The organism is Phycicoccus sp. (assembly GCF_035325325.1).
Lineage (GTDB): Bacteria > Actinomycetota > Actinomycetes > Actinomycetales > Dermatophilaceae > Phycicoccus.
On the sequence record NZ_DAOLAC010000002.1, the window covers coordinates 220,173 to 275,585 of the forward strand.

The window sequence follows — 55,413 nt, forward strand, 5'->3', positions numbered from 1 at the left end:
TCTCGGCGTCGGCGACGGTCTCGATGGCGGCGCGCAGCCGCGCGTCCATGACCGCACCCCGCCGGCGCGCCCCGACGGCCGCCAGCCACGCCGCGAGCAGCGCGAGCAGCGGCCCGAGGACGAGGCCGCCGGCGAGCAGCACGAACGGGACCGGGAGCACACCCACCGTCGGCGGGTCCGGTGCGAGGGCGTCGAGCTGCAGCCATCCCGCCACGACGTAGGCGAAGAGCCACAGCAGCCCGGCGAGGGCGGTTCCGGCGAGGAGCACCTGCAGGGCCCCCACCACCCGCCACCACGCCGGGGCCCGGGCCAGCAGCGAGGTGCCGACGACGGCCTGGTCGAGCGCGTCGCCGAGCTCGGGACCGGGCGGGGTCGCGGCCCGTTCGACCGCCTCCGCCCAGGGCACCGGCAGCGGTGCGCCGGCGCGGTCGGCGACCCGCCGGGTGGCGAGCGAGACCGCGGCCCGCGCGGCCGGTGACGGCGGCGGGAGCGACGAGCGGCCGAGCACGGAGCGGACGTCGGACTCGGTGACCCGGACGTCGCGGCCGTCGAGCCGCAGCCGGCGCAGCGGGCGCGCCCGCAGGCGGTGCAGCCACCGGGTCAGCGGCCACCCGGTGTGGGTGGCGGCGTCGAGGCGGTAGTCGCGCACGACGGCGTCGACGACCGTCGGCACGCCGGCCGCCCGGGCCAGCGCCTCGAGCAGCTCGGTGCGCGTGGCGCTGTCGACGACCGGCTCCGCGGCGCCGACGTGCTCGGCGAGGGCGGCGGCGGCCGCACGGACGTCGGCCGCGAGGCGCGCCCGGGCCATCTCCCGGCCCGCCACGGCGTTGGCCAGCCGCTGGCGCAGCTCGTCGAGGCCTGCCCCGCTCGCGACGGACGTCGCGAGCACGGTCGCCCCGGGCACGCCGTCGCGCTCCATCAGCCGCACGAGATCGGCACGACACCGGTCCACGTCCTCGGCGGCGAGCCGGTCGACCTGGTTGAGCACGACCATCGTCACCGCCTCGTGGGCGGCGAGGGTCGCGACGTGGTCGTCGTGGAGCCGGGCGTCGGCGTACTTCTGCGGGTCGGTGACCCAGACGAAGAGGTCGACGAGCTCGAGGACCCGCTCCGCCTCGACCCGGTGCTGCGTCTCGCGGGAGTCCACGTCCGGGAGGTCGAGGAGGACGAGCCCGTCGAGGCTGCCGACGTGCTCCCCGGGTCCGTCGCCCTCGACGAGGTGGCGGGAGCCGACGCCGAGCCAGTCGAGGAGCTCGCCGGCCGGCTCGCCGCCCCAGACCGCCGCGGTGGGGGTCGAGGTCGTCGGCCGGCGCACCCCGACCCGCGCGACCTCGGCGCCGACGAGCGCGTTGAAGAGCGACGACTTGCCGCTGCCGGTGGCGCCGGCGAGGGCCACGACCGTGTGCCCGCCGAGGAGCGAGGTGCGCTCACCGACCTTCGCGACGACCTGCCCGGCCCGGGCGGACCCGGACGACGGCAGCTCCGCTCCCCCGGCGGCGACGGCGGCGGCCAGGGCGTCGGAGGCGGCGGCCAGGCGTTCCGGGGAGACGACGGCCCCCCGGGCGGTGCCCATGACGAGGGGGCTCACAGGCTCACCCGCCGCAGCCCGGCCGCCGCCGCCTCGAGCCGGTCGGCCTGGTCGGCCGGCGCCGCGTGGGCGGCGAGCGCCTCGGTGTAGGTGGCGCGCTCGCGGGCGTACAGGTCGTCGGCCATCTCGAGAAGGCGGCGGCGGGCCTTGGCGGCCATGTCCCGGACGGCCTGGTCGCCGAAGATCGCCTCGAGGACGCGCTGGGCGAGCACCGACGTGCCCCCGGCGATGCCGATCTCGGCACCGACGAGGCCACCGGTCTGGGCGAACGCCACGAGCATGAGGAACAGGCCGATGGCGTTGACGCCGTAGGCCGCCACCCGGGCGTTGGTGCGCCGTCCCTTGCCCTCGGTGCGGACCAGCTCGAGGACCTCGCCCTGCCAGTCGCGGACCAGCCGCTCGACCGCGGCGGTGTCCTCCGGGCTGCGGGTGCCGACCGCGGGGACGTCGGCGAGCACGTCGGGACCGCCGGGGAGCCGACGCCAGGTGCGCGCGGTGTCGGACGCGGCGGACTCGAGGTTGGCGAGCAGCAGGGCGGCGACGCCGGTGTGCAAAGCCTGCCCGAGCCCCTCGGCCGGCGGTGGGCTGCCCTTGAGGGCGGCCGTGAGCCGGTCGCGCCAGCGGCTGATCGTCGACTCGACCTGCCGGAAGAACTCCCCGGTGCCGACGAACTCCTGCCAGCGGGCCAGCACCTCGCCGCGCAGCAGCGTGCCGTCGGTCATCCCGTCGGCGACCCGGCGGTGGGCGGCCGCGAAGGCGTCCGTGGCGGCGGACTCGAGGGTGGCCCGCGCCTCCTCCTGGGCGCGGCTGGCCTCGACGAGCTCGCCGGCCCGGGCGGTCAGAGACCCGACCGCCCCGCGCAGCGTCTGGCCGACGACGATGTCGCGGGCCCGGGCGTCGCCCGCGAGCGCCTCGAGCCAGGCCCGCAGCCGGGCGAACGTCGCGGCCGGCAGGCGTCCGTCGTCGTCGAGCGGGGTCTCGGGCACGGTGAAGATCGGCGCCGTCGGCAGGCCCTGGTCGCGGAGCATCCCGGCGAGGTGCGGGCGGATCTCCTCGACGGCCTCGGGGGGCACGCGGTCGAGGACGATGGCGACGGCGGTGCCGCGGTCGGCGGCGGTGCGCAGCAGGTCCCAGGGCACGGCGTCGGCGTACCGGGCGGCGGTCGTCACGAAGAGCCAGAGGTCGGCGGCGCCGAGCAGCTGGGTCGCGAGGTCGCGGTTGGCCGAGACGACGGAGTCGATGTCCGGGGCGTCGAGCAGGGCGAGCCCGGCGGGCAGGGTGTCCGAGGCGGCGAGGCGCACCGTGCCCGGCTGGTCCTCGCCGGTGTCCTGGCCGGTGACCCGGGCGAGGCCGGGCAGCACGCGGTCGTCCTCGAACCAGTGCCGGTCCTCGGGATGGTGGACGAGGACGGGCGAGGTGGTCGTCGGGCGCAGGACGCCGGGACGGCTCACCCGCTCGCCGACGACGGAGTTGACGAGCGTCGACTTGCCGGCGCCGGTCGAGCCGCCGACGACGGCGAGCAGCGGGGCGTCGAGGGAGCGCAGGCGGGGCAGGACGTAGTCGTCGAGCTGGTCGAGCAGCCGGCGGCGGGCGGTCTCGGCGGTGGGACGTCCGGGGACGTCGAGAGGCAGCGCCGCCTGCTCGACCTCCTCCCGCAGGACCTCGACGGCGGCGACCACGGCCTCCACGTCACGGTCCGCACCCACCCCCGAATCGTAACGAGGTCGCCGTGTCCCGCTCGGCATTCCCCGGCGTCGGGGCCGATGATGTCGTCCGTGCGCGTCTTCGTGGCCGTCCTGCCCCCCGCCGAGGTCGTCCTGGACCTCGACGACTTCCTCGAGCCGAGGCGCGACACCGAGGGTCCGCGGTGGTCGGCACCCGAGCAGTGGCACGTCACGCTCGCGTTCGCCGAGGCGGCGCCCGAGCGGGTCGTCGAGCCGCTCATCGAGGCGGTGTCGGAGGCGGCGGCGCGGCACCCGGCGGCCGCCCTCGCGGTGGCGGGCGGCGGATGCTTCCCCGACGTCTCCCGGGCGCGGGTGCTGTGGGCCGGCGTCGACGACGGCGGCGCGCTGCCGCCGCTCGCCCGGGCGGTCCGGTCGGCGTGCGCGGTCGTCGGAGCAGCCCCGGAGGGAGGCCCGTTCGTCCCGCACGTCACGCTGGGTCGCTTCGCTCGCCCCGTCGACGCGACGCGGTGGCTGCGGGTGCTCGAGACCTACCGGGGGCCGAGGTGGGTGGCCGACGAGGTCGCCGTCGTGCAGTCGCACCTGCCGCGCGAGCGGGGGCACCGGCCGCGGCACGAGGTGCTCGCCCGCTGCCCGCTCGGCGGCTGAGGTCCCCGGCGGCTGCCGCCTCCTACACTGTGGCCCGGCGTCCCACGGGGCGCCCGGCCCCCGTAGCTCAGCCGGATAGAGCAAGAGCCTTCTAATCTCGAGGTCGCAGGTTCGAGTCCTGCCGGGGGCACCAGCGCTGGATGCGCGGAGCGCATCAGCGCGGCGCCACCGGCAGGACGACCGGAGCCGGAGGCGACACCGAGGAACGAGGTGGCGCAGACGGCGGATCCTGCCGGGGGCGCCAGCGTGCGGCGACGGAGTCGCGCACGAGGGCGACCCCGGCAGAAGCAACAGGCGCCTCGAACGACGTGAGAGCGCCGACGGGGGCGCTCAGGCCGAGCGCGGCAGGGCTCAGCCGCCGGCGAGCATCCGGGAGCGGCGCAGCGCCATCTCGGCGAGGGCGGCGGCGACGTCGGGGACGACCGAGTCGTCGAACGCGGCGCGCGGCGAGTGGTTGTCCTCGGCGAGCGCAAGGTCGTCGTGGGCGCAGGCCGAGACGTTGAGGTAGGCGCCGGGGACCTCCTCGAGCACGAAGGACATGTCCTCCGAGCCGGCTTCCGGGTCGGCCATGTCCGCCCACCGGTCGGCGCCGAAGAGGTCGACGACGACCTCGCGCGCCACCTCGAACTCCACCGGGTCGTTGACCGTCACCGGGTAGCCGCCCGCGACCGTCACCTCGGCCCGCAGTCCGTGGGCCGCCGCGACCCCCTCCGCGAGCCGCGTGAACACCGCGTGCGCCTTGGCGCGGTGCTCCGCCGAGAACGTGCGCAGCGTCGCCTCGATGCGCGCGTCGTCCGGGATGATGTTCTCCTTCGTCCCGGCGGCGATCTTCCCGACCGTCAGCACGACGGGGTCCCAGATCGAGAACTGCCGGGTCAGCGCGTTCTGGAACGCGAGGACGATCTCGCAGGCCACCGGGACGGGGTCCTGGGCGCGCTCCGGCGCGGACCCGTGTCCGCCGACCCCGCGGACGTCGACGAACAGCTCGTCCGCGGCGGCCATCAGGGGACCGGGCCGGCCGAACCAGACCCCGCGCGGGTGGTCGGCGGAGTAGACGTGGACGGCGTACGCGGCGTCGACCCGGCGCCCGGCCGCCTCGAGCAGGCCCTCGGCGATCATCGGCTCCGCCCCGCCCGGGCCCTCCTCGGCCGGCTGGAACATCAGCACGACGTCGCCGACGAGCTCGTCGCGCAGCGTGTGCAGGACGCGCGCCGCCCCGACGAGCCCGGCGACGTGCAGGTCGTGGCCGCAGGCGTGCATCGACCCGGGCCGCTGCGAGCGGTACTCGACCTCGACCTCCTCGGTGACCGGCAGGGCGTCCATGTCGCCGCGGAGCAGGACCACCGGCCGCTCCCCCGCGTGCGGCGCGCGGCCGCGCAGCACGGCGACGACCGACGAGAGCCCCTCGCCGGTCGTCACCTCGAGGTCGAGACCGGCGAGCGCGTCGAGCACCGCCGCCTGGGTGTCCGGCAGGTGCAGGCCGACCTCGGGGATGCGGTGCAGCGCCCGGCGCAGGGCGACCAGCTCGGGGCCGATCGTCCGGGCGGCCTCCAGCGCGCGCGACCCGCTCACGCGACCGGCATCCCGACGAACTCGGCACGTCGCGCGGACAGGGCCCCGAGCAGCTCGCGCTCCTGGCTGAGCGCCCGGGCGTCCGCGGCGTCGTGGTGCATCCGGCGACGCAGCAGCGCCAGCTCGCTCGCGGTGTCCTGGAAGGCCCGCATGGCGGCGAGACCGCGCGGGCCCGCGTTGGCCCGGGCCCACATCCGCGCCTCGCGGCGCCGACCCATCGACGAGAGCATCGACACCTCCGAGCGGGTGAGCCAGCCGGCGTCGGCGTACGGCCGCAGGAACTGCCCGATGAGGCGTCCCTCCCGGCCGCGGGCCCAGACGACGAAGGCGACGTAGGCGAGGAAGACGGGCACCTCGACGAGGAGGTAGACGGTGACCAGGCCGGTGCCGCCGGAGACCGCGGCGAGGTTCCACAGCCCGTGCGCGACGACCGCGAGCAGGTACCCGGCGACCGGCGCGAGCACCCGCGGCGCCCACGTGCGGCTCGTCGCGGCGACCCCGACGCCCACCCCGGTGAGGACGGTGAACATCGGGTGGGCGAACGGCGAGAGGAGGCAGCGCATGACGAAGGTCGCGGTGAGGGCGTCGCCGCCGCCGTCGGTCCAGGCCTGCGCGAGGTACTGGATGTTCTCGGTGAAGGCGAAGCCGGCCGCCGTGACCCCGGCGTAGACCATGCCGTCGGTCACGCCGTCGAACTCGCGCCGCAGGAACCACCACACGAGGAGGACGAAGCCGCCCTTGAGCGCCTCCTCGATCACCGGCGCGACGAGGACGGCGGTCGTCTCGAGGGCGGCGTCGGGGTCGGTGGCACTCTGCAGCACCACGATGGCGCTGGTGTTGAAGACCGCGGCGAGCAGCGCCGCCACGAGCGCTCCCCAGAGGAACGCCGCGACGAGGTAGCGGGTGGGCTCGGACTCGAAGCGGTCGAGCCAGAGGAACGTCGGGATGACGATGCCGAGCGGCACGAGCGCCACGGCGAGCGACAGCAGCACCGTCTGGACCCCGAAGGTGGCCCCGAGGTAGGCCGAGACGACGAGGGCCGCGATGAGGAACCCGACGCCGGCGACGCCCGCGACGACCCAGGAGCGCAGGGCCGAACGGGTCGTCGGGTCGGTGCGCGACACCGCGACAGGACCCGTCCGCAGCTCCCCGCTCATGGGCCGCACCCTAGCCGCACTGCCCGCAACCGCGCCCGCCCCACCGCACCTCGGCCTAGCATGGCCCGCATGTCCCCGCCCACCGACCGCGCGCACACCGACCGCATCGTGTGGATCGACTGCGAGATGACCGGCCTCTCGCTCGAGGCCGACGCCCTCGTCGAGGTCGCCGCCTTGGTCACCGACTTCGACCTCACCGTGCTCGGTGACGGGGTCGACGTCGTCATCCGCCCGCCGGAGGCCGCCCTCGAGCAGATGAACGACTTCGTCCGCGCCATGCACACCACCTCCGGCCTGCTCGACGAGCTCGAGGGCGGCGTCGCGCTCGAGGAGGCCGAGCGGATGGTCCTCGAGTACGTGCGCGAGTGGGTCCCCGAGCCCGGCAAGGCACCGCTCGGCGGCAACACCGTCGCCACCGACCGGGCCTTCCTCGCCCGGGACATGCCGGCCCTCGAGTCCCACCTGCACTACCGGATCATCGACGTCTCCTCGATCAAGGAGCTCTCGCGTCGGTGGTTTCCGCGCGCGTACTTCTCCGCCCCGACCAAGGCCGGGGGCCACCGCGCCCTCGCCGACATCCGCGAGTCCATCGCCGAGCTGCGCTACTACCGCGAGGCCGTCTTCGTCGCCCCGCCCGGGCGCCCGAGCGAGGAGCTGCGTGAGGTCGCCTCGCGCCACGTCGTCGACCACGAGGCCCCCGGCGCCTGAGTGTCCGGGCCTCTCGGCCTGGCCCCGACCCCACCCCCGACGGGCGTGGTCGGGAGCACCCCCGCGCACCCGGTACGATGGTCCGCGCTGCGGGCGCACGGCCTCTCTCGAGGGGACCTGCGCCCGCCGTGGTGGGTGTAGCTCAGCTGGTAGAGCACCTGGTTGTGGTCCAGGGGGCCGCGGGTTCAAGTCCCGTCACTCACCCCACCGACAGCCCCGGTCCTTGCGACCGGGGCTGTCGCGCGTTCGAGGTCTGGGAGGATGGCGGACATGTTCTCGCGCAAGGTCTCCGTCGTGGTCACCGTCGTCGTCGTCGCCCTCGTGACGATCGGGCTGGTCGCGTCGGCGCTCCCGGTGTTCGCCGGACCCGCCTCGGCGGCCCTGCCGGCGCACGCCCAGCTCGTCTCGACCTCCCCCGAGGACGGTGCCACCGTCCCGACCGCGGAGCAGGTCGTCCTCACCTTCAGCGAGGACGTCAACGAGCAGTTCCTCCAGGTCCGGGTCACCGGTCCCGGCGGGACCGAGACCGACGGCGCGCCGCAGGTGAAGGGCACGAAGGTCACCCAACGGCTCGTCCGCGGCCTCGCCGCCGGCGAGCACGCGGTCACCTTCCGCGTGGTCAGCGTCGACGGCCACCCGGTCTCCGGGACCCTGACCTTCACGACGACGCGCGCCGGTGCCGGCGAGGGAGCCACGACGCCCACGACACCGGCGGCCACGGGCGGGAGCACGACGCCGACCCCGTCGCAGACCCCGACGCCGTCGAGCACCCCGACCCCGTCGAGCACCCCGACCACCGGAGCCACCGGTAAGGCCTCCGACTCGGGCACGAGCTGGCTGCTGCCGGTCGGGCTCGTCGTCCTCCTGCTCCTCCTCGCGGGCGGTGGCTGGCTGCTCGCCCGCGGTGGCCGGGGCGGGGACGACGAGGACGCGGCCCCGGACGCCTGAGCCGATTTCACGCGGAGGCCGACCGGCTGCTAATGTCTCGGCTCGCGCGCCATTAGCTCAATTGGCAGAGCAGCTGACTCTTAATCAGCGGGTTCGGGGTTCGAGTCCCTGATGGCGCACCACCGCTCACCGAGCACGAGGCTCCCCGGTCCACGGGGAGCCTCACCCGTCTCCGGACCCGGTCGCGGGCCGCTGCAGCCGCGTGGCCGGCGGCCTCAGAGGTAGAGCCCGGGCGAGCCCTCCTCGACCCGTTCCGCCGCCACCGCGTGGATGTCCTTCTCGCGCAGCAGCACGTAGTCCTTGGCGCCGATCTCGACCTCCGCGCGGTCCCCGGGGTCGAAGAGGACGCGGTCCCCGGTCTCGACCTGCCGGACGTTCGGGCCGGTGGCCACGACGGCACCCCACGACAGCCGCTTGCCGACGCTCGCGGTGGCCGGGATGACGATGCCGCCGCCCGAACGCCGTTCGCCCGGCTCCCCCTCGAGGCTGACGAGCACCCGGTCGTGGAGCATCCGGATGGGCAGCCGGGAGCGGCTGCCGCGCGGGTCGGCCATCGTCAGCGCTTGCGCAGCGTCCGGTAGGCGACGATGCCGCCCACCACGGCGACGACCGCGACGACCGCGGCCAGCCGCTCGACCCGCAGCTCGCCCTCGGGTGTCGTGGCGACGTCGGCGAACCGAGCGCGGGCGGCCTCCTTCTGGCGCTGGAAGATCGCCTTGGGGGTGGCCCGGCCGACGAGCTCGTCGACGGTGTGGGCCAGGCGTTCCCGGCGCGCGACGACCTCGGCCTCGAGCCGGGCGATGGAGGTGTCGCTCATCCTCACTCCCCTCCGCCGAGGCCGAGGTCGCGGCGCAGCTTGGCGACGTGGCCGGTGGCCTTGACGTTGTACCAGGCGTGGCTCACGGTGCCGTCCTCGGCGACGACGACCGTGCTGCGGATGACGCCCTCGACGGTCTTGCCGTAGAGCTTCTTCTCGCCGAAGGCGCCCCAGGCGTCCATGACGGAACGGTCGGCGTCGGAGAGCAGCGTGATCGTCAGGTGCTCCTTCTCGCGGAAGCGGGCGAGCTTCGCGGGCGAGTCCGGGGAGATGCCGAGCACGGTGTAGCCGTCGGCGGTCAGCGACTCGAGGGACTCGCTGAAGTCGCAGGCCTGCTTCGTGCAGCCGGGGGTCATCGCGGCCGGGTAGAAGTAGACGATGACCTTGCGTCCGCGCAGGTCGCTCAGGGTGACGTCCTTCCCGGTGTCGTCCGGCAGGGTGAAGTCGGGGGCGGCGTCGCCGGCCTCGAGCCTCGCACTCATGTCCTCGTCTCCTGACGTCGGGGGGCGGATGGGCGTGCCCGTCCCGTCAACCTACCGCGCTCACCCGACCCGCAGCCGGGGGCGGGCCCACCGGGGTGCCGGCCACGGTGCGCGAGGCGGGACTCGAACCCGCACACCCGAAGGCACCAGAACCTAAATCTGGCGCGTCTGCCAGTTCCGCCACTCGCGCGCCGGCTCACTGTATCCGCGGGTCGGCGGTGGGCGTCACCGCCGGGCACGCCGTCCCGGCGCGGTCAGCCGGGAGCGTTCTCGGTGAGCAGACGGCGCAGCACCGGCTCCAGGGCACGGAAGGCGTTGCCGCGGTGGCTGATGGAGTTCTTCTCCGCATCGCTGTGCTCGGCGAGCGTGCGCGTGTCACCCGTCGGGACGAAGACCGGGTCGTAGCCGAAGCCGTTGGTGCCCCGCGGCGCCCGCACGACCGTCCCCTCCACCCGGCCCTCGACACCGTCGACGCGGCCGTCGGGCATCGCGACCACGGCGGCGCAGACGAACGCAGCGGCGCGGTGCTCGTCCGGGACGTCGGCGACCTGCTCGAGGAGCAGTGACAGGTTCGCGCGGTCGGTCTCGGCGCGGGTCGCGCCCTCCCCCGCGTGGGACCCGGACCAGCGCGCCGAGAAGACCCCCGGCGAGCCGCCGAGCACCTCGACGGCGAGGCCGGAGTCGTCGGCCACCGACGGCAGCCCGGTGGCCTCGGCGAGCGCCACCGCCTTGAGCCGCGCGTTGCCGGCGAAGGTCACCTCGGTCTCGGGCACGTCCGGGCCGTCGACCTCGGCGGCCGAGACGATCTCGAGGTCGAGCTCGTCGACGAGCCCGGCGAGGATCTGCCGCAGCTCGTGGACCTTGTGCTCGTTGCGGGTCGCGAGGACGAGCCGCCGGGTCACAGCTCGCGCTCCCGGGCGGGCGCGTCGAGGGCGGCGCCCTGCATCCGGGTCAGCTCGGCGCACCCGCTCGTCGCGAGGTCGAGCAGCCGGCCGAGGAGCTCACGGTCGAACGGCGCGCCCTCGGCGGTGCCCTGGACCTCGACGAAGCGTCCGTCGCCGGTCATCACGACGTTCATGTCGGTCTCGGCAGTGGAGTCCTCCGGGTAGTCGAGGTCGAGGACCGGCTCCCCCGCGACGACCCCGACGCTCACCGCCGCGATCGAGCCGGTGAGCGGCTCGGCGGAGGCGGCGAGCAGGCCGCGCGCCCTGGCGTCGGCGACGGCGTCGGCGAGCGCGACGTAGGCCCCGGTGATCGCCGCGGTGCGCGTCCCGCCGTCGGCCTGGAGGACGTCGCAGTCGAGGACGATCGTGTTCTCGCCGAGGGCGGAGGTGTCGATGACGGCACGCAGGCTGCGGCCGACGAGCCGGCTGATCTCGTGGGTGCGCCCGCCGACCTTGCCCCGGCGGGACTCGCGGTCGCTGCGGGTGTTCGTCGAGCGCGGCAGCATCTCGTACTCCGCGGTGACCCAGCCGGTGCCCTTGCCCTTGAGCCAGCGGGGCACGCCCTCGGTGAAGGAGGCGGCGCACAGCACCCGGGTGCGGCCGAACTCGACGAGCACGCTCCCCTCGGCGTGGTCGAGCCAGTTGCGGGTGAGCCGCACCGTGCGCAGCTGGTCGGCGGTCCGTCCGTCGTGTCGCGTCATGCGGTCAGGCTATCCGCGCAGCGGGACCACCCGGCCACCGGCGGCGGAGCGCGCCACCGGCGACGGCGTTGCCGGGCTCAGCCGTCGGCGTGCTCCGGCGGCCAGACCACCCGGAAGCGCTCGAAGCACACCTCGAGGTCGTCGGAGAACTCGAGGCCGATGCGCTCGCACGACCGGCGGAAGAACCGCCGGTGGCCGTCGAGCCAGCTCTCGAGGGTGCGGTCGTACTCCCCCTCGTCCCAGGCGAACTGCTCGTCGACGCTCGAGAGCGGCCCGACCCGCAGCTCGGTGGTGCGCAGCACGACGCGGGGAGCCCCCGCCCCGTCGCAGACCACCCAGTGGTCGCCGACCCGCGGCAGCCGCTCCCCCTCGTGCGCGTACTCCGCGACCAGCCCGGCCGTGGCCCGCTTGGTGCCGCCGAGGACGAACGCGAGCAGCTCGTCGGCGAGCCCCGGGGAGTCGCCGAACCAGGAGACGTCGAGGCCGTCCTGCACCGGCAGACCCGGTGTCGCGGAGCGGTACTCCTCGAACATCCGGACCGCTGCCGCGCGGTCGAGGGGGCCGGCGGGTGCGCCCACCTGGTAGACCTCGCCGGCCGCCGCCACCTCGACCGGGCCGCCCCACACCGCGGCGGCCTGTGCGCGGCAGAGCTCGCGGTCGTTCCACGCCGGCACGTGGGTCAGGACGAGCCGGCCGACGCCCCCGGCCCGCCGCGCGGCGGTCGCCGCCCGGGAGCCGGACAGGTGGATGCCACGCGCGTGGTCACGGCCGTCGACGAACGCGGAGTCGAGGAGGGCGAGGTCGGCGCCGGCGAGCAGCGGGTCGAGGTTCGGGCAGTCGTCGGTGTCGCCGGTGAAGGCGAGGACCGTGCCGTCCGCCTCCACCCGGTAGCCGTACGCCTCGACGGGGTGCTCCACCTCGAACGGCGTGACCCGGAACGGCCCGACGGAGAAGGCCTCCCGGTCGGTGACCGGCGCGAAGGCATACTCGCCGTGCATCCCGCCCGGTTCGAGCCCGTGGTACATCAGCGAGAGCCGCTCGGCCGCGACCCCCGGGCCGTGGACCGCCAGCTTGGCGGGCAGCGGGCCGTCCGGGCGGTAGCGCCGCAGGACGTAGAGCCCGAGGAGGTCGGCGCAGTGGTCGGGATGGAGGTGGCTGAGCAGCACGGCGTCGAGCGACGTGGGGTCGGCGTGGCGCTGGAGCGGCCCGAGCGCCCCGCTGCCGAGGTCGAGGAGGATGCGCCAGGTGCGGCCCTCGTGCTCGGCCTCGACGAGGTAGCAGGACGCGGCGGACTCCGGCCCGGGGAAGGAGCCCGAGCAGCCGACGACGGTGACCCTCACGCGAGCACCGCCTTCCGGACGAGCGGCGGCGACGGGAACACCGGCCCGACGCTCGTGCCGACGCCGAGGAAGCGCACGGCCAGCCGGCGGAACTCCTCCGGGTCGCCGGTGGTCGTGAAGCCGTGGCTCGGCTCGGGCAGGCCGTCGGGTCGCAGCAGGCCGCGGTCGGCGAGGACGCGGTAGACGTCCTTGGCCGTCTCCTCCGCCGACGACACGAGCGTCACGTCGTCGCCCATGACGTAGGAGATGACGCCGGTGAGCAGCGGGTAGTGGGTGCAGCCGAGGACGACGGTGTCGACGTCGCGGTCGTGCAACGGGTCGAGGTAGCCGTGGGCGACCCCGACGAGCTCGTCACCGCCGGTGACGCCGGCCTCGACGAACTCGACGAACCGCGGGCACGGCGTGCTCGTGACCGACAGGTGCGGCGCCGCCGCGAAGGCGTCGAGGTAGGCGCCGGACTGGTGGGTGCCCGTCGTGGAGATGACGGCCACCCGGCCGTTGCGGGTCGCCGCGGCGGCGCGGCGCACCGCGGGCCGGATAACCTCGACGACCGGGACGTCGTACCGCTCACGGGCGTCGTGCAGGACCGCGGCGCTCGCGGTGTTGCAGGCGATGACGAGGACCTTGACGCCGTGGTCGACGAGGCGGTCGAGGCACTGGAGGGCGAACTCCCGCGTCTCGGCGATCGGGCGCGGGCCGTAGGGGGCCCGGGCGGTGTCGCCGAAGTACGCGACCGACTCGTGGGGCAGCTGGTCGAGGATCGCCCGCATGACGGTCAGGCCGCCGTAGCCGGAGTCGAACACCCCGATCGGTGAGTCGGTCACCCGACCCAGCGTAGGTGGGCACGCCGACGCGCACCGCTCCGAGGAGCGGTCACGCGCGTCACACCCGAGCGGCGCCGGCGTGCACCCAGACCGTCGGGGTCCCCGGTCAGCCCCGCAGGAGGGCGTCGGCGAGGGTCTCCTGGAGCCAGGTGAGGAAGTCGTAGAGCGCGAGCGCGTGGAGCAGGGGGTCGTCGTCGGCGAGCGAGCCGGCCACCTGCTCGAGGAGGTCGAGGTCCTCGTCGGTGCGCAGCCCGAGCCGCTCGCCGAGGACGAGCCGCACGTCGGTGAGCGCGGTGAGGAAGGAACGGGCCTGGTCGGCGTCGAGGGTGACCCGGTCCTCGAGCCGCAGCAGCGTGGCCGAGGCCGAGAGCGCGCTGGCCTTCCGGTGGCGGAGGCCGCCCTCGGTGAGCCGGCGGAACTCCTGCGCGGCCTCGGGGTCCTCTCGGTGGGCCGGGGGCAGCAGCCGGTCGAGGGCGGGGTCACGCGGGCCGTCGTCCGCGGGTGTGGTCGGGCCGCCCCCGAGGTCGAGGCCGGCCACGAGGTCGTCGAACGCGGCGTCGCCGGTGCCCGGCGCGTCCGGCGGCTCGAGGAGGTCGTGCACCTGGTCCATGACCGTCGCGACGACCTCGCGCTCGTCGGCGTCCAGCGTCGCGACGTAGCGGCGGTCGGCTCCACGACCGCTGCGGCGGAACGCCTTCGCCATCAGGCGTCCTTCTGGAAGGTCGCCCAGAGACCGTAGGCGTGCAACGCCTCGGTGTCGGCCTCCATCGCCTCGCGCGTGCCGTTGGCCACGACCGCCCGCCCCTCGGTGTGCACCTGCATCATCAGCTTCTCGGCCTTGGCCCTCCCGTACCCGAAGTGCTGCTGCAGCACGTAGGTCACGTACGACATGAGGTTGACCGGGTCGTTCCAGACGATGGTCACCCACGGGACGTCGGAAAGGACGTCCTCGGCGGGGCGGACGACCTCCTCGGTCAGGGGTGCGAGCGACACGGCCCCAAGGATAGGGACCGCCCGCGACTCAGCCGCGCCCGCGGTCCCAGGACTGCGCGTAGACGCCGTCGTCGACGGCCCGGCCGCCCTCGCCGAGCTCCAGCGGGCGGAAGGTGTCGACCATGACGGCGAGCTCGTCGAAGTACTCGACGCCGATCGAGGCCTCGGACGCCCCGGGCTGAGGCCCGTGCGCGTGGCCGCCCGGGTGCACCGTGATCGAGCCCTTGCCGATGCCCGAGCCCTTGCGCGCCTCGTAGTCGCCGTCGACGTAGAACATGATCTCGTCGCTGTCGACGTTCGAGTGGTAGTACGGCACCGGGATCGACAGCGGGTGGTAGTCGACCTTGCGCGGCACGAAGTTGCAGATGACGAAGTTCCAGCCCTCGAACACCTGGTGCACGGGCGGTGGCTGGTGCACCCGTCCGGTGATCGGCTCGTAGTCGCGGACGTTGAAGGCGTACGGGTAGAGGCAGCCGTCCCAGCCGACGACGTCGAGCGGGTGGAACGGCAGCTCGTGGGCGGTGCCGACGATCCCGCCGGGCCCGTTCCCCCGGTGCTTGATGAGCACCTCGGACGCGTCAGTCGCCTTCTCCCCCACGTCCTCCGCGAGCAACGGGCCGTCGGGGACCCGCAGGTCGCGCTCGCAGTAGGGGGCGTGCTCGAGCAGCTGTCCGTACTTGCTGAGGTAGCGCTTCGGCGGTGCGATGTGGCTGTTGGCCTCGATGCAGTACGCCCGCAGCGGGTTCCTCGTCGAGCGCTTGGGGAGCCACCGGAGGGTCGTGGCCCGCGGGACGACGAGGTAGTCGCCCTCGGCGACGTCGAAGGCGCCGAACACGGTCTCGACCCGGGCCGCGCCACGCTCCACGTAGACGCACTCGTCACCGACCCCGTTGCGGTACCAGGGGCTGGGCGCGCCCGCGACGACGTAGGAGATGCGGACGTCGCCGTTGCCGAGCACGAGCCGTCGGCCGGTGACGACGTCGGTCGTGCGCACGTCCTTCGGGGTGAAGAGGTCGTGCAGCCGCAGGTGCCGCGGCGCGAGTGGGTGGTTGGGGGTCGTCGACTGGTCGGGCAGGGTCCACTCGCGGGCGGCCGAGACGGTCGAGGGGATGTTGCGGTGGTAGAGCAGGCTCGAGTCCGAGCTGAAGCCCTCCTCGCCCATCAGCTCCTCGTAGTAGAGCTCACCCTGCTTCCCGCGCCGGGCGGGACGGCGGTGCTGGGTGTGCCGCTTCGGGGGGATGCTGCCCATCGCCTGGTAGTGCGCCACGGTTGTCGTCCACCTCGCTGTGGTCTGGGGCCGGTCGGACCTTTCCGCCCCACCCTAGGCCCGGACGGTGGCACTGGCACGTGTGCCCGGTGCGGGTCCGGCAGGGTGGCCAGGTCTGTCCAACCGACCCGGGGAGGCACAGCACATCCTGTGCACTCGTCGGGAGAGGCCTCGCGGTCGGGCTCCGTGCCGAGCACGTGTCGGCGCGGTGGGACACGATGGGGGCATGACCTGGCTCGTCCCGCTGCTCTCCTTCGTCGGCGGCCTGGTCGGTGCGGGCGCGGCGGGCTGGGTGGCCCTGCGCGGTCAGCGCCAGGACGCCCGGATCCGGTTGGGCCAGCAGCTCGCGGAGGGTCTGCGTGGCCAGGAAGAGGTGGACCTGTCGCTCGCGCCGGGGGATGATGGAGACGTCGAGCAGGAGGAGGCGCCATGAGCACGGCCACCCAGCAGGGGGGGATGTTCCGGCTGCCCTCCTCGACCGTGCGGCTCGCCCGGGCGCTCGTCAAGGACGCCCGGCGGCGTGGCACCCGCGAGAACTCGCGGGTCGAGGACGCCGCGCGCACACCGCTGCCCGAGGACACCCGGCGCTGACCCCGTCCGTGGTGACCGGGGGGACACGATGACGGCCCGCGCCTTCCCGTACGTCCTCCACGTCGACCTCGACCAGTTCATCGCGGCCGTCGAGGTCCTGCGCCATCCGGAGCTGGCCGGCCGGCAGGTCGTCGTCGGCGGCCGCGGCGACCCCACCGAGCGGGCCGTCGTCTCGACCGCGTCCTACGAGGCCCGCGAGCTGGGCGTCCGGTCCGGGATGCCGCTGCGGCTCGCGGCCCGCAAGGCGCCGGACGCGGTCTTCCTCCCGGTCGACGGCCCGCACTACCTCGCGGCCTCCGAGGAGGTGTTCTCGGCGGTGCGCGACCTCGGGCTCGTCGTCGAGGTGCTCGGCTGGGACGAGGGGTTCGTCGGCGCCGACACCGACGATCCCGAGGCCCTGGCCCGCTCGGTCCAGGCGGCGGTCCTCGGACGCACCCGGCTGCACTGCTCGGTCGGGGTGGGCGACAACCGGGTCCGCGCCAAGATCGCGACGGACTTCGGCAAGCCGCAGGGCGTCTTCCGGCTCACCGCGGCGAACTGGGCCGAGGTGATGGGCGCTCGCCCGACCGCCGCGCTGTGGGGCGTCGGCTCCCGGGTGTCGGCGCGGCTCGAGAAGCACGGCATCCGCACCGTCGACGAGCTCGCGGCCGCCGACCCCGCGCTGCTCGTCGCGGAGTTCGGGCCGCGGATGGGCGCCTGGTACGGCTCGCTCGGGCGCGGGGAGGGCTCGGCCGAGGTCGACGACGCACCATGGGTCGCCCGGGGGCACAGCCGGGAGACGACCTACCAGCAGAACCTCGCCACCCCGGACGAGGTGCGCGACGCCGTCCGGGTGCTCACCGACCAGGTGCTCGAGGACGTGCGCCGCGAGGGCCGGCCGGTCGTCCGCGTCGGCCTGAAGATCCGGTACGCACCCTTCTTCACGGTCAACCGCAGCCGCAAGCTGCCGGCGACCACCTCGGAGGCGGCGCCCGTGCACGAGGTCGTGCAGGCCCTCCTCGCCGACCACCTCGAGGAGGGCCGCGAGGTGCGGCTGCTCGGCGTCCGGGCCGAGATGACGATGCCCAACGGAGGCGACGACCTCGAGCGCACGCCCGTCCGCGGTCGCGTCTGACCCTGCCCCCCGGCTCCCGTCAGTTCCCGTGGTCCGCGTCCTCGCCGTCGTCGCCCGGCACGTGCGCGTCCGGTCCGGCCGGGCCCTCCTGCACCGTCCCGGACTCCGCGTCCGGCTGGCCGGCGACCGCCTGGTCGTCGCTGACCGGGGTGTCGGCGTCCCCGTCGTCCATCCGCTGCACCTCGGACACCTGTCCGCCCTCGTCTCCACTCATCCACCGACCGTAGGTGCACCTCGGCACCCGGTCGGCCGGGAGGCGCGCACGAACGAGTGCCGCGTCGGGCCCCGCGCCGGCCCGCGCTAGGTTGGACGCCATGCCGACGACGCCGGAGCTGCTGCGCGCCCTCGTCGACGACGCCGCGGTCTTCCCCCCGGGCAACAGCCCGCTCCCGGACGCCGTCGAGGCACATGCGCACCACCGCCGGGCCGGGTACGGCGAGGCCGTCGGCCCGCTCCTCGTCCCGGCCGGCGCCGCCTCGGACCTGCTGGCCGTCCTCGACGCCGGCCGGTGGCCGTCCGCCGCGCCGCTCGACCTCGCCGTCGTGGCGCGCCCGGGTACGGACCCGACGGTGCTGCGCGACGGCCTCGCCGTGCTCGCCGCCGACCCCCGGGTGGACCTGCGCGGCGCCGAGCTCGGCTGGAGCCCGGACTGGCGCCGCCTCGACCTCCCCGGCGAGCTGCCCCTCGCCCTGGAGGTCCCCCGCCAGCGCGACGCCCAGGACACCGCGGTGGCCGACGTCCGGGCGGCGGTGGCCGAGGGCGACCCCGTCGTCGCGAAGTTCCGCACCGGCCCCACGCCGACGTGGCCCTGGCCCGCCGAGGACGAGCTCGCCGCCTTCCTCGTCGCGGCCACGTCCGCCCCGGTCCCGTTCAAGCTGACCGGCGGACTGCACCACGCGGTCCGCGGCAGCTACCCGGTCGACGGCGTGCCCGAGGAGAACCACGGCGTGCTCGACGTCCTCGTCGCCACGGCGGCCGCCCTCGAGGGAGCCCCGGTCACCGAGGTGGCGGGGCTCCTCGCCGTGCGAGACGCCGCGGCGCTGGCCGACCTCGTCCTCGCGTGGAGTCCCGGCACCACCCGGCGCGTGCGAGCCGCCTTCACCGCGTACGGCTGCTGCACCGTCACCGACCCCCTCGGCGAGCTCGCCGACCTCGGCCTGCCCACCACTCCAGAGCACCGGAAGGACACCGCGCCATGACCTGGCTCGACCTGCCAGCCGACCACCCCTTCGGCGTCCACAACCTCCCCTACGGCGTCTTCAGCACCGCCGGCACGACGCCGCGGGTCGGCGTCCGCGTCGGCGACGACGTCCTCGACGCCAGCGCGGTGGCCCGCATCGGGCGCGACGCGGTGGGCGTCGGCGACGGCCCCGACCTCACCGCGGCGTGGGAGCAGCCGAGCCTCAACCCGTTCCTCGCCCTCGGTCGTGACGCCTGGTCGGCGGCCCGCGCGTGGCTCACCGAGGTCCTCACCGATCCGGTCCACGAGGAGCGGACCCGCCCGCACCTCGTCCCGCTGGCCGAGGTGACGATGCACCTGCCGGTCGAGGTCGCCGACTACGTCGACTTCTACGCGAGCGAGCACCACGCGAGCAACGTCGGGCGCATCTTCCGCCCCGACTCCGAGCCCCTGACCCCGAACTGGAAGCACCTCCCGATCGGCTACCACGGCCGCGCCGGCACGGTCGTCGTCTCGGGCACCGACGTCGTGCGCCCGACCGGCCAGCGCAAGGCCCCCGCCGACGCCGCCCCCACGTTCGGCCCGAGCATCCGGCTCGACATCGAGGCCGAGCTCGGTTTCGTCGTCGGCGGCGCCACCACCCTTGGCGAACGGGTCGACCTCGCCGACGCCGACGAGCACCTCTTCGGCGTCGTCCTCCTCGACGACTGGTCCGCGCGCGACCTCCAGGCGTGGGAGTACGTGCCCCTCGGCCCGTTCCTCGGCAAGTCCTTCGCGACGAGCATCAGCGCCTGGGTCGTGACGACCGACGCCCTGCGGGCGGCCCGGGTGCCGCTGCCCGGCCAGGACCCGGAGCCCCTGCCCTACCTCGCCGGCGACGGCGCGTACGGGCTCGACGTCCACCTCGAGGTGGACTGGAACGGCACGGTCGTCTCCCGGCCCGAGTACCGCGAGATGTACTGGTCGCCGGCGCAGATGCTCGCCCACCTCACCGTCAACGGCGCGACGGTCCGCCCGGGCGACCTCTTCGGCTCCGGCACGGTCAGCGGGCCCGAGAAGGGTTCTCGCGGCTGCTTCCTCGAGCTGACGTGGAGCGGTCAGGAGCCCGTCACCCTCGACGACGGCAGCACCCGCACCTTCCTCGAGGACGGCGACACCGTGACCCTGCGCGCGACGGCACCGGGCCCGGACGGCACCGTCGTCGGGTTCGGCGAGTGCACCGGGACGGTGCGACCCGCCCGCTGAGTCAGCGGCGTCGCAGGACGACGACGGTGTCGGCGACCTTGTCGTGCAGTGCCTGGCGGCGCGGGTCGCGCAGCAGCCAGGCGGGGTCGACGACGGCGAGGACGAAGCCGAGCAGCCCCATCAGGGGGTTGAGCCGGAGCAGGTCGCTCACCACCCCGATGGCCTGCCGGCGCAGGGCCACCGTCACCGAGACGCGGCCCGGGGCGGACGCCGGGCGGACCACCGTCCCGAGGAGCATCTTGCCCGGGGTCGCGCCGCGCCAGACGAGGAAGAGCGTGGAGTAGACCAGCCCGACGCCGATCTGGATGAGCCCGACCGGCAGCGCGATGTCGGCGAGGGCGTTGGTCATCCCGGTGAGGTCGGGGCTGGTGTTGCCCTGGCCCAGCTGGGTGACGAAGTCGTCGACCGCCGCGACGTAGTCGCCGAGCAGCGGGAGGGAGGCGATGCCCGCGACGATGCCGGTGAGGATGGTGTCGACGACCCAGCCGAGGAGACGGCGCCACCACTCCGCGACGACGTCGCCGTCGGGCAGCCGCACCCCGCCGGGGGCGGGACGCTCCCACCCGGGCGGCGTGCTCCAGCCCTGCTGCGGGCCGAGGTCCGGATGAGCGGCGGGACCCTCGGGGGTGCTCGGCGGGACGGGTGCGGCGACCGGCTGCTCGGGCGGCGATGCCACGACCGGCGCCGGCTGCGGGTGCCGCGGTGTCGTGTGCGCGCTCCACACGACACCGTCGAAGTACCGGAGGAGGCTCGCGTCGTCGGGGTCCTCGTACCAGCCGGGGGCGCTCGGCGTCGTCATGCCCTCAGCGTCTCACGCGCTCCTGCGAGCCCCCTCCGTCGCCCCGCCCGGCGGCCGCGGCCCGTTGACCCGCCGCCGCACCGGGCGGACCATCGGGGGATGGCGCTGCGGCTCGGTCCCCACCTCATGTCCCTCCACTCCGAGCTCCTCTGGGAGCCGGTGACCCGCCGGGTCCGGGCCACCCGCGCCGGGACGCCGGTGCTCGACACGACCGACGCCGTCCTCGTCTGGGAGCCCCGACGCGTCGTCCCGGTGTACGCGGTGCCGCCGGGCGACCTGACCGCCGCCCTCGAGCCCTGCGACCCGGCGCCCGTGCCGCGCGAGCTGCCGCCGGTCCTCGGCCCGGTGAACTTCGGGTGGCACACGACCGGCGGCCGTTCCCACGACCTCGTCGTCGGCGAGGAAAGGCTGCCGGACACCGCGTTCGTCCCGGACGACCCCGACCTCGGCGGCCGGGTCGTCGTCGAGTGGGCCCCGTTCGCCTGGGTCGAGGAGGCCCAGCCGGTGACGGGGCACCCGCACGACCCGTTCAAGCGGCTCGACCTCCTCGAGAGCGACCGGCACGTCGTGGTCTCGCTGGACGGCCTCGTCCTCGCCGACAGCCGACGCGCGGTGGTCGTCCACGAGACGCACCTGCCGGCCCGCTGGTACCTCCCGGCCGAGGACGCTCGTCTCGACCTCCTCGATCCGAGCGCGTCCCGCACGACGTGTGCCTACAAGGGAGACGCGCGGTACTGGTCGCTGCCCGCTCGGGACGGCCGGCCGGGCGCCGAGGACGTCGCGTGGTCCTACCCGGACCCGCTGCCCGAGGCCGAGCGGCTGCGCGGCCTCGTCTGCTTCTACGCCGAGCGCACCGACCTGCGGCTCGACGGGGAGACGGTCCCGCGCCCGGTCACGCCGTGGTCCTCGCCCGCGGACCAGGCCCGCTCCTGACGCGCCGACGCCCGCCGGACGGGGTCCGGCGGGCGTCGCGGGGGCGGGTCAGAGGTTGCCGCGCTTGTCCTGCTCGCGCTCGATCGACTCGAAGAGCGCCTTGAAGTTGCCCTTGCCGAAGCCGAGCGAACCGTGCCGCTCGATGATCTCGAAGAAGACCGTCGGGCGGTCGCCGAGCGGGCGGGTGAAGATCTGCAGGAGGTAGCCGTCCTCGTCGCGGTCGACGAGGATCTTGCGCTTCTGCAGCTCCTCGATGGGGACCCGGACCTCACCGATGCGGGCCCGCATCTCGGGGTCCTCGTAGTACGCGTCCGGGGTGTCGAGGAACTCGACGCCCTCCTTGCGCAGCTCGTCGACGGTGCGCAGGATGTCGTTCGTCGCGAGCGCGAGGTGCTGGGCACCGGGGCCGCGGTAGAACTCGAGGTACTCGTCGATCTGGCTCTTCTTCTTGGCGATGGCCGGCTCGTTGAGCGGGAACTTCACCCGGTGGTTGCCGTTGGCCACGACCTTGGACATGAGCGCCGAGTAGTCGGTGGCGATGTCGTCACCGATGAACTCGGCCATGTTCACGAAGCCCATCACCCTGTTGTAGAAGGCGACCCACTCGTCCATCTTGCCGAGCTCGACGTTGCCGACGATGTGGTCGAGGGCCTGGAAGAGGCGCTTCGGGGCGCCCTCGCGCTTGACGAACGTCGACTCGGCGGCGACGTAGCCGGGCAGGTACGGGCCCTCGTACGTCTTCCCGTCGACGACCCGCTGGACGAGGCTGTGCCGGGTCTCGCCGTAGGTGGCGATGGCGGCCACGCGCACCGTGCCGTGCTCGTCGGAGAGGTTCTCGGGCTCCTGGAGGACGGTGGCGCCGGCGCGGCGGGCCTGCTCGACGCACTTGTCGACGTCGGGCACCTCGAGCGAGATGTCGACGACGCCGTCGCCGTGCGTCGCGTGGTGCTCGATGAGCGGGCTGTCCGGGGTGACCGCGCCCTTGACGACGAAGCGGATCGAGCCGGACTTGAGCACGAACGCCTTGTGGTCGCGGGTGCCGTTCTCGGGGCCGGCGTAGCCGACGAGCTCCATGCCCCACGCGCTCTGGTAGTAGTGCGCGGTCTGGGTGGCGTTGCCGACGACGAACACGATGGCGTCCCAGCCGGTGACCGGGAACGGGTCGGTGCTCTCGTCGTACTCGACGAGGCCGACGAGCTGCTTGAGCTGCTCGAGGTCGAGGTCGGCCTCGCGCTCGGTGTCGGTGAGGTCGAGGGGGCCGGCGGACGTCGTCGTCGTGTCAGTCATCCCGCCACTGTCGGTGGGGTGGACTGGATGTGCAACCAGACCACGACACGGTGGTCACGATGCGCACGGTGTTGCGTTCGGACCGCTCGACACTGGACGATGTGACCATGGCCAGACAGGATGGCGTGGACGCCCTCGACGCCCGGATCATCGCCCTCTTCACCGAGGACCCGCACGTCGGGGTGCTCGGTGCCTCGCGGCGCCTCGGGGTGGCCCGCGGCACCGTGCAGGCCCGCCTCGACCGGCTGCAGGAACGAGGGGTGATCCGCTCCTTCGCCCCCCAGGTCGAGCCGGCCGCGCTCGGGTACCCGGTCACGGCGTACTGCACGCTCGAGATCCGCCAGCGGCAGGGCCACGAACCGGTCGTCGCGCACCTGTCGGCCATCCCCGAGGTGCTCGAGATCCACTCGATCACCGGCGTCGGCGACCTCGTGGTGCGGGTGGCCGCGCGCGACAACGCCGACCTGGGCCGGATCATCGACGAGATCATCGACGACGTCCACGTGCTGCGCGCCAACACCGCCATCTGCCTCGTGACCCACCTCCCCCACCGGACCGGTCCGCTCGTCGCCGCCGCCGCCCAGCCGGATCGAGAGTAGAGAACACGCCGTGTGCGGCAGCCCGCACACGGCGTGTTCTCTCCTCTCGACGGGTTTCCCCGCGGCCGGTCAGCCGGTGATGACGACGTCCGCGCCGCCCGAGACGAGCTTCCAGTCGACCGAGGCGAAGCTCGGCGGGTCGATCTGGCCCTGTGCGGTCACCCAGTCGATGAGCAGCTGGCGGATCTCGACCTGCCGGTTGTAGACGACCGGGGCGGTCTTGACCCCGGGGAAGCCTCCGCCGCCGCTCTGCCGGTAGTTGTTGATCGCCACGACGAACTGGTCCGCGTCGCCCACGGCGACACCGTCGTACGCCAGCCCGACGATCCGCGAGCCGGCCGGCTGGCTGATGTCGATCGAGTAGGTCAACGCCTTGTCGAGGCCGCCCATGATGTCGTAGTTGTAGTCCGGCGTGCCGCCCGGCGCGGTGTCGGTGACCGCGTTGGTCACCTGGTCGGCGGTGAACGGGCCGGTGCCGCTGACCTGCTTGAAGTACCGGGCCGACCACTCGAGGTAGGCCTTGACCTCGGCGCCGGTCAGCGTGATGCCGAGCAGCGTGTTGTCGTAGATGTAGAGGCCGGCCACGTCGCGGACCGTCACCTCGCCGGCGGGGATGGCGGCGTCCTTGTTGAACGGCGCCGCGATCGAGAGCACCGGCAGGTCGGCCTGCGGCGTCCCGGCCAGCGCGTCCTTGACCGCCTGCCCCTGGACCAGGTTGATGAAGTCCATCGCCGCGGTGTCCTGGTAGCGCGAGGTCGAGGCGGACATCGCCTCGGTGCACGTGCCGATGGCCGAGTTGACGTAGCTGAGCACCTTCTCGTGGGCGGGGCGGACGAGCGCGGCGATCCTCGCGTCCTCGGGGACGGTGTTCGCGTTGAGCAGCGTCGCCGCGGACTTCGTGACCCGCCAGCGGCCGCGGACCATCTCGAGGTCGAGGTCCATGACGCTGACCCGCATCCCCCAGTAGAGGGGCTCGGAGAGGAGGACCGGCCGGCCGGTCTTCTCGTTGGTGACGAACTGCTGCGGGATCTCGACGTGCGCGTGCCCGACGAGGATCGCGTCGATGTCCGGGACCTGCGCGGCGAGGAGGCTGCTGGCGTTCTCCGGGTACGGCAGCGCGTCGCCGTAGCTCGAGGAGGTCGTCGCGCCGGAGTGGCAGGAGACGACGACGACGTCGGCGCCCTCGCGCTTCATCCGGGGCACCATGACCTTCGCCTGCTCGACGATGCCGGGGAACTTCACCTTGCCCTCGACGTTCGCGGCGTCCCAGATGGCCACGCCGGGGGTGACGAGGCCGAGGATGCCGACGGTGACCGGACGCTGGCCGCGGACCTTGACCCGCTTCAGGACGTAGGGCCGGAAGACCGGGCGGCCGGTGTTCCAGCCGACCGAGTTGGCCGACAGCAGCGGGTGGCGGCACTGGCGCTCGAAGGCCCGCAGGGTGTCCATGCCGTAGTTGAACTCGTGGTTGCCGAGCGCCGCGGCGTCGTAGCCGATGGCGTTCATCGCGGTGGCCATCGGGTGCTTGGCGCCGCGGGTGATCGGGTCGATCTTCGCGTAGTAGTACGCGAGCGGAGTGCCCTGGATGGTGTCGCCGGCGTCGAGCGTGAGGCAGCTCTCCGCGCCGCGCTCCTCGCGCATGGCCTTGATGAGGGTGGCCGCCTTGGCGACCCCGATCTGGTTGCCCTTGGCGTCGCTGTAGGCGGCGTTCGCGAAGTAGTTCCAGTTGTAGACGTTGCCGTGCAGGTCGGTCGTGCCGAGCACGGTGACCCGGGTGCGCGCGGGGCGGTGGCCGTGGTGGTCGTGGTGGTCGTCGTGGCCGTGGTGCTCGTCGGCCAGCGCGGAGGGGGCGGCGAAGAGGCCGGCGCCGCCGACGGCGGCCATGGCGAGCAGCTGGCGGCGGGTGGTCGGGGAGAAGGAGGATGAGTCGGTCACGGGGCTGGACGCTAGTCCCGTCCGGCCCGGAACGCGCGTCCGGGAGCGGGCGCCTTCACGGCGACCGCGTGAACGCTGAGAAACCGCTCAGCGGCGGCCGACGAACCAGTGCCGGATCCTCGCGATGCGCTCGGTCACCTGCTCGCTCGTGGCGGACGCCAGCTCCGGGCCGCCGCAGGCCCGTCGCAGCTCCAGGTGCACGGTGGCGTGCGGGGCCCCGGTCTTGCTCGAGTACGCGGCGACGAGCTTGTTCAGCTCCTTGCGCTGGGCCGCGAGCGCCCGGTGCTGGGCGACCGGCGACGGTCCCTGCGGCTCCCGGGTCCGGCCGCCCTTGGCCTGCCTGGCCTGCCGCTCGTGGAGGAGGGTCGCGACCTGGTCGGGTTCGAGCAGCCCGGGCAGCCCGAGGTAGTCCTGCTCCTCCTCGGAGCCGACCGCAGCGTGCAGGCCGAACTGCTTGGCGTCGAAGAGGACGTGGTCGAAGTGCGCGTCGGACTCCAGTGCCTCGAAGCGGCTCTCGTCCTCGAGCCCGAGGGTGCGCTCGGTGCGGTTGGCCGCCGCGATCAGCCCCTCCTCCTCGGCCCACAGCGACGCCTCGTCCTCGTCGCTGCTCGGGCGGTCGAGGGCGTGGTCGCGCTCCTCCTCCATCGTCGCGGCCAGCTGGAGGACGACCGGGACCGACGGGAGGAAGACCGAGGCGGTCTCGCCGCGCCGGCGGGCCCGGACGAACCGGCCGACCGCCTGCGCGAAGAACAGCGGTGTCGAGGTGGAGGTGGCGTAGACCCCGACGGCCAGGCGCGGCACGTCGACGCCCTCCGAGACCATCCGGACGGCGACCATCCACCGGGTCTCGGACGCCGCGAACTGCTCGATGCGCGCGCTGGCGCCGGCGTCGTCGGAGAGGACGACCGTCGTCTCCTCCCCCGTCACCGCGGTGAGGATCTTCGCGTAGGCCCGCGCCGCGCTCTGGTTCGACGCGATGACGAGCCCGCCGGCGTCCGGGACGTGCCGGCGCACCTCCGACAGCCGCTTGTCGGCGGCGGCGAGCACCGAGGGGATCCACTCGCCCCGGGGGTCGAGCGCCGTGCGCCAGGCGTGCGCCGTCTGGTCCTTGGTCAGCGGCTCGCCGAGCCTGGCCGCGACCTCGTCGCCGGCCTTGGTCCGCCAGCGCATCGCGCCGCCGTAGGCGAGGAAGAGCACCGGCCGCACCACCCCGTCGCGCAGCGCCGCGGCGTACCCGTACGTGTAGTCCGAGGCGGAGCGGAGGATGCCGGCCTCGTCCATCTCGTAGCGCACGAACGGGATCGGGTTGGTGTCGGAGCGGAACGGCGTCCCGGTGAGCGACAGCCGCCGGACCGCGGGCGAGAACGCCTCGCGGATGCCGTCGCCCCACGAGCGGGCGTCGCCGCCGTGGTGGATCTCGTCGAGGATGACGAGGGTGGGAACCGACTCGGTGCGGCGCCGGTGCAGGCCCGGGTTGGTCGCCACCTGGGCGTAGGTGAGCGCGACGCCGTCGTACTCGCTCGACTGCACGCCGGTCGAGTTGGAGAACCCGGGGTTGAGCTGGATGCCGACCCGGCCGGCGGCGTCGGCCCACTGGGTCTTGAGGTGCTCGGTCGGGGCGACGACGGTGACCGCGCGCACGAGGCCGCGGTCGAGCAGCTCGGTGGCGATCCGCAGCGCGTACGTGGTCTTGCCCGCGCCCGGGGTCGCGACGGCGAGGAAGTCGGTGGCCTCGCGCCCGAGGTAGGCGGCGAGGGCCTCCTCCTGCCAGGCACGCAGCTTGGCCGCGGTACCCCACGCGGCCCGCTCGGGGTAGGCGGGAGGCAGGTGTCCGGCGGCAGAGGTACTCATGGGCGACGGCCACGATAACCGGCGCCGTGCCGACACACCGAAGGCCCCGACGGAACTCGTCGGGGCCTTCGGGATGTGCTAGCGGACACCGGAGTCCGCGGATGCGCGGTCAGCCGCGGTACGTGGTCCAGAGGCTCTGCGCCCGGGCCACCTGGCCGCTCGTGAAGGTGTTCATGCACGAGTCGTCGGTGTAGTCCATGAAGTTCTTGATCGGGTCGGTGCCGGGGGCGGAGCAGGTGTCGCGACCGGTCGGGCAGCCGTAGGCCGGCGAGGCCTCGGCCGGGGTGTCGTCGACGTAGTCACCCTGGCCGCTGCACCCACCCTGGAAGGTGTGGTAGAGCCCGAGCCAGTGGCCGATCTCGTGGGTCGCGGTGTCGCCCTGGTTGTACGGGGCGGCGCTGCCGCCGGGCAGGCTCTCGTCGAGCATGACGACGCCGTCCATCGGGTCGGTCTGCGACTTCGGGAAGGTGGCCCAGCCGAGGAGGCCGCCGCCGAGGTCGGCCGTGTAGAGGTTGAGGTCGCCCTTGCCGCCGACGTGCAGCGCGTTCTTCATCTGCCGCTCGGCCGAGGTGCCGTCGGTGATCCCGTTGTACCAGGAGGCGTTGTCGGTGTAGTCGGTGCTCACCGTCCGGAACGAGAAGCCGGTGCCCGCGTAGGCGTTGTTGAGCACCGAGATCTGGCCGGCGAGGTCCGACGCGCTGAGGTTGCCCGCGCTGCCGTCGGTGATGACGTGCCAGTGCACCGGGATGGTCGTCGCGGAGAAGGTCGCCCCCTTCTTGCGGGAGGTCGGGTCGACGCCCTTGGCCTTCATGTCGCGCTCGAAGCGGGCGTTGAGCGACGCCGCCTGCGCCGCGGTCAGCTCGTGCGGGTCCTGACGGTTCGGGCCGCTCGCGTGGCGTCCGCCGACGGCGGCGGAGTGGGTCTCGCAGGACGCGGCGCCGGCCTGGACCGCATCACCGGCGATCGGTCGGGCCTGGGCGGAGGCGAGGGGCAGGACGGATCCGGCCACACCGAGGGTGAGGGCAGCCAGGGCCGTGAGGGAGCGAGTACGCATGGGCGTCCTTCCGAGACGGTCTCGCCCGGCCGGGTCGGCCGGGGCACCCGCAGGACGCTAGGCGGGCGCCGGGACGCGTGGGTCAGACCGACGTCAGGGTTGGGTAAGACCTCGTCGTCGCGCGCTACTCCTCCGACGCAAGAGGTGGGTCAGGCGCCGGTCAGGGTTGGTCAAAATGTCCCGGGCTCGGCGTGACCGGGGTCACTCGCCGCCGTCCTCCGGCGGGCGCAGGCCCTCGTAGATCTCCTTGCACGTCGGGCACACCGGGAACCGCTGCGGGTCGCGGCCGGGCACCCAGACCTTGCCGCAGAGCGCCGTGACCGGCTCCCCCGAGAGGGCGCTCTCGAGGATCTTCTCCTTGCGGACGTAGTGCGCGAACCGCTCGTGGTCCCCCGGCTCCGCGACCTGCGGGACGGTCTCGGTGCGCTCGAGGACGGCCGTCTGCGTCTGCGGACCGCCGGGCTCGTCGGCCGGACCGTTCGGGTCGCTGGGCGGCGGCATCGTCTCGCTCATGCGCCCGAGCCTACGCCGCGGGCCGGGGAGCCTCAGTTGAGCGCCGGGTCCGGCGGGAACCACGCCATCCAGCGCAGCGGCTCCGGCTGCCGGCGCAGCACCCGCTGCCAGAGGTCGTCCGGGCGGTCGGTGAAGGCGTCGCCGCCCTCGGCGTCGACGACGTACCAGGATCCCGTCACCAGCTCCTCCTCGAGCTGGCCCGGCGACCAGCCGGCGTACCCCGCGAAGATCCGCAGTGCCGACAGCTCGGGCGTGACGAGCGGCGGCGGGGTGTCGAGGTCGACGAGCGCGACGGCCCCGAAGAGCCGCCGCACCCCCCGGGGCTCCGGGGAGTCGCCGGGCACGGCGACCAGGCCCAGCGCGGAGTCGAGCTGGACCGGCCCGCCCTGGAACATCGTCCGCGGACGGCTGGCGTGCTCCTCCCAGCCGGGCAGCACCGCGTCGATGCCGGCCTCGATCGGCCGGTTGAGCACGAGCCCCTGGGCGCCGTCGTCACCGTGGTGCAGCACGAGGACGACGCTGCGCCGGAAGACCCCCTCCTCGATCTGCGGGGTGGCGACGAGGAGGCGACCGGTCGTCGGGGACGCGCTCACGCGCCCATTCTGCCCCCGCGACCGCGCGGCGGGCGGCCACCTCGACCACCCGGGCGGGGACCGCCGCGACGCGGGCCGCCCCGGCCACCCCGACCCCGCTGGGGGGCCTCGAGCAGCGGGCGCCACACCTCGTCGGGCACCGGCACGCCGCTCGGGGCGACACCGCCGAGCGCGGTGACGACCGGGTCGCCGGGCGCGACCTTGGCGGTGATCGCCTCGGCGCCGGCACCCTCGATGATGCGGGTGACCATCTTGCGCTGGTGCGGGAGCGCGAGCATGACGACCGCGCCCTCCTCACCGGCCCGCGCCGTGCGGCCGGCCCGGTGCAGGTAGTCCTTGTGGTCGGTGGGCGGGTCGACCTGGATGACCATCCCGATGTCGTCGACGTGGATGCCGCGCGCGGCGACGTCGGTGGCGACGAGGACCGGCATCCGGCCGTCGCGGAAGGCCCCGAGCACGCGGTTGCGGACGTTCTGCGAGAGACCGCCGTGCAGCGCCGCCGCCAGGACGCCGCGGCCGCGCAGCTCGCCGGCGATGCGCTCGGCCCCGAGCTGGGTGCGGGCGAAGACGACCGACCGTCCGGCGCGGCCGGCGAGCTCGGCCGTGAGCGCCTTCTTGTCCTGCGGGTCGATGAGCAGCACGTGGTGGCTCATCGTCGTGACGGCCGCCTGGGCGTCGTCGGTCGAGTGCGTGACCGGGTCGACGAGGTACCGCTCGACGAGGGTGTCCACCCCGCGGTCGAGGGTCGCCGAGAAGAGGAGGCGCTGGCCGCCGTCGGGCACGGCGTCGAGGATCGCGGTCACCTCGGGCACGAAGCCCATGTCGGCCATGTGGTCGGCCTCGTCGAGGATGGCCACCTCGACCCCGCCGAGGTCGACGGCGCCGCGGTCCATGAGGTCGACGAGCCGGCCCGGCGTCGCGACGAGCAGGTGCACCCCGCGCTGGAGGCTCTTGATCTGCGGCTCGTAGGAGAGGCCGCCGGCGACGAGGCGGTGGGTGATGCCGGTGACGTGGACGAAGGGCTCGAGGGCATCGCTCACCTGCATCGCGAGCTCTCGCGTCGGGACGAGGACGAGCGCCTTGGGCCGCCTGGGCTCCGGCCGCCCGCCCGCGGCGAGGCGGGCGATCGTCGGCAGGCCGAAGGCCAGGGTCTTGCCCGAGCCGGTGCGACCCCGGCCGAGGACGTCGCGACCGGCGAGCGCGTCGGGGATGGTCGCGGCCTGGATGGGGAAGGGTTCGGCGATGCCGTCGCGCGCGAGGCGCTCGACGATGCGCTCGGGCAGCCCGAGGGCGGCGAAGCCGTTGTCGGCGGTGACCTCCTTCGGGCCACCGGCCGCGGTGGAGCGGTAGGTGGTCCAGGTGTCGGCCTCGGCGCGTTCGGCCTCGGCGTCCTCGACGGTGCGGGGCTGCTCGTCCCGCTCCCAGGGGCGCTCGGCGTGGCGGCCCTCGTGGCGGTCGCGGCGCACCGGGTCGGCGACGCGGGGGGTGCGCTCACGGACGGGACGGTCGCCCCGCTCGCGACGCGGGCGCTCGTCGTGCGGGCGGTGGACGTGCCGCTCCTCACGGTCGGACACCCACCGGCGCGGACGGTCCTCCCGCTCGACCCGCGGACGGTCCTCGCGTCGCGGGCGGTCGTCCCGCTCGACCCGCGGCCGGGCGCCACGGTCGTCACGACGCGGCCGGTCGTCCCGTTCGAACCGCGGACGCTCCTCGCGGCGGGGACGGTCGTCCCGCTCGAACCGCGGACGCTCCGCGCGACGGGGACGGTCGTCCCGCTCGGCCCGCGGCCGGGCGCCACGGTCGTCACGACGCGGCCGGTCGTCCCGCTCGCGCCGGTCGGCGCGGGCCGGGCGGTCACCACGGCGCGGGTCCTCGCGGTCCCAGCGGGGCGAGCGCTCGGCGCGCGGGCGCTTGCTGCGCTCGCCGTCGCGGGTGGTCTCGGCGGCCGGGCCGCGCGAGCCCTGGCCGCGGTGGGGCTTCTTGGGCCCCTTGCGGGCCTCCGCCTTCTGGGCAGCGGTCCAACGGGCCTTCGGCCCGGATGCCTTCTTGGGCATGGGGGTGTTCACCTGTGCTTCGTCATCGGGAGGACGTTCGGACAGACACGTCGTCGGCCGGTGGCGAAACAGCGAGTACAACGAGTCTCCGGACCAGCAGTGGTCCTGGGCGGCCGGTTCGGACCCAGGGGGCGTCACCGGCGGCACCGGGTGGGAGGGGGGTCGTGGTCGCGGGTGCGACGGGTGGGCGCGGCCAGGCGCCCGTCACCTCGGTGCAGAGGGTCCAGTCTACCAGCGCGTGGCGCGCCGGCCCGCCACCGCCGAGGGCCGCGGTCCGGGGCGCAGCCGATGGGCCAGGACGGCGAGGACGACGCCGACGAGGTCGGCGACGGCGTCCAGGGGGTCGCCGCTGCGGTGCGGCAGCAGGGTGGCCTGGACGACCTCGCTGAGGAGCGCGTGCGCGGCGAACAGCCCGACCACCCACCGCACCGGCAGGCCGGCCCGCAGGGCCAGGGCCACCGGCACGAGGAAGACCGCGAGGTGCACCACCTTGTCCGAGCCGGGGAACGGCGAGGCCCCCGGTGCGTCCGGGGCGTAGAGCACGACGGCCTGGCCGACGGTCGCGAGCGCGGCGAGGACGAGGGCGGTCCGGGCCGCCCACGGGGCGCGCCGCATCAGGCCGACTCGTCGACCGGGCCCTCGACGAGCTCGACCGCCCGGCGGACCGCGTCGGCGACGACCGTCGTCACGTCGGGGTGGAAGACGCTCGGGATGATGTACGTCGCGTTGAGCTCCTCCTCGGTGACCACGCCGGCGAGCGCGTCGGCCGCGGCGAGCAGGACGTCCGTCGTCACGTGCTTGCTCGCGGCGTCGATGAGCCCACGGAAGACGCCGGGGAAGACGAGCACGTTGTTGATCTGGTTCGCGAAGTCGGAGCGTCCCGTGGCGACCACGGCGGCGTGCCGGGCGGCGATCTCGGGGTCGATCTCCGGCAGCGGGTTGGCCATCGCGAAGACGACCGCGTCGGGGGCCATCGACTCGACCGCGGCCTCGGAGAGGATGTTCGGCGCGGACACCCCGAGGAAGACGTCGGCGCCGCGGACGGCGTCGGTGAGCGTGCCGGTGACGTCGTCGGGGTTGGTGTGCTCGGCGATCCACGCGTGGTTCGGGTGGTCACCGGAGAGCACGTCGGCGCGCCGGCGGTGCACGACGCCGTCGACGTCGGTGACGACGACGTGCCGCGCCCCCGCGTGCAGGAGGAGCTTGAGGATGGCAGTACCCGCCGCGCCCGCCCCGCTCATCACGAGCCGCACGTCCTCGAGCCGCTTGCCGACCACCCGCAGCGCGTTGCGCAGCGCCGCGAGCGCGACGATCGCCGTCCCGTGCTGGTCGTCGTGGAAGACAGGGATGTCGAGCTCCTCGCGCAGCCGGGCCTCGACCTCGAAGCAGCGGGGGGCGGAGATGTCCTCGAGGTTGATGCCGGCGAACCCCGGCGCGATGGCCTTGACGGTGCGGATGATCTCCTCGACGTCGGTCGTGTCGAGGCACAACGGGAAGGCGTCGATGTCGGCGAACCGCTTGAAGAGGGCGGCCTTGCCCTCCATGACCGGCAGGGCGGCGAGCGGGCCGATGTCGCCGAGGCCGAGCACGGCGGTGCCGTCGGTGACGACGGCGACGGTGTTGCGCTTGATGGTCAGCCGGCGTGCGTCCTCGGGGTTCTCGGCGATCGCGGTGCACACCCGCGCCACCCCCGGGGTGTAGATGAGCGAGAGGTCGTCGCGGGTGCGGATCGGCACCTTGGACTCGACGGTCAGCTTGCCGCCGAGGTGCATGAGGAAGGTGCGGTCCGAGACCTTCCCGATCTCGACGCCCTCGACCGTGCGCATGACGGCGACGATCTCGTCCGCGTGGTCGGGGTCGCGGGTGAGCATCGTCAGGTCGACCCGCATCCGCGCGTGCCCGGACCCCGTGACGTCGAGCCCGGTGACGACGCCGCCGGCCTTCTCGATGAGGCTCGTCATCTCGCTGACGGCGGTCGGCCGGGCAGGCAGGACGAGGCGGACGGTGACGCTGTTGGCGATGGAGGGAGCGGCGGGCATGGGGTCGATTGAACCCCGTACCCGCAGGTAGCCCGAATCGCGCCCACCCCGTGGCGGGCTCGGCCGTGGTGGACCGCGGGCCGCCGGCCCTACAGTGACCCGCATGGCCGACCACGTGGACGTGACCGGGACCGGGAGCGCCGGCGCGGCCCCCGACGTCGTCGTGCTCGACGTACGGGTGGCCGTCGAGGGTCGCGACGTCGCCTCCGCGCTCGCCGGCCTCGCGACCCGTCTCGACGCCGCCGTCGCCGCGGCCCACGACCACGGTGTCGTGGACCATGACCGGCGCACGACCGGCATGGGCGTCTCGCCGCGCTGGGACCGCGAGGGCCGGAGCACCACCGGCTACACCGCGCACCAGTCGCTGCGGCTGCGGGTGCGCGAGCGCGACCGGGCCGGTGACGTCATCGCCGCACTCGCCGGGGCCGCGGGAGACGCCCTCGGGGTCGACGCCGTCTCGCTCGAGGTCGCCGACACCGGGCCCCTGCTCGTGCGGGCACGGTCGGCGGCCTTCGCCGACGCCACGGCGCGGGCGCGGCACTGGGCCGACCTGGCGGGACGCTCGCTCGGGCCCGTCCTGCGGGTCGCCGAGCTCCCGCCGGGCGGGGCGGCGCCGCTGCCGAAGATGCGCCTCGCGGCGATGGACGCCGGCGGCGGGGTGCCCGTCGAGGGCGGCGAGTCGACGGTGACGGCCACGGTCGCCGTCCGGTTCGCCCTGGGCCCGGCGTGAGCTGGGTCGACGCGCTCGGCTGGTTCGGCTCGGCGCTCCTCGTCTTCTCCCTGCTGCAGGCCCGCATCCTGCGGCTGCGCGTCCTCAACACCGTCGCGTGCCTCATCCTCGTCGGCTTCAACGCGCTGGTCGGCGTCTGGCCGATGGTCGCGATGAACGTCGTCCTCGCCGCGATCAACCTCTGGTTCATCGCCCGGATGCTCCGCGAACGCGGGGACGACCGCGCCTTCTCGGTCGTCCCGGTCCGCGAGGACGACGGCTACCTGCAGCACGTCCTCGAGGTGTGGCGGGACGACGTCTCCCGCTTCTTCCCGACCTTCACCGCCGACGCGCCCGGCAGCGGTCGCTCGACCTACCTCGTCCAGCACGGCGACGAGACCGCGGGTGTCATCGTCCTGCGCGACGACGGCGCCGGGACCGCGCAGGTCGAGCTCGACTACGTCACACCGCGCTTCCGCGACTTCTCCCCCGGCGAGTTCGTCTTCCGGCGTTCCGGGCTCTTCCGCGAGCGGGGCATCACCCGGGTCCTCACGGCGCCGGGCATGGTCGCGCCGTACTACGACCGCCTCGGCTTCGCGCGGGACGGCGACCGGTACCGGCTCGACGTCGGCTGAGACACGCACCACCCCGTCGCCACGCATACCCCATGGGGTACTAGGATGCTGCTATCTACTACGGAAAGTAGTAGTCTGGCCAGACGACCACATCCGAGGAGGCGAGGGCCGTGGGACCGTTCGTCCGCGACTTCGAGAACGGCAGCAAGGACGAGAAGGACCTGCTCGGCGGGAAGGGGGCCAACCTCGCCGAGATGACCCGGCTCGGTATCCCGGTCCCGCCCGGGTTCACGATCACCACCGAGGCGTGCCGGCAGTTCCTCGCCACCGCCACGGTGCCGGACGGGCTCTGGGACGAGGTGGACCAGCACGTCGCCGCCCTCGAGGCCCGGACCGGCCGGCGCCTCGGCGACCCCACGGACCCGATGCTCGTGTCGGTGCGCTCCGGTGCGAAGTTCTCGATGCCCGGGATGATGGAGACCGTCCTCGACATCGGGCTCGGCGACGCCTCGGTCGAGGGCCTGGCCCGCCAGACCGGCGACCCGCGCTTCGCGTGGGACTCCTACCGCCGACTCCTGCAGATGTACGGCAAGACCGTGCTCGACCTCGACGGCGACCGGTTCGAGGACGCCATCGACGCGGCCAAGCGGGCCAAGGGGGTCACCGCGGACGTCGACCTCGACGCCGACGACCTGCGCGCGCTCGTCGCCACGTTCCAGCAGGTCATCGAGGAGGGCTCCGGCACCCCCTTCCCGCAGGACCCCCGCGCCCAGCTGCGCGCGGCCGTCCGGGCCGTCTTCGGCTCGTGGAACTCCGACCGCGCGGTCCTCTACCGTCGCCGCGAGCGGATCCCGGCCGACCTCGGCACCGCCGTCAACGTCCAGGTGATGGCCTTCGGCAACCGCGGTGCCGGCTCCGGCTCGGGCGTGGCCTTCACCCGCGACCCGGCCACCGGCGCCCCCGGCGTCTACGGGGACTACCTCGAGGACGCCCAGGGCGAGGACGTCGTGGCCGGCATCCGCAACACCCTGACCCTCGCCGACCTCGAGCGCATCGACAAGACCAGCTACGACGAGCTGCTCGCGATCATGAGCCGCCTCGAGGGCCACTACCGCGACATGTGCGACATCGAGTTCACGATCGAGCAGGGGCGGCTGTGGATGCTGCAGACCCGGGTGGGCAAGCGCACCGCCCAGGCCGCCTTCCGCATCGCGGTCGACCTGCTCGACGAGGGCGTCATCTCCGAGGAGGAGGCCCTCCTGCGGGTCACCGGCGACCAGCTGGCCCAGCTGATGTTCCCCCACTTCGACCCCGACGGCGCCCGCGCACTCGTCGCCCGCGGGATGAGCGCCTCACCCGGGGCGGCGGTCGGCGTGGCCGTCTTCGACTCCGACGCCGCCGTGCGGGTGGCCGTCGAGGGCACCCCGGTCATCCTCGTGCGGCGCGAGACCACCCCCGACGACCTGCACGGCATGGTCGCCGCGGCCGGCATCCTCACCAGCCGAGGCGGCAAGACCTCGCACGCCGCCGTCGTCGCCCGTGGCATGGGCCGGACCTGCGTGTGCGGCGCCGAGACCCTGGAGGTCGACACCCGCGCCGGGCAGTTCTCCACCCCCGACGGCACCGTCGTGCGCGAGGGGGACACGCTCTCGATCGACGGCTCCACCGGCGAGGTGTTCCTCGGTGAGGTCGCCGTGCGCCCCTCCCCCGTCGTGCGCTACTTCGAGGGCACGATGTCGGTCGACGAGGGCGGCCCCCTCGTCGCCGCCGTCGACCGGCTCATGGGCGTCGCCGACAAGCACCGGCGGATGCAGGTGCGCGCCAACGCCGACAACGCGGCCGATGCCGCCCGTGCCCGCCGGTTCGGCGCCGAGGGCATCGGCCTGTGCCGCACCGAGCACATGTTCCTCGGCGAGCGCCGCGAGCTCGTCGAGCGGCTGATCCTCGCCGAGGGCGAGGAGGAGCGGCAGGTCGTCTTCGACGAGCTGCTCCCCCTGCAACGGGCGGACTTCGTCGAGATCTTCGAGGCGATGGACGGCCTGCCCGTCACGGTGCGCCTCCTCGACCCGCCGTTGCACGAGTTCCTCCCCGACTTCACCGAGCTGTCGGTCAAGGTCGCGGTGGCCGAGGCGACCGGCCGGGAGCACGACACCGACTCGCTGCTGCTGCTCGCGGTGCACCGCCTCCACGAGGAGAACCCGATGCTCGGCCTGCGCGGGGTGCGCCTCGGCATCGCCATCCCCGGCCTGTTCGAGATGCAGAGCCAGGCCATCCTCGAGGCCGCGGCGATCGTCGCCGAGCGGGGCGGTCACGCCCGGCCCGAGATCATGGTCCCGCTCGTCGGGGCGGTCGAGGAGCTGAGCACCATCCGCGCCGAGATCGACGACGCGGCGCACCGGGCCCGCGAGAAGCACGCGGTGCACCTCGAGCACCTCGTCGGCACGATGATCGAGCTGCCCCGCGCCGCCCTGACCGCCGGCGACATCGCCCAGGCCGCCGACTTCTTCTCCTTCGGGACCAACGACCTGACCCAGACGACGTGGGGCTTCTCGCGCGACGACGTCGAGTCGAGCTTCTTCTCGCGCTACATGGAGGCCGGCATCCTCGGGGTGTCACCCTTCGAGACCATCGACCGCCGCGGCGTGGGCCGGCTCGTGCGGATCGGCACCGACGAGGGCCGCCGGACCAAGCCGGGGCTCAAGGTCGGCGTCTGCGGCGAGCACGGTGGCGACCCCGAGTCGGTGCACTACTTCGAGGAGCGCGGGCTCGACTACGTGTCCTGCTCGCCGTTCCGCGTGCCGGTGGCCCGGCTCGAGGCCGGCCGCGCCGTCGTGGCATCGGGCTGACCGCTCAGCGTCAGGCGCACCCGGTGGCCGGTGACGACCGCGGCGAGCCACCCGAGCCCGAGCAGCCAGCCGGCGACGACGTCGGTGAGCCAGTGGTGTCCGAGGAATACCCGCGAGAGCCCCATCGCGAGGACGAAGGCGCTCGCCACGGTGGCGACGAGCACCCGCTGCCAGGTGTGCCGGCCCGCGAGCAGCAGGAGGTAGGCCAGGGCCCCGACGAGGACCGTCGCGTTGAGGGTGTGCCCCGAGGGAAAGGACGGGGACGTCTCCAGCGGCGGGACGGCCAGGGTCGCCGGGGGCCGGGCCCGACCGACGAGGTCCTTGCCGAGCACGGTCATCAGCAGCGAGCCCGCCGCGGCGACGACCATGACGACGACCGGCGTCCACGACCTGCGCAGCGCGACGAGCACCCCGGTGACGACGAGGACGAGGATCGGCATGCCGATCGTGCCGCCGAGGTCGGTGAAGGCCGTGACCGCCGTGTCGCGCGCGGGGGTGCGCAGGGCCACCGCGGCGTCGAGCACCGGGCGGTCGAGGCCGGCGAGGCCGTCCTGCTCGGTCACCGCCTCGTAGACCTGCGCCGCGAGCAGGTCGAGGGCGAGGACGACGACGGCACCGGTCAGCACGGTGACGACGAGCGCGAGGTTGGCCCGACCCCACCGCCCGAGCGGGCCGAGGTGATCGACGACCCGGTCGACGGCGGCCACCACCAGCCGGCCGGTCCGCGTGGGCCAGCGGGTCAGGTCGCGTCGCCCGATCGTGCTGTCCGGCCGGGTGGGTCCTGGGGGTCGCTCGGGGTCGGGGGTGCGCACCCCGGAAGTGCATCACGGCCCGGCACCGCATGGGCGGTACCGGGCCGTGACCTCGACGACGTGGGAGTGCTGCCGTGGTGGAGGTGGCGGGAATCGAACCCGCGTCCACTGACGGGAGACCAGGGCTTCTCCGGGTGCAGTGCGCTGTGGATTTTCTCGGCCCCGGGGCTCGCGCGCACACGTTCCCCGACAGGCCCAGCCGAGTGGGAGTCCCGCGCCGCCGCTCGGCACGACGGCGCAGCAAGATCTCTAGCTGACGCTGGTGACTAGGTCGAGATCGAACCTAGGCCAACGGACTTCGGGCTCGCTCAGGCGGCGAGGGCGAAGTCGGTGCGCTTGGAATCGGCACCTGTTGGTTTGCACGGAGCGTTGTACGAGATGACCGTGCGTCCTCGACCCGCTTCCCACTGGACATCCGACCAATGTCGAAACCGATCACCCCCCTGAGGGGCTCACTCCCACGCTGTCGAGTTGTCAACCGGCGTTCGCGTGCGACCACCGCACCGCCAGTATGCCGTCCAACACCGACCGGACCCAAGCCGATTCCCGACGCGTGCGGTGAGGTCAGCCGGCGGGAGGGGCGACGGTGACCGCCCCGGCCGTCTCGGCCGGGGACGCGGCGTCCCCGGCGTCGGGGGCGGCCGAGGTCTCCGTCGCGCTCGGGGTGGGCGACGGCGAGGTCGTCGCCTCGGCGGCCGAGGGCCTCGCAGTCGGTGCCACGGACGGCGACGGCGATGGCGAGGTCGGCGGCGAGCTCGTCGGCGACGGTGAGGCGCTCGGAGTGGGGGATGGCGACGGCGTGGGCGACAGCACCCGGGTCGGCCCCTGACGACCGGGCACCCACGGCGCCTCGGGCGTGCGGACCACGGACCCCGGGGTCGGGGAGGGCAGGAGGTGCGCCGGTGAGCCGTCGGACGGCCGGAGGATCGAGACCTCCACGGCGGCCACGTCGACCGGTCCGAGCTCTCCCGGTTGGAGGAGCACCGCTCCGCCCACCGCCACCACGCCGGCACATGCTGCTGCGACCACCTTGGGCACGCTCACGCGCGCGGAGGTGGGTCCACCCCTGCGGAACCCCTGCACCTGGTCACGGTACGTCGGCCCCGTCGAGCCGTGAAACCGCCGAACGGACGATGCGCCGCCGGTGCGGTCGTGATCTCCGCGTCGGGACGCGGACGGGAGCGCCCGGCCGTGACCCGGATCACTAGGGTGGGTGCTCCGCTCCCCCGTCGACCCGGAGGTCCGCCGTGTTCCAGAAGATCCTCGTCGCCAACCGCGGGGAGATCGCCGTGCGCGCCTTCCGGGCCGCCACCGAGCTGGGGGCGAAGACGGTCGCCGTCTTCCCGCACGAGGACCGCACCTCCGAGCACCGGCTCAAGGCCGACGAGTCGTACCAGATCGGCGAGGAGGGGCACCCCGTCCGGGCCTACCTCGACCACGAGAACATCGTCCGGGTCGCCGTCGAGTGCGGCGCCGACGCCGTCTACCCCGGCTACGGCTTCCTCTCCGAGAACCCCGACCTCGCCGAGGCCTGCGAGGCCGCCGGCATCACCTTCATCGGACCCCCGGCGTCCGCCCTCCACCTCGCGGGGAACAAGGCCCGCGCCATCGCCGCCGCGCGCGAGGCCGGCCTGCCGACCCTGCGCGGCGCCGAGCCGAGCACCGACCTCGACGCGCTCACCGCGGCCGCCGAGGAGATCGGCTACCCCGTCTTCGTCAAGGCCGTGTCCGGCGGCGGCGGGCGCGGGATGCGCCGCGTCGACGAGCCCGGGGCCCTGCGCGACTCGCTCGAGGCGGCCCAGCGCGAGGCCGACGCCGCGTTCGGCGACCCCACGCTCTACCTCGAGCAGGCCGTCGTCCGCCCCCGGCACATCGAGGTCCAGGTCCTCGCCGACGGCACGGGCACCGTCCTGCACCTCTTCGAGCGCGACTGCTCGGTCCAGCGCCGGCACCAGAAGGTCGTCGAGATCGCGCCGGCCCCGAACCTCGACCCGCAGCTGCGCGAGCGCATCTGCGCCGACGCCGTCCGCTTCGCCGAGGCGATCGGCTACCGCAACGCGGGCACCGTCGAGTTCCTCCTCGGCGAGGACGGCCGCTACGTGTTCATCGAGATGAACCCGCGGATCCAGGTCGAGCACACCGTGACCGAGGAGGTCACCGACATCGACCTCGTCGTCGCCCAGATGCGCATCGCGAGCGGCGAGACCTTCGCCGACCTCGGCCTGCGCCAGGAGGACATCCGCACCCGCGGCGCGGCGCTGCAGTGCCGCATCACGACCGAGGACCCCGCGAACGGTTTCCGCCCCGACGCCGGGCAGATCACCGTCTACCGCTCGGCCGGCGGCGGCGGGGTCCGGCTCGACGGTGGCACCGTCTTCGTCGGCGCCCAGGTCAGCCCGCACTTCGACTCCATGCTCGTCAAGCTCACCTGCCGCGGGAGCGACTTCGGGGTGGCGGTGCGCCGAGCGCGACGAGCCCTGGCGGAGTTCCGGATCCGCGGCGTCTCGACCAACATCCCCTTCCTCGAGTCGGTGCTCGCCGACCCGGTGTTCCAGCGCGGCGAGGCGACGACGAGCTTCATCGACGAGCGCCCCGAGCTGCTCGACGCCCGCACCCCGGCCGACCGCGGCACCAAGCTGCTGCAGTACCTCGCCGACGTCACGGTCAACCAGCCGCACGGCCCGGCGACGACCCACCTCAAGCCGCGCACCAAGCTGCCCGACATCGACCGCGACGCACCGCTCCTGCCCGGCACCCGCGACCTGCTCCAGCGGCTCGGACCGGCCGGGTTCGCCCGCCGGCTGCGCGAGCGCACCGACGTCCCGGTCACCGACACGACCTTCCGCGACGCGCACCAGAGCCTCCTCGCGACCCGGATGCGCACCCGCGACCTGCTCCACGTGGCCGGCCACGTCGCCCGGACGACACCGCAGCTGCTCTCGATGGAGGCCTGGGGCGGGGCGACCTACGACGTCGCACTCCGCTTCCTCCACGAGGACCCGTGGGAGCGGCTGGCCCTGCTGCGCGAGGCCATGCCGAACATCCCGCTCCAGATGCTGCTGCGCGGCCGGAACACCGTCGGCTACACGCCGTACCCGACGAAGGTCACCGACGCCTTCGTCCACGAGGCCGCGCGCACCGGGCTCGACGTCTTCCGGATCTTCGACTCGCTCAACGACGTCGACCAGATGCGACCCGCCGTCGACGCCGTCCTCGAGACCGGGACCGCCGTCGCCGAGGTCTGCCTCTGCTACACCGGCAACCTCATGGACCCCGGGGAGACGCTCTACACGCTCGACTACTACCTCCGGCTCGCCGAGGACATCGTCGGCACCGGCGCGCACGTCCTCGCGATCAAGGACATGGCCGGGCTGCTACGGGCCCCGGCCGCCCGGCGCCTCGTCACGGCGCTGCGCGAGAACTTCGACCTCCCGGTGCACCTGCACACCCACGACACCGCGGGCGGGCAGGTCGGGACGCTGCTCGCCGCGATCGACGCCGGGGTCGACGCCGTCGACGCCGCGACCGCGACGATGTCCGGCACGACGAGCCAGCCGAGCCTCTCGGCGCTCGTCGCGGCCACCGACGGCACCGACCGCGAGACCGGCCTCGACATCGACGCCGTCTTCGCCCTCGAGCCCTACTGGGAGGCGGTCCGCCGGCTCTACGCGCCGTTCGAGTCCGGGCTGGCCTCGCCGACCGGCCGCGTCTACTTCCACGAGATCCCTGGCGGGCAGCTGTCCAACCTGCGCCAGCAGGCGATCGCCCTCGGGCTCGGCGACCGCTTCGAGGACGTCGAGGACATGTACGCGGCGGCCAACCGGATCCTCGGCAACCTCGTCAAGGTGACGCCGAGCAGCAAGGTCGTCGGTGACCTGGCCCTCGCCCTCGTCGGGGCCGGGGCCGACCCGGCGGACTTCGAGGAGAACCCGACCCGCTACGACATCCCGGACTCCGTCATCGGCTTCCTCGCCGGCGAGCTCGGCGACCCGCCCGGCGGGTGGCCCGAGCCGTTCCGCAGCAAGGCGCTCGAGGGTCGCACGGCGCGGCCGCGGGTCACCGAGCTCACCGACGAGCAGGAGGCCGCCCTCGTCACCGACCCCCGGCGCACCCTCAACCAGCTGCTCTTCCCCGGGCCGACCCAGGAGTTCGAGGAGACGCGGGAGCTCTACGGCGACCTGTCCGTCCTCGGCACCATCGAGTTCCTCCACGGCCTCGAGCACGGGCAGGAGTACGAGGCCGAGATCGAGGCCGGCAAGCGGCTGCTCCTCGGCATCAGCTCGGTGGGGGACCCCGACCGGCACGGGATGCGCACCGTCATGTGCACCCTCAACGGCCAGTTCCGGCCGGTCCAGGTGCGCGACCGCTCGGTCCGGGCCGACACCATGGCCGCCGAGAAGGCCGACCCGGGCCAGGCCGGTCACGTCGCCGCGCCCTTCGCGGGGGTCGTCACCCCGACCGTCTCCGAGGGCGACACCGTCGAGCCCGGGGGTGTCGTCGCGACGATCGAGGCGATGAAGATGGAGGCCAACATCACCTCCCCCGCCGGCGGGACGGTGCAGCGGCTGGCCATCTCCGGACACCAGCAGGTCGAGGGCGGCGACCTCGTCCTCATCGTCGGCTGATCGCCTCGGGACCGAGCCCGACCTGCGACGTCGAAGGTTCGTCGAGACTCCGTCGATGCGAAACCCCCATCCCTGGCGTGTCCTGCCTACGGTGGGGTGATCAGCGCGGGCGCGGTCCGACCGGCCGCCCCGCGACCCCCACCGAAGGGAGCACGGCATGGGACTCGGCGACAAGCTGGACAACACCGCCCAGGACGTCACCGGCAAGGCCAAGGAGGCCGCCGGCAAGGCCACCGACGACGAGCGCCTCGAGGCGGAGGGCCGGACCGACCAGGCCGGCGCCGACCTTAAGCAGGCCGGCGAGAAGGTCAAGGACGCCTTCAAGCACTGAGCAGGACCTCCCGACTCCGTCGGGGAACCACGACGGGCCGCCCCCAACCGGGGGCGGCCCGTTCGTCGCGGGGGCTACCAGCTGCCACCGGAGCTGCCGCCGCCCCCGCCGCCGGAGAACCCGCCGCCCCCGCTGAAGCCGGAGGACCCCGACGAGCCCGGGGTCGAGACGAACGTGCCGGCAGCGACGGTCGAGAAGGAGTCCATGCTCGAGGCGACGTCGCGGAACCCGCCGTCGCCCCACGGGCCGGCGTACCAGACCGGGGTGAGCACCGTGTGCCCCGCCGCCGACGCCGCGGCGGCCACCTGCTCGAACACCTCGGCCCAGCGGTCGGCGATGCCGAAGACGATCGCATACGGGAGGAACCGGCTGAAGAGGTCCTGGGCCTCCTCCCACCGGATCTGGTTGGCCTCGGCGGTCGCGAGGTAGCGCTCGAACCCCTTCGCCTGCGCGAGGACCGCCGACCCCTCGGCCGTGCGGGCCGCCATCCGCTTGCCCAGCGACCGGGTGACGAGGCCGCCGACGACGAGACCGCCCGCGAGCACCCAGACCGGGTTGACCGGGAGGCCGGAGTCGGCGAAGAGACCCGAGGCGGGCCCCGCGAGGAAGAAGCCGGCGAGCACCCCCAGCCCGACGAGGACGACGCCGAGGCTCATCCACCCCGAGCGCTGCGCCTCCGGGCTGCGCCGGAACCAGCCGCGCTCGACGACCTCCTCGTACATGAGCCCCTGGACGGAGTCGAGGGTCGGCTTGAAGTGGTTCTTCAGGGACGAGAGGGTCACCGTGTCCCCGGCCGCGAAGAGGGCGTCGTAGAGCAGCTGCTCGTAGGGGCTCAGGCTGCTGGCACCCGCGGCGGGGGTGGTGCGGGTCAGCACCCAGTCGTCGCGGCGGAGCCGTCCCGAGTCGTCGCGGCTGATGCGCAGGTAGCCGCGGACGGCGAGGTCGACGATGGTCGCGGTGACGTCGACGAGCCCGGCCTCCTCGTCGAGGACGGTGCCGACGAGTCCGGGCTGGACGCCGTCGGGCGGGGTGAAGCGCACGGCGACGGTGGGGGCCGGGCCGCCATACACGACCGGCTGCTCGGTGCCGAGCCCGGGCGAGAGCCCAGGGGTCAGCCCCGCGTACTGCTCGTCCCGACCGCGCGTCCACACGAGCAGCCCCATGAGCGAGGCGGCGGTCAGGGGGACGAGCAGGCCGCCGCCGATCGCGATGAGCCCGAGCGCCCGCGCGGTGGCGGGGCTGACCGACGAGCCCTCGGAGCTACCGACGTCGCCGGTGCGCAGGTCGGGGGTCAGGTCGCCGAACGCGTCGCGGGGGAAGGAGGCGACGACCGAGGCCCCTTCCTGCGCGGCGAGGTCGGGGACGGTGTAGGTGGCGGTCGGCCCGGGCGTCGCCGGGCAGCTGCGCGTGGAACCGTACGGACCGGAGAAGCAGGCGGCCCGGCTGACGGCCGCCGGCCCGCTGACGCTCGCGCGCACGTCGTGCTGCGGGAAGGAGCTCGCCGTCGTCACGACGTCGTAGTAGACCTCGGCCGTGCCGTCGCCGATGTCGTTGACCAGGTGGGCGAGCCGGTAGCGCACGACGTAGTGCGCCGTCCCACGCACCGTCTCCGAGGGACTGCCGATGCGGATCCGCCGGTCGGCCCCGTAGTCCTCGACGGTGATGTCGGTGGGCGCGCCGCTGGGCGAGGTGACCTCGATGCCGGACAGCTCGTAGTACCGGTACTGCGTCTCGCTGTCGCGGTAGCCGGCCCGCACCCGCACGAGCCGGTAGATGCCGTGCCGGTCCTCCCCCTCCGGGAAGCGCCACACGACGTCCTCGGTGACGACGACGCTGCCGTCCGGCTGCGCCTCGATGCTCGTGTGGAGCGAGTCGGCCTGTTCGGCGGCGGCCAGCCCGCTCGGCGCGCGTCCGCCCCAGGCCCCGACCCGGGGACCCTCGGTCGCGGCCACCGGCGCGGCCGCGACGGCCGGTGCGGCCGCGGCCGCCGGCACCACGGTGAGGACCGCGAGGACGAGGCCGAGCAGGGCCCCGGCGGCGCGGCGCCGCCCGCGGGTCGGCGCCACCCTCAGTCCTCGCCCCGGCGACGGGCGGCGATGGCGCGGTCGGCCTCGCGGCGGTCCTGGCGCTCGCGCAGTGCGTGCCGCTTGTCGTAGGCCTTCTTGCCCTTGACGACGGCGATCTCGACCTTGGCCCGGCCGTCCTTGAAGTACAGGCGCAGTGGGACGACGGTGTGGCCGGTCTCACGGATGGCCTGGGCGATCTTGTCCAGCTCGCGTCGGTGGAGGAGCAGCTTGCGGCGGCGGCGCGGGGTGTGGTTGGTCCACGTCCCGCTGACGTACTCGGGGATGTGGACGCCCTCGAGCCACAGCTCGTCGTCGCGGTCGAAGCCCGCCCACCCGTCGACGAGGGAGGCCCGGCCCATCCGCAGCGCCTTGACCTCGGTGCCCATGAGCACGAGGCCGGCCTCGTAGGTGTCCTCGACGATGTAGTCGTGGCGGGCCTTGCGGTTGCTCGCGACGAGCTTCTCCCCCGGGGTCCTCCCGTTGTCCTTGGCCACGGTCAGGAGGCTACCGGTCGACTCGGCCGCCGCTCACGGCGATTCCCCGCCGACACCGGGTCGCCGGCTCAGGACAGGGTGTTGAGCCAGTGCCGCGGGTCGTCGAAGGAGCCGTTGCGCAGCGTCTCGAAGTGCAGGTGACAGCCGGTGGAGTCGCCGGTCGTCCCGCTGTAGGCGATGAGCTGGCCACGGCTGACGTGGCCGCCGCCGACGACGATCCGGGAGAGGTGGTTGTAGGTCGACGCGAGGCCGCCGCCGTCGATCCAGCCGTGGTCGATGACGATGCGGTTGCCGTAGCTGGTCGCCCAGCCGGCACTGATGATGTCGCCGGCGGCGGCCGCGTAGACCGGCGTGCCGCAGTTGACCGCGTAGTCCCGCCCGGAGTGCAGGCGCCACACGTGGTAGATGGGGTGGAAGCGCATCCCGTACTCGGAGCTGACCCACCCGGTGTGCACCGGCCGGGAGAGCACGCCGGAGGTGTTGCTCGATCCGCCCCCCGAGGAGGAGCCACCACCCGAGGAGTGGTTCTTCTTGGCCTCCTCGGCGGCCTTGGCCGCGGCGGCGGCCGCCGCCCGGCGGGCGGCGGCGGCCCGCTCGGCGAGGATCTTCTGGAGCCGGCGCTGCTCGGCCTGCATGAGGCTCAGCTGCTTCTTGTCCGCGGCGACCTGGTCGGCGAAGCTGCTGGCCTGGCTGCGTTGGGCCGCGACGAGGGCCTGAAGGTCGGCCTGCGCCTTCTCGGCGGCGCCACGGGCGGCCTGGGCGCGCTGGAGCGCGGCGGCGGCGGCCTTCTGCTTGCGGTCGGAGTCGACGCGCAGGGCCGAGACGTGGTCCTCGAGCGCGGTGAGACCGGCCCGCTCCGTGGTCAGCCGCTCCATCGTCGTGTTCTGCACGTCGAGGACGGTGTCGACCATCGCGAGCCGGTCGGCGAACTCCTGCGGCTGGGTGCTGGAGAGGGCGACGTCCAGCTGGCCGAAACCCTGCTGCTGGTAGACCTGTGCGGCGAACTGGGCGAGGCGCTTGCGGCCCGCGGCGACGGCCTTGGTGGACTTCTGGAGGTCCGCCCGGGCCTTGGCCTCGTTGGCCTTGGCGACCTCGAGCTCCTGGGCGGCGGCGGCCTCGGCGGCGTCGGCGGCCTCGGCCGCCCCCCGCGCCTTCTCGAGGGACGCCTGGGCGGCCGGCAGCTTGTCCTCGGTCGCGTGCAGCTTCTCGTACGCCGTCTTCAGGGCGCTGCTCGTGTCGTCGAGGTGGTTCTTGAGGGCGTCGACCTTCTGGTCGACGCGCTTCTTCTGGACCCCGGGATCGGTGGCCGCAGGAGCCGACGGAGCGGCGGTGAGGACGAGGGTGGCGGCGCACGCCATCGCGGAGATCGTGCCGATCATCCGGCGTGGAGCAGCGCTGCGCGCCCGGTCTAGACGTCCCATGATCACCATTGGTAACACGATTCACACCAGTCTGCCCACTCGACGAGCCGAAACCGGCCGAGTGGACGACCTCACCGGCGTCAGCAGTCTCTCAGGGCACAGGGACGCGCGTCGTCGGTTCGGGACAGCCGGCGCACCCGGACCGTCTCGCGCCGGCCCTCAGACGCGCAGGTAGCGACGCAGCGTCACGAGGCTCGTCCCGACGGCGATGAGCAGCACGCCGCCGATCATCCACGGTGCGAGCAACCACACGTCGGACACGCCGATGAAGGCCTGGGACAGTGCGATCTGGCTCGCCCCTTCCGTGAACACGTACTTCGTGAGGACGACGAGCAGCCCGACGGCCAGGCCCGCCCCGAGGACCGAGACGATGCCCATCTCCGCGATGAACGGCATCCGGATGGTCCAGTTCGAGGCACCGACCAGCCGCATGATGCCGATCTCGCGCCGCCGGATGAACGCCGCCTGCCGGATCGTCGTCGCCATGAGCAGCGCCGCGCACGATGCCATGAGGGCGGCGAGCAGGACGGCGAGGACGGTGATCGCGGTGATGATCGTGAAGAACTTGCTGAGGACCTTCTCCTGGTCCTGGACCGTCGCGACGCCCGGCGCGTTCTGGAACTGCGTCGTGACGACCGCGAACTTGCTCGGGTCCTTCAGCTGCACGCGCAGGCTCTCGGGGATGTCGCCGACCTGGACGTTGCCGGCGATCGGGCTGTTGCGGAACTGCTCCTTGAACCGGTCGAAGGCCTGCTGCTCGGACTCGTAGAAGACCTGCTTGACCTCGGGCAGCGCCTCGAGCTGGTCCTGGAGTGCGGTGCGCTGGGCGTCCGTGACCGCCTTGCCCTCGCAGTTCGGGGCGAGCGCGTTGGCGTTGCACAGGTAGATCGAGACCTGGATCCGGTCGTACCAGTAGCCCTTCATCGTGTCCGCCTGCCGCTGGGCGAGCAGGCCGAGGCCGAGGAGGAACATCGCGACCATCGTCACGAGGACGACCGAGACGGCCATCGAGACGTTCCGGCGCAGGCCGGACCCGACCTCGCTGGCGAGGAAGCGCATCTGCATCTCAGGCCTCCTCGTCCGTCGTCGTGTGGTGGTACGAGGCGTCCTGCTCGTCGCGGACGACGTGGCCGTCGTCGAGCTGGACCACCCGCCGGCGCATCTCGTTGACGATGTCGTGGTCGTGCGTGGCCATGACGATCGTCGTCCCGGTGCGGTTGATGCGGTCGAGGAGGCGCACGATCTCGAGGCTGATCTTCTGGTCGAGGTTGCCGGTGGGCTCGTCGCACAAGAGGATCTGCGGCCGGTTGACGACGGCCCGGGCGATGGCGACGCGCTGCTGCTCGCCGCCGGAGAGCTGGTGCGGGAAGCGCTTCTCCTTGCCGGCGAGCCCCACCATCTCGAGGGTCTCGGGGACGAGCTGGCGGATGGCGTGGCGCGGCTTGCCGATGACCTGGAGGGCGTAGGCGACGTTCTCGTGCACGGTCTTGTTCGGGAGCAGCCGGAAGTCCTGGAAGACCGCGCCCATCTCGCGGCGCAGCCGGGGCACCTGGCGCATCGGCATCTTGCGCAGGTCGTGCCCGGCGACGAGGACGACCCCCTCGGTCGCCGCCTCCTCGCGCAGCGCGAGGCGCAGCATCGTCGACTTTCCGGAACCCGACGGGCCGACGACGAAGACGAACTCGCCGCGGTCGATGTCGACGCTCACGGAGTCGAGGGCTGCCCGGGTCGAGCGGGGGTAGACCTTCGTGACGTTCTCGAAGCGGATCATGCGGTGGGGACGGCCTCACGGCTCGGGGGCAGGGGACCGCGGGCGCCGCGGCAGCATCGAGGATAGGTGGCCCGTCCGAGGATCCCGGTCAGCCGGGTCGGCGCGGCGGGTCCTCGCGGTGTCTCGGGCTCGACGCGGCGTCGTCAGGCGTCGTGGCGGATCGTCGGCAGCCCGCCACCGGGTTCCTCGCCCTGCGGCACCACGGCGAGCACGACCCGGAAGGTGTGGGTCACCGCCGCCGCCGCGCGCCGGGCGTCGTCGAGGGGAAGGAACGGGCCACGGGGCACGTCGTCGGGCCAGAACCGCACGAAGTCCTCGCCGTCACCGACGGTCGGCCGGTGCCAGCCGCAGGCGAGGACCGCGTCCTCCTCCTCGCGGGTCCACGGGAACGGCCCGCCGAAGCGTTCCGCCCCGGACCAGTGACCGCGCAGGTGGTCCTCGACGCGGACCAGGCGCACCGACGGCGCGACCGGGCGGCGGCGGGCGCCGGCCAGCCACCGCATCCGGCCGGAGCGGGCGCGGGTCAGCCGGACGTGCCCCGGGGGCGCGACGACGGCGACCTCGTGGCCGTCGTGCAGGCCGAGGACGGCGTCGACGAGCGCCTGTTCCCAGGCCTGCCAGGCGGCGCGGTGCTCGGCGGCCGGGTCGGACGGCGACGGCGTCGGGTCGGCCACGTCAGGCCTCCGCGTCGGCCTTCTCCTGGGCCTTGCGCCACCGGATGCCGGCCTCGATGAAGTCGTCGATGTCGCCGTCGAAGACCTTGTCCGGGTTGCCGACCTCGTGCTCGGTGCGCAGGTCCTTGACCATCTGGTACGGCTGCAGGACGTAGGAGCGCATCTGGTCGCCCCAGCTCGCCTTGATGTCGCCCGCGAGCTCCTTGCGCTCGGCGGCCTCCTCGGCCCGCTTGAGGAGCAGGAGACGCGACTGCATGACCCGCAGGGCCGCTGCGCGGTTCTGGATCTGGCTCTTCTCGTTCTGCATCGAGACGACGGTCCCGGTCGGCAGGTGGGTCATCCGGACCGCGGAGTCGGTCGTGTTGACCGACTGGCCGCCGGGGCCCGAGGAGCGGAAGACGTCGATCTTCAGGTCGTTCTCGGGGATCTCGATCGTGTCGGTGCCCTCGATGAGCGGGATCACCTCGACCGCCGCGAAGCTGGTCTGCCGTCGGCCCTGGTTGTCGAAGGGGCTGATCCGGACGAGGCGGTGCGTCCCGCCCTCGACCGAGAGGTTGCCGTACGCGTAGGGGACGTTGACCTCGAAGGTCGCCGACTTCAGGCCGGCCTCCTCGGCGTACGAGGTGTCCATGACCTTCGTCGGGTAGCCGTGCCGCTCGGCCCAGCGCAGGTACATCCGCAGGAGCATCTCGGCGAAGTCGGCGGCGTCGACGCCCCCGGCGCCGGCGCGGATGGTGACGACGGCGGAGCGCTCGTCGTACTCACCGGACAGGAGGGTGCGAACCTCGAGCTCGCCGACCGCCTTGCGCAGGCCGGTCAGCTCGCGCTCGGCCTCCGCGAGGGTGTCGGCGTCGTCCTCCTCCTGCGCCATCTCGACGAGGACCTCGAGGTCGTCGATCCGGGCGTCCATGCCGGTGACCCGGTCGTGCTCGGCCTTGGCGCGGGAGAGCCCGGAGGTCACCTGCTGCGCACGCTCCTGGTCGTCCCAGAGCGAGGGGTCGGAGGCCTGCTGCTCGAGCTCGGCGATCTGCTGCTCGAGCCGGGCGAGGTCGGTGACCTCCCGGACCGACGCCATGGTGCTGCGCAGGTCCTTGATCTCCTGGGTGAAGTCGGTGGCCACGAGGGGCAAGCCTACGCGAGCCGGGTGGACCCCCCCCCGGCCGCACCACCGCTCAGCGGCAGCCGGGGATCGACACCGGGTGGCGCAGCCGGTGCAGCACCGCCCGGGCGTCCGGTGCGGCGGGCGCGCGCCGGGAGGCGCCCCGCTCGTAGGGCACCTCGCCGACCGGCTCGTAGTCGCGCGCGAGGTCGAGGCCGGCGACCCCGAGGACGGACGGCGGGACCGCCCGCGGCGCCGAGGAGTCGACGAGGACCAGCGCGTCCGTGAGCGCGCACCGCGCGTGACCGAGGACGACGCGGGCCGCCGCGGTGCTGCCGGAGTACCCCCCGATGAGCCAGGCCTGCCCCACCGGGCGGGCCCCGAGGAGGTACACCGTCCCCGCCGAGGCGCCGGTGAGGTCGAGCACGCGGGTCGTCGGCCCGATGCCGAGCCGGGCGGCCTCGCGGCGGGCGGCCTCGGCCTGGCCGGCCTGGTGCGGGGTAAGCAGGACGCTCCCCGACCCGACCGGCGCCGCGACCGTGGCGGTGCGCAGGTCGGTGCCGCGGTAGGGAGCGCCGGTCGCGGCGACCTGCAGCGGCACGAGGAGCACGGTCGCGACGAGGGCGGGCGCGAGCCGCAGGGTCGCCGGGGCCGCCGTGAGCCGGGCGGTGAGCACGATCAGCCAGGCCACCGCCGCCCGGCCGGCCGCCGACCAGAGGTTGCCGTTGGTCCCGAACGCGTAGGCGGCCGGCACCGCGAGCAGCACGAGGGTCAGGCCGGCCGTCGTCCGCGCGGCGCGCCACCGACCGCCGGGCGGGCCGGGGAGCAGGCCGCCGCGACCGCGCCGGACGAGGGCGGCCGCCACCTGCCCGGCCAGGGTGAGCGCGAGGCCCGCGCCGGCCAGCCCACCGACGACGACCAGGGCGAAGGGCGTGACGCTCCGGCCGACCTCGTCGGTCCACCACCGAGGGGCCGCCAGGACGGCGAAGGCCACGCCGACGGCGACCAGCCCGAGCGTGCCGACGGCCGCGCCGACGAGACCCGGCCGGCTGCTCGTCCGCCGGACGAGGAGGAGCAGCACCGCGACGGCGACGGCGAGCGCGAGGGCGGGCAGGAGGACGCCCGGGTGGTCGGGCAGCGGGTCGCGTCGGAGCAGGTCGTCGTGCCCCCCGAGAGCCCGGGACGCCTGCAGCCCCGTGCGGACGTTCGCGACGAGCTCCCCCGGGCCGAGGCGGTAGGCGAGGAGCATCACCCCCGCCGCGGTGACGACGCCGGCGCCGCCCGCCCACACCCCGAGCCGCCACCGGCCGGGGACGACCAGCCACGCGAGGACGACGACCCCGGCGAGCACCGCCGCGGAGGTGGGTTTGCCGAGGAAGGCGAGCCAGCCGCCGACACCGACGACGAACCAGCCGGCCGGCGCGTGGCGCCCGACTCGGGTGGCGGCGACGACGAGACCGCCCGAGGTGAGGCAGATGCCCTGCAACGCAAGGGTGTTGTAGCTCGGCGACGACGGGAGCGAGACGAGGCTGAGGAGGCCGGTGACGCCGAGGCCCACCGCCGTCCCCGCGCGCAGGGCCGGCCGCCACGGCGCTCGCCCGCCGAGGAGGGCCGGTGTGCCGAGCACCACCCAGGCCAGCCACCCGCAGACCGCGACGGTGGTGGCGATCCCGAGCCACCGGTACGCGACGAGGTCACCGCGGGCCAGGAGCAGGAGCGGGTGGTAGGCGTAGCCGAACTCGAGGACGTCGGCCGTGACGTCGCGGGGGTGGGCCGCCGAGAGCACGTAGAAGCCCTCGTCGGTGCGGTCGAACGCGCGCCGGGCGATCCATCCGGTGACCGCCAGGACGGCGAGGACCGCCAGGCCGAGCGGCACCAGGGCCAGGGCGTTCGCGCGGTCGGCCGGGGCCGGGGGCGCGGCGGCGTCGGCCTCGGGGTCCGTCGTCACGGGCTGGGCCGACACGCGGGCATCGTAGCCGCGCGCGACGCCCCGCCCGGTGCGCGGACCGGGCGGGGCGTCGTGGCGCGGTGGCGGTGTCGCTAGACGACGAGGCCGAGGAGCAGGACGACGACGAGCCCGGTGACCGACAGGAGGGTCTCCATCGCCGACCACGACTTGAAGGTCTGCCCGACCGAGAGGCCGAAGTACTCCTTGACCAGCCAGAAGCCGGCGTCGTTGACGTGGCTGAAGAACACCGACCCGGCGCCGATGGCGAGGACGAGCAGCGAGACCTGCGCGGCCGGCAGACCGGTGGCCAGCGGGGCGAGGATGCCGGACGCGGTGACCGTGGCGACGGTGGCCGACCCGGTCGCGAGCCGGATGAGGACCGCGACGACCCACGCGAGGAGCAGCACCGAGATGCCGCTGCTGCGCACCCAGTCGGCGACGAGCTCGCCGATGCCGGTGTCGACGAGGGTCTGCTTGAACCCACCGCCGGCCGCGACGATGAGGATGATGCCGGCGATCGGCGGCAGCGAGCTCTCGAGGCTCGTGCCGATGTCCCTCATCCCCATGCCGGCGCCACGGCCGAGGGTGGCCATGCCGACGAACACCGCGATGAGCAGCGCGACGAGCGGGGTGCCGAGGAAGTCGAGGACCGAGCGGGCGGTCGTGCCCTCGCTCGTGAAGATGTCCGCGAGCGCCTTGCCCATCATGAGGACGACGGGGGTGAGGACGGCGAACAGCGTGGTCCCGAAGGACGGTCGGCGGGAACGCGTCTCGCGCTCGTCGTCCGCACCGGCGCCGAACATCGCGGGCGGCGGGACGTCGACCCAGCGGCCGGCCAGCTTCGCGAAGAGCGGGCCGGAGACGGCGATGGTCGGCACCGCGACGATGACCCCGAACATCAGGGTGAGGCCGAGGTTGGCCTTGAGGGCGTCGATGGCCACGAGCGGGCCGGGGTGCGGCGGCACGAGGCCGTGCATCGCGGAGAGGCCGGCGAGGGCCGGGATGCCGACGCGGACGACGGAGACCTGGGCCCGGCGGGCCACGAGGTAGATGACCGGCATGAGGAGGACGAGGCCGATCTCGAAGAACATCGGCAGGCCGATGATGGCGCCGACGGCGGCCATCGCCCAGGGCAGCGTGCGCTCGGAGGAGCGGCCGATGAGGGTGTCGACGATCTCGTCCGCGCCGCCGGAGTCGGCGAGCAGCTTGCCGAACATCGCGCCGAGGGCGATGAGGGTGCCGACGCCGGCGGCGGTCGAGCCGAAGCCCTTGCTGAAGGAGTCGACCGTGTCGCCCATCGCGACCCCGGCGACGGCGCCGACGGTGAGCGAGCCGAGGGTCAGCCCGAGGAACGGGTGGATCTTGAAGCGGGTGATGAGGACGACGATGACGGCGATGCCGAGCAGCGCCGCCGGGATCAGCCGGCTCGCGGGGATGCTCGGCGCCGCGTCGGCCGCGGTGAGCGTGGGCAGCAGGAGGCTGTGCAGGTCTGGGGTCATCGGAGGGATCCGTCCTGGGTGGCGAGGAGCTGGAGGGACTGCTCGACGAGGCCGTCGACGGGGGCGCTGACGTCGAGGGCGGCGCCCCGCTCGTCGGCCCCGAGGGGCTCGAGGGTGGCGAACTGGCTGTCGACGAGCGCGGCGGGCATGAAGTGCCCGGGGCGGCCGGCCACCCGGGCGGCGAGCACGCCGCGGTCGCCGTGCAGGTGGAGGAAGACCGCGGCGTCGGCACCGCCGCGCAGCACGTCGCGGTAGGAGCGCTTGAGGGCCGAGCAGGAGACGACTCCCCCACCGTCGCGGTGGGCGTCCAGCCAGGCGGCGATCGTGGCCAGCCACGGCTCGCGGTCCTCGTCGGTCAGCGGGACGCCGGCCGACATCTTGGTGATGTTCTCCGGCGGGTGGAAGTCGTCCGCGTCGGCGAAGGGGACCCGGAGCCGCTGGGCGAGCGCAGCACCCACGGTCGTCTTGCCGGATCCGGACACCCCCATCATCACGACGAGGGGCGGGTGGGCTGCGGTGGGCATCTGCGCGACTCCTGTGTCGGCGGGCTCTCGGCGTCGAGAGGCGGTCGCGGACCAGCATGGAGCATTAAGTCTGCTTTATCAACCCTTCACGCTGAAGAACTCTCATGACATCGGGGAGTGACGCCGATATGTCGGCGTCTGGCACGCTGGGCGCATGGCCCCGGCCCCCCGCCCCGACGACGGCTCTCCCCTGCCCGCGAGCGGCCTGCACGGCGACGTCCTCGACGCGGTCGGCGCCGAGATCGTCTCGGGGGCGGTGCCGGAGGGCTCGGTGCTGCGGATCGACCGGCTCGACGAGCGCTTCGGCGTCTCCCGCTCGGTGGTCCGCGAGGCGGTGCGGGTGCTCTCCTCGATGGGGCTGGTCGAGACCCGGCGCCGGGTCGGGGTGCTCGTGCGGCCGCGCGCGGCGTGGCACGTCTTCGACCCCCGCGTCATCCGGTGGCGCCTCGACGGCCCGGGCCGCGAGGAGCAGCTGCTCTCGCTCGGCGAGCTGCGCCGCGGGTTCGAGCCGGTGGCGGCGGGCCTGGCCGCCGAGCGGGCGAGCCGCGAGCAGTGTGCCCG

Annotated in this window: 53 protein-coding genes, 4 tRNA genes and 1 other RNA gene (1 of these 58 cut by a window edge); 20 read left to right on the forward strand and 38 right to left on the reverse strand. The window is 74.0% G+C overall.

All coding sequences use genetic code 11. From position 1 onward, the window contains the following. Together PKA89_RS02610 and PKA89_RS02615 are read right to left on the reverse strand one after the other, a co-directional pair. Positions 1-1,588 (reverse strand): YfjP family GTPase (locus PKA89_RS02610; protein WP_324416321.1); only part of this gene is annotated, 1,588 nt, incomplete at its 3' end. Then, a complete protein-coding gene (locus tag PKA89_RS02615) occupies positions 1,585-3,294 on the reverse strand; it encodes a dynamin family protein (protein WP_324416323.1) in 1,710 nt (569 codons plus the stop codon). The genes PKA89_RS02610 and PKA89_RS02615, both read right to left, overlap by 4 nt. 69 nt (positions 3,295-3,363) lie before the next feature. Here PKA89_RS02615 and thpR point away from each other — a divergent pair, with 69 nt between their 5' ends. Further along, positions 3,364-3,918, forward strand: a complete 555-nt coding sequence (gene thpR / locus PKA89_RS02620; protein ID WP_324416325.1) for an RNA 2',3'-cyclic phosphodiesterase — start codon at positions 3,364-3,366, stop codon at positions 3,916-3,918. Positions 3,919-3,974: 56 nt separating this feature from the next. Further along, positions 3,975-4,051, forward strand: a tRNA-Arg gene (locus tag PKA89_RS02625). Positions 4,052-4,269: 218 nt separating this feature from the next. Here the strand turns inward: PKA89_RS02625 and PKA89_RS02630 are convergent. Both PKA89_RS02630 and PKA89_RS02635 read right to left on the reverse strand, forming a co-directional pair. Next, positions 4,270-5,490 (reverse strand): M20 family metallopeptidase, encoded by a 1,221-nt coding sequence (locus PKA89_RS02630; RefSeq protein ID WP_324416327.1) that lies wholly within the window; start codon positions 5,488-5,490, stop codon positions 4,270-4,272. Next, the gene (locus tag PKA89_RS02635) at positions 5,487-6,647 is read right to left on the reverse strand and encodes a PrsW family intramembrane metalloprotease (RefSeq protein ID WP_324416329.1); all 1,161 of its coding nucleotides are present in this window, start codon (positions 6,645-6,647) and stop codon (positions 5,487-5,489) included. The genes PKA89_RS02630 and PKA89_RS02635 overlap by 4 nt, the downstream gene beginning before the upstream one ends. A 60-nt stretch (positions 6,648-6,707) precedes the next feature. On the opposite strand from PKA89_RS02635, the gene orn reads away from it, so the two are divergent. The 4 genes from orn to PKA89_RS02655 all read left to right on the forward strand — a co-directional run bounded on the left by orn (position 6,708) and on the right by PKA89_RS02655 (position 8,425). Next, positions 6,708-7,355, forward strand: a complete 648-nt coding sequence (gene orn, locus PKA89_RS02640) for an oligoribonuclease (RefSeq protein ID WP_324416331.1) — start codon at positions 6,708-6,710, stop codon at positions 7,353-7,355. 131 nt (positions 7,356-7,486) lie between these two features. Next, positions 7,487-7,562 (forward strand) — tRNA-His (locus tag PKA89_RS02645). Positions 7,563-7,625: 63 nt separating this feature from the next. Beyond that, the gene (locus PKA89_RS02650) at positions 7,626-8,303 is read left to right on the forward strand and encodes a copper resistance CopC family protein (RefSeq protein WP_324416333.1); all 678 of its coding nucleotides are present in this window, start codon (positions 7,626-7,628) and stop codon (positions 8,301-8,303) included. A gap of 46 nt (positions 8,304-8,349) precedes the next feature. Continuing rightward, positions 8,350-8,425 (forward strand) — tRNA-Lys (locus PKA89_RS02655). A 93-nt stretch (positions 8,426-8,518) separates the two neighbouring features. On the opposite strand, the gene PKA89_RS02660 is transcribed toward PKA89_RS02655, so the two are convergent. The 11 genes from PKA89_RS02660 to PKA89_RS02710 all read right to left on the reverse strand — a co-directional run bounded on the left by PKA89_RS02660 (position 8,519) and on the right by PKA89_RS02710 (position 15,671). Continuing rightward, on the reverse strand, positions 8,519-8,857 hold the full coding sequence (locus PKA89_RS02660) for a co-chaperone GroES (RefSeq protein WP_324416335.1): 339 nt from the start codon (positions 8,855-8,857) through the stop codon (positions 8,519-8,521). 2 nt (positions 8,858-8,859) lie between these two features. Continuing rightward, positions 8,860-9,120 (reverse strand): DUF3618 domain-containing protein, encoded by a 261-nt coding sequence (locus PKA89_RS02665; protein ID WP_324416337.1) that lies wholly within the window; start codon positions 9,118-9,120, stop codon positions 8,860-8,862. A 2-nt stretch (positions 9,121-9,122) separates the two neighbouring features. Continuing rightward, on the reverse strand, positions 9,123-9,602 hold the full coding sequence (bcp, locus tag PKA89_RS02670; RefSeq protein ID WP_324416339.1) for a thioredoxin-dependent thiol peroxidase: 480 nt from the start codon (positions 9,600-9,602) through the stop codon (positions 9,123-9,125). Positions 9,603-9,710: 108 nt separating this feature from the next. After that, positions 9,711-9,792, reverse strand: a tRNA-Leu gene (locus PKA89_RS02675). Positions 9,793-9,856: 64 nt separating this feature from the next. Continuing rightward, positions 9,857-10,504 (reverse strand): RdgB/HAM1 family non-canonical purine NTP pyrophosphatase, encoded by a 648-nt coding sequence (gene rdgB, locus PKA89_RS02680; protein ID WP_324416341.1) that lies wholly within the window; start codon positions 10,502-10,504, stop codon positions 9,857-9,859. After that, positions 10,501-11,247, reverse strand: a complete 747-nt coding sequence (gene rph / locus PKA89_RS02685) for a ribonuclease PH (protein WP_324416343.1) — start codon at positions 11,245-11,247, stop codon at positions 10,501-10,503. The genes rdgB and rph overlap by 4 nt, the downstream gene beginning before the upstream one ends. Positions 11,248-11,324: 77 nt before the next feature. After that, a complete protein-coding gene (locus PKA89_RS02690; RefSeq protein WP_324416344.1) occupies positions 11,325-12,587 on the reverse strand; it encodes an MBL fold metallo-hydrolase in 1,263 nt (420 codons plus the stop codon). Further along, the gene (gene murI, locus PKA89_RS02695) at positions 12,584-13,411 is read right to left on the reverse strand and encodes a glutamate racemase (protein ID WP_324416346.1); all 828 of its coding nucleotides are present in this window, start codon (positions 13,409-13,411) and stop codon (positions 12,584-12,586) included. The genes PKA89_RS02690 and murI overlap by 4 nt, the downstream gene beginning before the upstream one ends. Positions 13,412-13,517: 106 nt before the next feature. After that, entirely contained in the window at positions 13,518-14,114 is a 597-nt protein-coding gene (locus tag PKA89_RS02700; RefSeq protein ID WP_324416348.1) for a DUF2017 domain-containing protein, read from the reverse strand. Beyond that, complete coding sequence (clpS, locus tag PKA89_RS02705) at positions 14,114-14,404, reverse strand: ATP-dependent Clp protease adapter ClpS (protein ID WP_324416350.1); 291 nt, start codon at positions 14,402-14,404, stop codon at positions 14,114-14,116. Before clpS ends, PKA89_RS02700 begins: the two co-directional genes overlap by 1 nt. 28 nt (positions 14,405-14,432) lie before the next feature. Next, positions 14,433-15,671: a homogentisate 1,2-dioxygenase domain-containing protein gene (locus PKA89_RS02710; protein WP_324416351.1), complete on the reverse strand. Its 1,239-nt coding sequence runs from the start codon at positions 15,669-15,671 to the stop codon at positions 14,433-14,435. Between the two features lie 226 nt (positions 15,672-15,897). Here PKA89_RS02710 and PKA89_RS02715 point away from each other — a divergent pair, with 226 nt between their 5' ends. From PKA89_RS02715 to PKA89_RS02725, 3 genes are read left to right on the forward strand one after another with little or no spacing between them, the layout of a single operon-like run. Next, positions 15,898-16,104, forward strand: coding sequence for a hypothetical protein (locus PKA89_RS02715; RefSeq protein ID WP_324416352.1), 207 nt, complete (start codon positions 15,898-15,900; stop codon positions 16,102-16,104). Then, positions 16,101-16,262 (forward strand): hypothetical protein, encoded by a 162-nt coding sequence (locus PKA89_RS02720; protein WP_324416354.1) that lies wholly within the window; start codon positions 16,101-16,103, stop codon positions 16,260-16,262. The genes PKA89_RS02715 and PKA89_RS02720 overlap by 4 nt, the downstream gene beginning before the upstream one ends. 28 nt (positions 16,263-16,290) lie before the next feature. Next, a complete protein-coding gene (locus PKA89_RS02725) occupies positions 16,291-17,376 on the forward strand; it encodes a DNA polymerase IV (protein ID WP_324416356.1) in 1,086 nt (361 codons plus the stop codon). A gap of 19 nt (positions 17,377-17,395) precedes the next feature. On the opposite strand, the gene PKA89_RS02730 is transcribed toward PKA89_RS02725, so the two are convergent. Continuing rightward, the gene (locus PKA89_RS02730; protein WP_324416358.1) at positions 17,396-17,590 is read right to left on the reverse strand and encodes a hypothetical protein; all 195 of its coding nucleotides are present in this window, start codon (positions 17,588-17,590) and stop codon (positions 17,396-17,398) included. Between the two features lie 100 nt (positions 17,591-17,690). Here PKA89_RS02730 and PKA89_RS02735 point away from each other — a divergent pair, with 100 nt between their 5' ends. Together PKA89_RS02735 and fahA are read left to right on the forward strand one after the other, a co-directional pair. Then, positions 17,691-18,575 (forward strand): hypothetical protein, encoded by an 885-nt coding sequence (locus tag PKA89_RS02735; protein ID WP_324416360.1) that lies wholly within the window; start codon positions 17,691-17,693, stop codon positions 18,573-18,575. Then, positions 18,572-19,801 carry a fumarylacetoacetase gene (fahA, locus tag PKA89_RS02740; protein WP_324416362.1) on the forward strand — a complete coding sequence of 410 codons (1,230 nt, stop codon included), beginning with the start codon at positions 18,572-18,574 and terminating at the stop codon, positions 19,799-19,801. The genes PKA89_RS02735 and fahA overlap by 4 nt, the downstream gene beginning before the upstream one ends. Before the next feature lies 1 nt (position 19,802). Here fahA and PKA89_RS02745 read toward each other — a convergent pair whose 3' ends face one another. After that, positions 19,803-20,600 (reverse strand): RDD family protein, encoded by a 798-nt coding sequence (locus tag PKA89_RS02745; protein ID WP_324416364.1) that lies wholly within the window; start codon positions 20,598-20,600, stop codon positions 19,803-19,805. A gap of 99 nt (positions 20,601-20,699) precedes the next feature. Between PKA89_RS02745 and PKA89_RS02750 the strand changes: the two genes are divergently transcribed. After that, positions 20,700-21,533: a DUF427 domain-containing protein gene (locus tag PKA89_RS02750; RefSeq protein WP_324416366.1), complete on the forward strand. Its 834-nt coding sequence runs from the start codon at positions 20,700-20,702 to the stop codon at positions 21,531-21,533. Positions 21,534-21,581: 48 nt separating this feature from the next. Here the strand turns inward: PKA89_RS02750 and hppD are convergent, their stop codons facing one another. Beyond that, a complete protein-coding gene (gene hppD / locus PKA89_RS02755) occupies positions 21,582-22,820 on the reverse strand; it encodes a 4-hydroxyphenylpyruvate dioxygenase (protein WP_324416368.1) in 1,239 nt (412 codons plus the stop codon). 107 nt (positions 22,821-22,927) lie between these two features. Here hppD and PKA89_RS02760 point away from each other — a divergent pair, with 107 nt between their 5' ends. Further along, positions 22,928-23,419, forward strand: coding sequence for an Lrp/AsnC family transcriptional regulator (locus tag PKA89_RS02760; RefSeq protein WP_324416370.1), 492 nt, complete (start codon positions 22,928-22,930; stop codon positions 23,417-23,419). A 69-nt stretch (positions 23,420-23,488) separates the two neighbouring features. On the opposite strand, the gene PKA89_RS02765 is transcribed toward PKA89_RS02760, so the two are convergent. The 8 genes from PKA89_RS02765 to PKA89_RS02800 all read right to left on the reverse strand — a co-directional run bounded on the left by PKA89_RS02765 (position 23,489) and on the right by PKA89_RS02800 (position 33,458). Beyond that, entirely contained in the window at positions 23,489-25,354 is a 1,866-nt protein-coding gene (locus PKA89_RS02765; RefSeq protein WP_324416372.1) for a 5'-nucleotidase C-terminal domain-containing protein, read from the reverse strand. An 87-nt stretch (positions 25,355-25,441) separates the two neighbouring features. Then, positions 25,442-27,205, reverse strand: coding sequence for a DEAD/DEAH box helicase (locus PKA89_RS02770; RefSeq protein WP_324416374.1), 1,764 nt, complete (start codon positions 27,203-27,205; stop codon positions 25,442-25,444). A 109-nt stretch (positions 27,206-27,314) separates the two neighbouring features. Continuing rightward, a complete protein-coding gene (locus tag PKA89_RS02775; protein WP_324416376.1) occupies positions 27,315-28,259 on the reverse strand; it encodes a zinc metalloprotease in 945 nt (314 codons plus the stop codon). Between the two features lie 201 nt (positions 28,260-28,460). Beyond that, on the reverse strand, positions 28,461-28,772 hold the full coding sequence (locus PKA89_RS02780; protein WP_324416378.1) for a DUF3039 domain-containing protein: 312 nt from the start codon (positions 28,770-28,772) through the stop codon (positions 28,461-28,463). Positions 28,773-28,804: 32 nt separating this feature from the next. Continuing rightward, the gene (locus tag PKA89_RS02785; RefSeq protein ID WP_324416380.1) at positions 28,805-29,365 is read right to left on the reverse strand and encodes a YqgE/AlgH family protein; all 561 of its coding nucleotides are present in this window, start codon (positions 29,363-29,365) and stop codon (positions 28,805-28,807) included. Beyond that, the gene (locus PKA89_RS02790) at positions 29,362-31,431 is read right to left on the reverse strand and encodes a DEAD/DEAH box helicase (protein WP_324416382.1); all 2,070 of its coding nucleotides are present in this window, start codon (positions 31,429-31,431) and stop codon (positions 29,362-29,364) included. The genes PKA89_RS02785 and PKA89_RS02790 overlap by 4 nt, the downstream gene beginning before the upstream one ends. A 216-nt stretch (positions 31,432-31,647) precedes the next feature. Continuing rightward, positions 31,648-32,034: a VanZ family protein gene (locus PKA89_RS02795; protein ID WP_324416384.1), complete on the reverse strand. Its 387-nt coding sequence runs from the start codon at positions 32,032-32,034 to the stop codon at positions 31,648-31,650. Next, entirely contained in the window at positions 32,034-33,458 is a 1,425-nt protein-coding gene (locus tag PKA89_RS02800) for an NAD-dependent malic enzyme (protein WP_324416386.1), read from the reverse strand. Before PKA89_RS02800 ends, PKA89_RS02795 begins: the two co-directional genes overlap by 1 nt. A gap of 103 nt (positions 33,459-33,561) precedes the next feature. Here PKA89_RS02800 and PKA89_RS02805 point away from each other — a divergent pair, with 103 nt between their 5' ends. From PKA89_RS02805 to ppdK, 3 genes are all read left to right on the forward strand, one after another. Continuing rightward, on the forward strand, positions 33,562-34,188 hold the full coding sequence (locus PKA89_RS02805; RefSeq protein WP_324416388.1) for an SIMPL domain-containing protein: 627 nt from the start codon (positions 33,562-33,564) through the stop codon (positions 34,186-34,188). Then, positions 34,185-34,802, forward strand: a complete 618-nt coding sequence (locus PKA89_RS02810; protein ID WP_324416391.1) for a hypothetical protein — start codon at positions 34,185-34,187, stop codon at positions 34,800-34,802. The genes PKA89_RS02805 and PKA89_RS02810 overlap by 4 nt, the downstream gene beginning before the upstream one ends. Before the next feature lie 110 nt (positions 34,803-34,912). Next, entirely contained in the window at positions 34,913-37,588 is a 2,676-nt protein-coding gene (ppdK, locus tag PKA89_RS02815; protein WP_324416392.1) for a pyruvate, phosphate dikinase, read from the forward strand. Here ppdK and PKA89_RS02820 read toward each other — a convergent pair. Continuing rightward, positions 37,513-38,400, reverse strand: coding sequence for a phosphatase PAP2 family protein (locus PKA89_RS02820; protein WP_324416394.1), 888 nt, complete (start codon positions 38,398-38,400; stop codon positions 37,513-37,515). The genes ppdK and PKA89_RS02820 overlap by 76 nt on opposite strands. A 75-nt stretch (positions 38,401-38,475) precedes the next feature. After that, positions 38,476-38,843, reverse strand: a transfer-messenger RNA (tmRNA) gene (gene ssrA / locus PKA89_RS02825). A 143-nt stretch (positions 38,844-38,986) separates the two neighbouring features. Here ssrA and PKA89_RS02830 point away from each other — a divergent pair. The 3 genes from PKA89_RS02830 (at position 38,987) to PKA89_RS02840 (ending at position 43,356) form a co-directional block, all read left to right on the forward strand. Continuing rightward, positions 38,987-39,229 carry a hypothetical protein gene (locus PKA89_RS02830; protein ID WP_324416396.1) on the forward strand — a complete coding sequence of 81 codons (243 nt, stop codon included), beginning with the start codon at positions 38,987-38,989 and terminating at the stop codon, positions 39,227-39,229. 418 nt (positions 39,230-39,647) lie between these two features. After that, positions 39,648-43,025, forward strand: coding sequence for a pyruvate carboxylase (locus PKA89_RS02835; protein WP_324416398.1), 3,378 nt, complete (start codon positions 39,648-39,650; stop codon positions 43,023-43,025). A 157-nt stretch (positions 43,026-43,182) separates the two neighbouring features. Next, positions 43,183-43,356, forward strand: a complete 174-nt coding sequence (locus PKA89_RS02840) for a CsbD family protein (protein WP_324416400.1) — start codon at positions 43,183-43,185, stop codon at positions 43,354-43,356. Between the two features lie 74 nt (positions 43,357-43,430). Here the strand turns inward: PKA89_RS02840 and PKA89_RS02845 are convergent, their stop codons facing one another. From PKA89_RS02845 to PKA89_RS02890, 10 genes are all read right to left on the reverse strand, one after another. Beyond that, positions 43,431-45,422 carry a DUF2207 domain-containing protein gene (locus tag PKA89_RS02845; protein WP_324416402.1) on the reverse strand — a complete coding sequence of 664 codons (1,992 nt, stop codon included), beginning with the start codon at positions 45,420-45,422 and terminating at the stop codon, positions 43,431-43,433. Positions 45,423-45,424: 2 nt separating this feature from the next. Further along, positions 45,425-45,916 carry an SsrA-binding protein SmpB gene (smpB, locus tag PKA89_RS02850; RefSeq protein WP_324416404.1) on the reverse strand — a complete coding sequence of 164 codons (492 nt, stop codon included), beginning with the start codon at positions 45,914-45,916 and terminating at the stop codon, positions 45,425-45,427. 68 nt (positions 45,917-45,984) lie between these two features. Next, complete coding sequence (locus PKA89_RS02855) at positions 45,985-47,337, reverse strand: M23 family metallopeptidase (RefSeq protein WP_324416406.1); 1,353 nt, start codon at positions 47,335-47,337, stop codon at positions 45,985-45,987. 159 nt (positions 47,338-47,496) lie between these two features. After that, positions 47,497-48,402: a permease-like cell division protein FtsX gene (ftsX, locus tag PKA89_RS02860; RefSeq protein WP_324416408.1), complete on the reverse strand. Its 906-nt coding sequence runs from the start codon at positions 48,400-48,402 to the stop codon at positions 47,497-47,499. Position 48,403: 1 nt separating this feature from the next. Then, entirely contained in the window at positions 48,404-49,108 is a 705-nt protein-coding gene (gene ftsE / locus PKA89_RS02865) for a cell division ATP-binding protein FtsE (RefSeq protein ID WP_324416410.1), read from the reverse strand. Between the two features lie 143 nt (positions 49,109-49,251). After that, positions 49,252-49,782 carry a hypothetical protein gene (locus PKA89_RS02870; protein ID WP_324416412.1) on the reverse strand — a complete coding sequence of 177 codons (531 nt, stop codon included), beginning with the start codon at positions 49,780-49,782 and terminating at the stop codon, positions 49,252-49,254. Between the two features lies 1 nt (position 49,783). Next, positions 49,784-50,902 carry a peptide chain release factor 2 gene (gene prfB, locus PKA89_RS02875; RefSeq protein WP_324416414.1) on the reverse strand — a complete coding sequence of 373 codons (1,119 nt, stop codon included), beginning with the start codon at positions 50,900-50,902 and terminating at the stop codon, positions 49,784-49,786. 52 nt (positions 50,903-50,954) lie between these two features. Then, complete coding sequence (locus PKA89_RS02880; RefSeq protein ID WP_324416416.1) at positions 50,955-52,844, reverse strand: hypothetical protein; 1,890 nt, start codon at positions 52,842-52,844, stop codon at positions 50,955-50,957. A gap of 77 nt (positions 52,845-52,921) precedes the next feature. Further along, positions 52,922-54,328 (reverse strand): gluconate:H+ symporter, encoded by a 1,407-nt coding sequence (locus PKA89_RS02885; RefSeq protein ID WP_324416418.1) that lies wholly within the window; start codon positions 54,326-54,328, stop codon positions 52,922-52,924. Beyond that, positions 54,325-54,852 carry a gluconokinase gene (locus tag PKA89_RS02890; protein WP_324416420.1) on the reverse strand — a complete coding sequence of 176 codons (528 nt, stop codon included), beginning with the start codon at positions 54,850-54,852 and terminating at the stop codon, positions 54,325-54,327. The genes PKA89_RS02885 and PKA89_RS02890 overlap by 4 nt, the downstream gene beginning before the upstream one ends. Before the next feature lie 154 nt (positions 54,853-55,006). Between PKA89_RS02890 and PKA89_RS02895 the strand changes: the two genes are divergently transcribed. Then, on the forward strand, positions 55,007-55,413 hold the 5' portion of the coding sequence (locus PKA89_RS02895; RefSeq protein WP_324416422.1) for an FCD domain-containing protein. Its footprint extends 334 nt past the window's final position; 407 of the gene's 741 nt are visible here — the first part of the coding sequence; it begins with the start codon at positions 55,007-55,009; the stop codon falls past the right edge of the window.

Excerpts from the sequence above, each read along its gene's own strand:
- PKA89_RS02635 (WP_324416329.1), bottom strand. The coding sequence starts at position 6,647 with ATGAGCGGGGAGCTGCGGACGGGTCCTGTCGCGGTGTCGCGCACCGAC.
- orn (WP_324416331.1), top strand. The coding sequence starts at position 6,708 with ATGGCCCGCATGTCCCCGCCCACCGACCGCGCGCACACCGACCGCATC.
- PKA89_RS02650 (WP_324416333.1), top strand. The coding sequence starts at position 7,626 with ATGTTCTCGCGCAAGGTCTCCGTCGTGGTCACCGTCGTCGTCGTCGCC.
- PKA89_RS02660 (WP_324416335.1), bottom strand. The coding sequence starts at position 8,857 with ATGGCCGACCCGCGCGGCAGCCGCTCCCGGCTGCCCATCCGGATGCTC.
- PKA89_RS02665 (WP_324416337.1), bottom strand. The coding sequence starts at position 9,120 with ATGAGCGACACCTCCATCGCCCGGCTCGAGGCCGAGGTCGTCGCGCGC.
- bcp (WP_324416339.1), bottom strand. The coding sequence starts at position 9,602 with ATGAGTGCGAGGCTCGAGGCCGGCGACGCCGCCCCCGACTTCACCCTG.
- rph (WP_324416343.1), bottom strand. The coding sequence starts at position 11,247 with ATGACGCGACACGACGGACGGACCGCCGACCAGCTGCGCACGGTGCGG.
- PKA89_RS02700 (WP_324416348.1), bottom strand. The coding sequence starts at position 14,114 with ATGGCGAAGGCGTTCCGCCGCAGCGGTCGTGGAGCCGACCGCCGCTAC.
- PKA89_RS02715 (WP_324416352.1), top strand. The coding sequence starts at position 15,898 with ATGACCTGGCTCGTCCCGCTGCTCTCCTTCGTCGGCGGCCTGGTCGGT.
- PKA89_RS02720 (WP_324416354.1), top strand. The coding sequence starts at position 16,101 with ATGAGCACGGCCACCCAGCAGGGGGGGATGTTCCGGCTGCCCTCCTCG.
- PKA89_RS02725 (WP_324416356.1), top strand. The coding sequence starts at position 16,291 with ATGACGGCCCGCGCCTTCCCGTACGTCCTCCACGTCGACCTCGACCAG.
- PKA89_RS02730 (WP_324416358.1), bottom strand. The coding sequence starts at position 17,590 with ATGAGTGGAGACGAGGGCGGACAGGTGTCCGAGGTGCAGCGGATGGAC.
- PKA89_RS02735 (WP_324416360.1), top strand. The coding sequence starts at position 17,691 with ATGCCGACGACGCCGGAGCTGCTGCGCGCCCTCGTCGACGACGCCGCG.
- fahA (WP_324416362.1), top strand. The coding sequence starts at position 18,572 with ATGACCTGGCTCGACCTGCCAGCCGACCACCCCTTCGGCGTCCACAAC.
- PKA89_RS02745 (WP_324416364.1), bottom strand. The coding sequence starts at position 20,600 with ATGACGACGCCGAGCGCCCCCGGCTGGTACGAGGACCCCGACGACGCG.
- PKA89_RS02750 (WP_324416366.1), top strand. The coding sequence starts at position 20,700 with ATGGCGCTGCGGCTCGGTCCCCACCTCATGTCCCTCCACTCCGAGCTC.
- hppD (WP_324416368.1), bottom strand. The coding sequence starts at position 22,820 with ATGACTGACACGACGACGACGTCCGCCGGCCCCCTCGACCTCACCGAC.
- PKA89_RS02760 (WP_324416370.1), top strand. The coding sequence starts at position 22,928 with ATGGCCAGACAGGATGGCGTGGACGCCCTCGACGCCCGGATCATCGCC.
- PKA89_RS02770 (WP_324416374.1), bottom strand. The coding sequence starts at position 27,205 with ATGAGTACCTCTGCCGCCGGACACCTGCCTCCCGCCTACCCCGAGCGG.
- PKA89_RS02775 (WP_324416376.1), bottom strand. The coding sequence starts at position 28,259 with ATGCGTACTCGCTCCCTCACGGCCCTGGCTGCCCTCACCCTCGGTGTG.
- PKA89_RS02780 (WP_324416378.1), bottom strand. The coding sequence starts at position 28,772 with ATGAGCGAGACGATGCCGCCGCCCAGCGACCCGAACGGTCCGGCCGAC.
- PKA89_RS02795 (WP_324416384.1), bottom strand. The coding sequence starts at position 32,034 with ATGCGGCGCGCCCCGTGGGCGGCCCGGACCGCCCTCGTCCTCGCCGCG.
- PKA89_RS02800 (WP_324416386.1), bottom strand. The coding sequence starts at position 33,458 with ATGCCCGCCGCTCCCTCCATCGCCAACAGCGTCACCGTCCGCCTCGTC.
- PKA89_RS02805 (WP_324416388.1), top strand. The coding sequence starts at position 33,562 with ATGGCCGACCACGTGGACGTGACCGGGACCGGGAGCGCCGGCGCGGCC.
- PKA89_RS02840 (WP_324416400.1), top strand. The coding sequence starts at position 43,183 with ATGGGACTCGGCGACAAGCTGGACAACACCGCCCAGGACGTCACCGGC.
- PKA89_RS02855 (WP_324416406.1), bottom strand. The coding sequence starts at position 47,337 with ATGGGACGTCTAGACCGGGCGCGCAGCGCTGCTCCACGCCGGATGATC.
- ftsX (WP_324416408.1), bottom strand. The coding sequence starts at position 48,402 with ATGCAGATGCGCTTCCTCGCCAGCGAGGTCGGGTCCGGCCTGCGCCGG.
- ftsE (WP_324416410.1), bottom strand. The coding sequence starts at position 49,108 with ATGATCCGCTTCGAGAACGTCACGAAGGTCTACCCCCGCTCGACCCGG.
- PKA89_RS02885 (WP_324416418.1), bottom strand. The coding sequence starts at position 54,328 with ATGACCCCAGACCTGCACAGCCTCCTGCTGCCCACGCTCACCGCGGCC.
- PKA89_RS02890 (WP_324416420.1), bottom strand. The coding sequence starts at position 54,852 with ATGCCCACCGCAGCCCACCCGCCCCTCGTCGTGATGATGGGGGTGTCC.